The organism is Octadecabacter ascidiaceicola, from assembly GCF_900185015.1.
In the GTDB taxonomy this organism is placed as follows: Bacteria; Pseudomonadota; Alphaproteobacteria; order Rhodobacterales; family Rhodobacteraceae; genus Octadecabacter; species Octadecabacter ascidiaceicola.
The window spans coordinates 738,912-794,918 of the sequence record NZ_FXYD01000001.1 but is presented as its reverse complement, the minus strand read 5'-3'; the positions used below and the strand labels follow the sequence as shown (position 1 = coordinate 794,918).

Sequence of the window (56,007 nt, the reverse complement as noted above, 5' to 3'; positions counted from 1 at the left end):
ACACCATTCCGGTTGTCGCGGTTTCGATATTGATCGTGCGCTCGATCTCGATGCGACTAGGTTCGTCACGATTTGTCATCATGAATTGAACGGTTTGCGTTCCAGACAGCACCCAATCCGTTAGGTGGTTCACCCAGACTGTGTAAATTTCACCAGGTTCTTTTTCTTTCGGGTCAGACGAAATGGCGGCTGCCAATTGATCGACTTCCAAAGGAATATCTGCATCCATCGCATAGGTGGTTAATGGGTTATTACTGCTCGGGTTGAGTGGCGCGGAAATCGCACCAACTGAGACCTCAACACGAGATTGTGCCTGCACTTCAGTCACCGCTGCATAGACGGATCCATTTACAATAATTGCAGAACTGTCATCCGCTTTCGCGAGGGGTAAATTAACGCGTGGGATCATTTTGGTTACTTTCTAAGAGCCAAGTGCGCGCAATCGCGACGCAAAAAGGTTAACGGCACCTCATTTGCGCGAAGGGAGGTTAATAAACGGTAAAAGGGGTGTTAATTTTTGGCTGGGTCAGCGCTGTAGGATGTCGCGGTGGTAGCGGTTGAGTAGAAACAAACCAATTACCAGCAAGCCGAGGCCTAAGGCGATCGGGTAAGCAACCGAGACGTATGTTGGTTGGTAATAGGGGTAATATCCGTCTCGCATCATTCCCACGATGTGCACCAGCGGGTTGTACCACAGGATATCGCGGTAAGGCTGGGGGACGACCTCGAACAAGAAGAAAAGGCATGACGCCAAAAACAATGGACGGTTCAGGACCGCCCATGCTGTCGCCCAAATCGGGAAGGATAGGGTCAAGAAACTGTTCAACGTGCCTACACCAGCGCTCAACACGATGATCATCCCGTAGGCGGTTAATAATTTTGGAAAATCAATCGCTGTGTCAGGCGAACTAAACCAAAGAATGAACCCCATCACGATACAATGTACGATCAATTGGGTGAGGGCGTTCAACGCCAGCCGCGCAACCAACGCGTCAATAAATGTCACGCGCGGGTATTCTAACAAGGCGCGGCTGAATTGGATTGTTTGGCCCAGTTTCGCGGAGATGTCCGAATACATAAGAAACGCCAACAATCCCGTGGCATAAAAGAACGCGAAATCTACGCCAAGGGGGGGCGCGCGAAACCCGATTGAGAAGATTACCGTTAGCAGTGCAATCCCCGCTGCAGGTTCAAGGATCGCCCACAGGTAGCCCCCCGGTGATCTTCCATAAGTTGTTGATATTTCTCGCAAGATGAGGGCGACTATAGCGCGCGGTGTTGCAAAAGGCGCATGTAGTCGCCGCAGCTTTGTGGGTCGGTTTAGCGCTGTCGCGGGGCGTATGGCAAAACCCATTTGGGCTTGTCTCCTCAAGTTTAATCTTTGTTAACAACTTTTGGTTAACGCTTTGGTCACAAGTATGAACAATCATTGATTGAAGAAGTGTTAATGCCAGACACCAGCCAAGACGCCCCCTCGAAAGAAGCCGTCAATCCAGCCGTTGCGCTACCACGTGTTCCGCCCACCGTCGGTCCTGCACGGCGTAAGCGCAGGCATGTGTTCTTGCTGCTTTCGTTGATCTGGCTCGTCTTCGTTCCTGTGGCAATTAGTGCCTACTACCTTTGGGGAATGGCGGCGGATCAGTATGCGTCACGCATTGCCTTCTCTGTCCGCTCAGAAGAACAGAGTTCTCCGATTGAGTTGCTGGGCGGTATCACTGACCTATCTGGATCGAGCTCGTCTGACACCGATGTTTTATACGTCTACCTGAACAGTCAGGAACTGGTGGCGAAAGTGAACGACCGTGTGAATTTGACAAGGATTTGGAGTAAGGTTTCAGTCGATCAGGACCCCGTTTTCGCCTATGATCCAAGCGGTACCATCGAAGACTTACATCGCCATTGGGAGCGCAAAGTCGACATCATTTATGACAGCGGCACGCAACTGATAGAGATGCGGTTTCTGGCCTTTGAGCCCGAGGATGCACGCACAATTGCCGTGGCAGTTTTGGCCGAAAGCACTGCAATGATTAACAATCTGTCGACCCTCGCGCGTGAAGATGCGGTTGGATATGCGCGCGAAGATCTGGAGACCTCTTTGGCGCGACTACGCACGGCGCGTCAGGCGTTGACGTTGTTTCGCAACCGCACCCAAATTGTCGATCCGACGATCGATACTCAGAACCAGATGGGCGTGCTTGTGACGTTGCAACAGCAACTTGCCGACGCTTTGGTTGAGGGGGATTTGCTGCGTGACACTACGAGTGACGGCGACCCGCGCATCACGCAAGCGAACCGCCGCGTTGAGGTGATCCAAAACCGGATCGACGCGGAACGCCAGAAGCTTGGCCTTGGAAATGAAGGCGAGGGGGGCGTTGTGTTTGCGGATTTGGTTGGCGAATACGAAGGCCTGATCGTCGACCGTGAGTTTGCAGAAGTCGCCTATACAACGGCGCTCGCGTCTTTCGACGGGGCCCAAGCCGAAGCGCGGCGCCAGAGCCGGTATTTGGCGGCCCATGTGCAACCAACCTTGGCGCAAAAGGCACAGTACCCAGAACGGTTGAAGATGTTGTTATTGATTGCTCTGTTCTGCAGTTTGACGTGGTGTGTTTTCTGCCTTGTTTACTACAGTTTACGCGACCGAAGCTGAGACGCCATGATCCAGCTTGATCGACTATCCAAAAGTTTCGCGACCCGAACCGGGCGCAAAGTGATTGTTGAAAACCTAACAGCGGTTTTTCCAACGGGCGTAAGCGTTGCGTTGCTAGGGCGTAATGGCGTGGGGAAAAGTACGCTTCTTAAGCTGATAGCGGGAACGATCAGGCCGGATTTCGGCCAGGTGCTTTCCACGGGATCGGTGTCTTATCCAGTGGGGTTCTCGGGTTCGTTTCACGGAGATCTAACGGGGCGCCAGAACGCCCGATTTGTCGCGCGTCTGTATGGTGCGGACACGGATGAACTCGTGCAATTCGTGCAGGATTTCGCTGAACTTGGTGAGCATTTCGATATGCCGTTTCGGACATATTCTGCGGGCATGCGTTCGCGGCTTTCGTTTGGTGTGTCGATGGCGATCCCGTTCGACACATACCTTGTGGATGAGGTGACGTCTGTGGGTGATGGCGCGTTTCGGCAAAAAAGCATTCGGATGTTTGATAAGCGGCGCGAAACGTCGGGTGCGATTGTCGTCAGTCATTCCCCACCGATGGTGCGTCGCATTTGCGATATGGGGGCGGTGTTGGAGGGCGGGGTTTTGCACTGTTACGACGATATTGATGCCGCCTTGGCGCACCATGAAGAGACCCTGAAACGCCCCGCTACTGGCTGACAGTAAATCAAATGTTAATACTTTTGCGGCATTTGCGAATGTAGACATATGACCCGCTTTCTCACTCAGATACTCCGGCCAACGCTGATGCAACGCTTTTATTTGGCCGTCCGCCAAGAGGGGCTCGCAATTGCATTGCGTAAGGCGCGCGTTTTTATCGCGATGCTCTGGCGTGGCGAGGGGCAAAGCGCGCTGAATGCAGACGGCGCTACCGTTGCGCCGGAACACTATTTGCAAAGCATCTGGCAGCAGTTGGCGAAGGGCGAAGCATTCCATCCAACGCCACCCGACAAAGATAGTCGTCGGTTCATCGCAATCATCGGGGATTTAAACCTACCTCAGTGCCGCAAGTACCGGGTTGAGCAATTGGCTGAGTTTTGGGCAGGCCAAGGTGTCGCGTGTGAGTTTGCGCATTTCCAAGACCTGCCGCGCGTTACGCGTCTTTTGACGCGCGCGACACATATGATCGAATATCGGCTCCAATCCTCTCCTGTGACAGAAATGATCCGCTATGAGGCACGCCGTCTTCGGTTGCCGATTATGTACGATATCGATGACCCGCTGTTTTCAATCTCCGCCTACGAAACATACGGCAATATGGGTGTACTTGATCCTGCGATGAAAACCCATTTCGTGGCCGAAGCACCTAGATACCTCGCTATGATGAATGGCGCGGACATGGTGTCTGTTTCGACGCCACAACTGGCACAACACTGCCGCTTGTTTACGGAGCGCCCGGTCCATGTGCGACGAAACTTTGCTGATGATGCGACCCTCATGATGGGCGCCGCAGCTATGAAAGCACGCAATAAAGACGACGGTGTTTTTCGGGTAGGTTTTGCCAGTGGGTCACAGGGCCATGAGGCGGACCTTGCGAGCATATTTGAACCTTTAGAGCGGTTTTTCGAAGGAAACGCGCATCGCTTGGTGTTGCTAGGGCACTTTGACCTCAACCGTTTGCCAGATGTGTTGCGTTCAAGGGCGGACATCGTCCCGTTCACCACCTATGAAAACTATTTACATGAACTGGCCGGTGTGAATTGCACGGTGATGCCGCTTTGCGACGATACGTTTAACCGCTGCAAGAGTGCGGTCCGAGTGATTGATGCAGCGTCCGTAGGCGTGCCTTCGATTGTTGCTCCCGTAGGGGATTTACCGAACCTGATTGTGCAGGGAAAAACCGGGTTTGTCGCAAACAACCAATCTGAGTGGCACACAGCGTTAGGGCGGTTTGAAGGCGCTCGCGATACGACCCGTTGCATCGGGCGAGAGGCACGCCGTCAGTTGGAAACCCATTGGTCTGGCATAGCTGACCCTCATATTATTGATCCGGAAATACTGGACTGGGTGTTGCGTTGACCAGTTGTCATATCCTATTGGCCAATGTGTTTTTTGCGCCTTTCACCTATGGTGGCGCGACTGTCGTTGCTGAGGAAGTTGCCAAGGCTTTGTTGGCGCGTAAAGCGGCCGCATACGAGTATAAGATCACGGCCGTTTCACTGTGTTGCCATAGCGGGCTTGCCGATTACACGGTGCTAAAATCTGAAAAGGATGGAATCCAGAATTTCGTCATCAACGTCCCATCAAAGCGCAGCTATTCGGAGCTTTACGACAACCCGCGAGTGACCGCTTTGATTGGCGAGCTGATGGATGATTTGCAGCCGGATGTTGTTCATGTTCACTGCGTTCAGGATATGGGTGGTGGCGTACTTGAGGCTGCGAAAGACCGCGGCATTCCAAGTATCTTAAGCGTGCATGATTTCTGGTGGCTTTGTGAGCGCCAGTTTATGATCAAGCCGAGCCAAACGTATTGTGGACAAAACCCGATCCGAATTGACGGCTGTCGTGGATGTGTTTCCAATTACGACGCAGCACAAAAACGGTTTACCTATTTGCAAGACATATCGCGCATACCTGATCGCGTGACTTACCCAAGCAAATTCGCACACGATCTGTATGTTTCATCCGGTTTCGCATCTGATCGAGGTGTTGTCTGGGGAAATGGGGTGCGCCTGCCTGCTCCTGATTTTGCTGCCAAACAAACCTCCCGACGTAAGCGGGATACGCGGCTGACGTTCGGGTTTGTTGGTGGACCTTCGCAGATCAAGGGGTGGCCACTTATTCGCGCGGCGTTCAAATCCATTGGGCGCAGTGACTTTCGCGTTCTGTTGGTGGATGGTTCCGCTGAAGCGGATTGGTGGACCGGTGAAACGTTTGCCGACTTACCGGGCGACTGGGAAGTTTATCCACGGTTTGAGCAATCAGAAATGGATGGGTTTTATGCCGAACTCGACGTGCTCTTGTTTATGTCTCAATGGAAGGAAACGTTCGGCCTTGCCGTACGCGAGGCCATGGCGCGTGGTGTTTCCCTGATCCAAACGGATAGCGGAGGGAGTGCGGAACACGGCTCGGCCCACGTGGCTGATCTTATTCCGATTGGCGCTTCGCCTGACGTGCTTAAAGAAGCGATGATCGCCGCGCTAGATCGGCATCCGAACTTTCGTCCGCAACATTCCGTGGTGGATTTTGACGCTCAAGCCGCTGCTTTTGAAGTCATCCTTCAAGATGTACTGGAGGATGCGATATGATGTTGCGTCCCGACGACCTCAACACCGACACGGGAACCCTTGTTGGAACTGCCGGAAGCGATGCAGCCTGCGTTCATATACTGATGGCGGTTCATCAGGGCGAAAACTACCTCGCCCAACAGATGGCGAGTTTTTCTACCCAGACCTATTCCAACTGGCGGCTTTGGGCCGGGATCGACGCGCCTGATGCTAGCGAAGATCAAAGCCGCGAAATGCTGATGACCTGCTCAAAACCACCCACTGTAATGGATGGGCCAATGCGAGGCGTCGCAGCAAATTTCATGACGCTGATGGCTGCTGCTCCGGCTGGGGAAATCTGGGCGCTTGCCGATCAGGATGATGTTTGGCTGCCGCATAAACTGGCGCGGGCGGTTGAGAAACTGAATGAAGTTCCTGCTGATGTGCCGGCCCTTTATTGCGCCCGCACATTGATTGCAGACCATCGGCTCGGCCGCTTGCGCCTTTCCCCTTTGCGTCGTCGAGGCCCGAGTTTTGCAAATGCGTTGGTGCAAAACATAGCCAGCGGAAACACGATTGTTTTGAATGGTGCTGCCACAAAGCTGATCGCTTCTGTCATCGCAGATATTCCAACGCCAGTCATTCATGACTGGTGGCTTTACCAGCTTATCACGAGCGTTGGCGGGCAAGTGATCTGCGATGATCAACCCGTTCTTTTGTATCGTCAGCATAGCAATAACGTGCTTGGTGCAAACGATTGTTGGCGCGCAAGGCTGCATCGGCTTAGGCTTATTCTAGCGGGTGTTTGGGCTGGGTGGACTGATCGAAATCTCGTTTGTTTGCGGCCAATTTCTGACCGGATGACTCCGCAAAACCGTCAGTGTTTGGAAACATTCAGCAAAGCACGGCGATTGTCGGTGTTGCGCCGGATATTTCATTTACGACGTTCCGGAATTTACCGCCAACGACCTGCGGCAGGCGGGGTGATGTGGCTAGCAGCACTATTGGGGCGGCTCTGAGGTGGGGCGGAGTAAACTGTTTTGCAGCACATCAAATGGGGCCTATATACTTAACTAGCCAAGTGTGAGGCTTGAAAGCCAAATATTTTGTTCCCATGTTGTTCTGTGTTATGCTAACGCAAGTCAGGAGGGTATTCATGACAAACGCAACCGCACCAACGACTGCCGCTGCTGTGGCAAATGCATTCCTTGATATACAGGCAGAAGATCATGGGGACTTTCCTCGGATTGACCAAATGAAGCTGTATAAGCTGGTCTACTATGCTCATGCGTGGTGGCTTGCTCAGAGGGACCAAAATCTGTTTGAGGAGGACGTTCATGCGTGGCCTTGGGGTCCTGTTGTCCCCTCACTGTATGGAACGTTTATGGCCGCAGGTCGCGGGCCGATTTCGGGTCTTAGAGCGACCGAATTGGTCAGCTCCGGCATGAAGGTATCTGTTAGGGAGCCTGACGCGCCTGACCAAGATATTATGACTTACCTGCGTTCGGTCTGGGACATCCACAAGAGCTTTTCGGGCGTTCAGCTATCTAACGCAACACATGCGGCAGGCGAGCCGTGGGCTATAGTTCGCGAACAATACGGAGACTTGTCGTCAAAACCTCTTATTCCTAACCCAATTATCCAACGCGTGTTTAAGCAGAAAATTGAGACCCAACATGCTATCGCCGCAGGATAAGCCCGTGCAGCTTGAGGTGTTTCCCCCACTGGAAACACCTGACACCCCTGACCCTGACAGTCAGACAGGACCAACTTACATTCCTGATGGTGCGCCTAATCAGGTTTTCAGAATAAACCTAAAATGGTTCTCCTACGGAACTGATGACAAGCCGCACGCGGCATCATTGCTTTTGTCGTTCATGTTGGGATTCTTGCTATTATGCGTCTTTACCGTTGGTTTGATCGTTGAGCGTTCGTGGATACCCGACGCGATCAAGATACTTGGCACTGCCTTCACGTTTACCGCTGGTGTTGCGATAGGTAAGGGCAGCGCTAAGAAGTAACTCAAATCGCGTTAGTGGGTAAAGAAGTCAGGCCACATTGAGTATTGGTCATCCAGCGGGCCAAATCGCTTCTCGTACAGCCGCTTGAAGTCGTTAATGTCGTCGGACAACTTATGCATAGTAAGAACCTCTTGGCGCTGCTCTCTGAGCTTCTCAAGGCCATATCCTTTTGTCAGAAACTGGTGGAACTTCTGCTTCCGTGTGCCAGACACCTCTGCTTTTGGGTTATTATGGCTCCGAGCGCGATGGCGGATTTGCTGAATTTACGACGTTACCAGCCCAGAATGCTGTATCAGTTGTGTCTGATTTGTCCGATGCCGAGTTGTCCACGTGATGGGAATACTAAGATGCGTTTTACGCCGCCCTATAAGGGCGTGAATCGGCCATCGTAAAATTCAGCTTTTGATCGCACCCAAACAGTGCCCTCCGCATCATCGTATATCACTACGGATGAGCGGTCCGCCTCAAGGATGGCAGGGCCAATCACGCGATAAAGCCCGCCTTTGCGATGGCGATGGGTGGCGGCCCAAGGCGCACTGCTAGATTCGCCGATTAAAATACGCCAAAGGGCAGCGAGTTTGCTCATACAGACAACACAGATCCTGTTACATTATTGGGTCTGTAAGTCGTACACCCTTTGCATCCCGCGTCATAGGCCTCGTGGTAGATGGTCTTGAACTCGTCAAACGCAATGTTTTCGGGGCAGTTCACGGTTTTTGATATCCCACTGTCGACCCATTTTTGCGCGGCGGCCTGCATTGCAACATGGTCTTGCGGAGACAAGTCGGCGGCGGTGACAAAATTATCCGGCAGAGGCGTATCCGCGCCGTGCATTTGACTGAATTGCCATGCCGCATAGTCCATGACCCTCTCGCTGGATTTGCTGCCACCTGGATTCGTTACAACACGGCTGAACGACGTCGAGAAGATCGGCTCGATGCCTGAGGAAACGTTACCAGCAAACATCGAAGTCGTACCTGTCGGAGCAATGGTGGTGAGGGTTCCGTTCCTCAACCCGTGTTTGCGGACCAATTCACGTACATCGGGGTCGAGGTTTTGAATGCTGGGGCCTGCCAAATGTGCATCGGCATTATAACTTGGGAAAACACCGCGTTCTTTGGCGAGAAGGGCTGACGCTTGATAGGCGGCGTTCTGGATGGTTTGCATCCAACTTCCCAACAAGAACACTGACTTAGATGAGCCATAGCGTGCGCCAAGCATTGCGATCGCATCGGCAACGCCTGTCACGCCGACGCCGATCCGTCGTTGGTTTTGGGCTTGTTCCCATTGCGCATCAAGCGCGTAACGCGAGACATCGAGCGTGTTGTCGAGCATGCGAACAGCCACCCGAACCAGATTGCGAAGCTGTGCCACGTCAAGCCGTGCATCAGGTGTGAATGGGGACAGAACCAGTTGGGCTAGGTTCACAGACGCAAGCGGGCAGGTGCCATAGGGGGGGAGTGGTTGTTCGGCACATGAATTGGTCGCTGATATCGTCTCGAGATAGCGCAACGGATTCTGGGCGTTGATCCGGTCGATAAACAGCACACCGGGTTCTGCCGCGGCATATGTCTGTTTCATGATGTTGTTCCAAAGGTCGCGCGCACGAAGGCGGCGCATCACGGTCCCATCCCAAACCAAATTCCATGTGGTGTCCTCTGCGACGGCATCCATAAACGCATCCGTCACCATGACTGAAAGGTTAAAATTGCGAAGGCGTGAACGGTCGGACTTTGCGACAATAAAGGCTTCAATGTCGGGGTGGTCACAGCGCATCGTCGCCATCATCGCGCCGCGCCCCATTCCTTTCACGATCATCTTGCAGGTGACGTCGAAAATATCCATGGCAGCCAGGGGCCCAGCCGCAAGACAGTCAAGCCCGCGAACATGGGTTCCTGTTGGGCGGATTGTCGAGAAATCAAACCCAATTCCGCCACCCATCTGCATAGTAAGGGCTGCGTCTTTCAGCGTATCCATAATGCCGTCAACACTGTCTGGAATGGTCCGCATCACAAATGTATTTGAGAGCGTTACATTGCGATTGGTGCCACAGCCGGACAAAATCCGCCCACCCGGAAGAACCTTGAAGTTTTGCATAGCATTAACGAAGGCCGCGCGTGTTGCGGGTTGATCAGAAGGTGCTTCAATAGATGCGAGGCCACGAGCCACACGTTCCCAAGTGTCCTGCACAGAGTTATCTAAAACCTCACCCGCAGTATTGTAACGGTATTTGGCGTTCCAGATTCGCTCGGCTATAGGTTGTGAGAAAAAAGGCGTGGATGTCTGTTCTTGATTTGCATCATACATTGATATTTCCATTTTGGCAGCTTATTTTAAACGATTCATTTACTACTATGGTTAACGAAGTGTTAGTATACGATTAAACTTATAGTTGCGCATATGTTGGCGCTAGTCCAGTTTTAAGGGGAAGGTTTGGCTTAGGAGTGAGGGAAAACTATGTAGCCGCGGTTAGGCGGCTGTTAAGCAGCAAGGCTTATGAAGACATCAGGGGCGCTCAAAGAAAGGCGAAATCTGATGACTGAATTATATGCGTGTGCTGGATCTGGGAATTGCATGAAGCCTTGGTTGGCTATCAACCAATTGGGTAAGGACATAAGTTTGAAGTTGGTGGACGTCTTGAATGGAGAACAAAAGAGTGCGTCGTATCTCGCGGTGAATCCCAAAGGCGTAGTTCCGTTCTTAGTCACAGCTGATGGTGAAGGCATCGGAGAGAGCAACGCAATTTTGTGGTACCTTGCCGAAGGTACGCACCTGATGCCGCAAACGGCGCAAGCACGTGCCGAAGCGTTGCAATGGATGTTTTTCGAGCAGACCAAACTTGAACCCTTTATCGCGCCCGCACGGTTTTTCTCCTTCATTGTTCCGCAAGAACGTGACGCTCATCATGACGAAATCATTGCCTGGCAGGAGGGCGCACGACCGGGCTTGGCGCAGTTAGACGACCATCTGGCAAAGCGACGGTTTATTCTAGAACAGGGCTATAGCGTCGCAGACATTGCGGTGTTCGGCTATGTCCACGTCTTGCAAGAAGCTGGCTTGGATATCGTAGAAACCCCAAACATTGCGCGTTGGATCGAAGACGTATCCAAGACGGAAAACTTTTGTTCACTTGATGAACTCAGCAGTCATACTTTGCGGGCTGCGTAATGGGCTAACTCACGAGATATGACAAAAGGACCTGACGCGAACCGATGAAAATCATGTCGATCATGCAACAAGAGCCAACGCTTGCAGCGCGCTCTGTTTCCGATGTAAACGCAGATGCGGTACTGGACCGTCTGGACGTCGCTGTTTGGGTTTTCGACATCGATTATTCGCGGATTGTATATGCGAACCCAGCAGCGCTTAGTTTGTGGAAAGCCAATTCCCCAGATCAACTTTACACCCGGGATTTGGCGTCAGACATGACCCCGACAGTCGCAAAGCGACTGAAGCAGTACCAAAATGATTTTTCACAGTCAGACGCGTCGTTCACTGAACTTTGGACAATCTATCCAAATGGAAAACCCCAAAGTGTTATGGTTGTGTACCGTGGCTATCGTCTCTCAGATGGCCGTATGGCGATGCAGTGCGAGGCTATTGGTGATGTAGAGAATCAGCCTGAGAACTTACGCAGCGCTGAGGCGCTTTTGCATACCGATGTGATGATCACGATGTTCAGCATGGAGGGCCCTCCACTCTATTTGAATCCGGCGGCTCGAAATAGCTTTCTTGCACCGATCGAAAGTTTTAGCAGCCTTTTTGACGACCCGACTGACTTTGAAAGGGTCATTTCGCTTGTTGAAGAAGTTGGCGAGCACCGATTGGTAACGCGGCTTCAAACGGTGCATGGTAACCGCTGGTTTGATCTGTCCGTCAAAAGCTGTTCGGACGCTGTGACTGGGCAGCCGGCGATTTTGTTTACGGCGATCGATGTAAGCGAGTTGAAAGAGGCGCGTGACACGGCCCGCCACTTAGCCAATCGTGATCAACTGACGAACTTACACAATCGGTCTTACCTTCAAGCCTATTTGGCGCGTCTCGAAGAAAGTGGTGCCGCGAAGGGAAGTTCGGTCATCTTCTTTGATGTTGATCGTTTCAAGCTCGTCAATGACAGATACGGGCACGAAGCAGGCGACACAGTTCTTAAACAAATAGCAATGCGTACGCGGGCTTCGCTAAGAACGCAGGACTTGGTTGCGCGGTTGGGTGGCGATGAATTTGTGGCAGTGATTGAAGGGCAAACCTCCAAGGCTGCGTTGGAGCGACGTATCGAACGATTGCGCAACGCTATTGCCGCCCCAATTATGCACGACAAAACCCGTATCGATACGACCATCAGTGTCGGTGTCGCTGGATATACCGATGACGCGACGCGGTTTTCCGATGTGCTCCGAGAAGCTGACATCGCGCTGTATGCTTCTAAACAGGCTGGACGAAATTGTATCACGTTCTTCAATACGGAAATGGGTGCAGCCGCACTAGAACGTGACCAAACCGAAGTTGCGCTAAAGAAAGCCGTGATGGAGAAGGAGTTCGTCCTTCACTACCAACCGCGGCTTGATATCAAGACGGGCAAGATTGTGGGCGCGGAGGGACTTGCGCGTTGGCTCCATCCTGAGCGTGGGTTGGTGATGCCGGCTGCTTTCATTTCTATCTGCGAAGAAACTGGCCTGATTGATGAATTGGGGCGGATTGTTCTCGAAATCGGATGTGCTCAGGCGATTGAATGGCGTCGCGCTGGGCTTGATTTGGATCTGTCGCTGAATGTTTCGCCGCGACAGTTCTCAGATCCTGGTTTTTTGAACCTATTGAAGGAACTGGCGTCGCAACCAGACTTCCCTCACGGCCATATTGAATTGGAAATTACGGAGACTGTTCTGATTGGCGATCACGAGCTGATTGCAGAAAAGTTGCGAGTCATTACTGAGATTGGGTACCGCATCGCGATTGACGATTTCGGCACCGGTTATTCTAACCTTTCCTATATCTCACGTTTTCCTTTGACCTGTCTGAAAATCGATCGATCCTTTGTCGATCAGCTCCCCGAGTCCGGCCCGATTGTTCAGCTGATCCTAACCCTTGGCCAGCAGATTGGCGCACGTGTCGTTTCTGAAGGGGTCGAAACGCAAGAGCAACTCGATTGGCTGATTGAGCATGAGTGTGAAGAAGTGCAGGGATACCTAATTACACGCCCTCTTGATGTGGAAGGGTTCGAAGCTTTCCTAGATGGCACGGCGCCAACTGCCGCTCCCTAATACTGCGCGATCTGGACGCCGTGCCAAAACTGCTGTCTGTTGCTCAAAAGGCGGGAGGGCGCGATGGCCGAACTTTCTCACAAGATATCTCAGGGGCGCGGTGATGCACCTGCGGATGTTGTCCTGCGTGGGGCACAGGTCTTTGACGTCATAACTGGGGCATTGTTGGACGGTGATATTGCGATTTGTGGCGATACGATTGTCGGAACGTCAGCATCTTACGAAGGCAAAGAGATTGTTGATGTCAGCGGACTTACGTTGGTGCCAGGGTTTATCGATACCCATCTCCATATCGAAAGCAGCCTTGTAACACCGTTTGAATTTGACCGCCTCGTCACGCCGCTCGGCGTCACTACAGCAATTTGCGACCCGCATGAAATCGCTAATGTTTTGGGTGTCGCAGGTATTCAGTATTTTCTTGATGCAGCACTTGAGACGGTTCTGGATATTCGCGTGAACTTGAGTTCCTGCGTGCCGTCGACAAACATGGAAACCTCTGGTGCCCGCATCGAGGTCGAAGATCTCGAGCTGTTGCGACCCCATCCGCAGGTTATCGGGTTGGCTGAAGTCATGAACTATCCCGGTGTTATTCACCAAGACCCGGGGATCATGGCAAAAATTGAAGCGTTCAATGGCGGCCATATTGATGGCCACGCACCAATGCTTTCGGGTAGGGACCTTAATGCCTACATCGCTGCAGGTATCCGAACAGAGCACGAGGCAACGAGCGTCGTAGAAGCCCGTGAAAAACTGCAAAAGGGATTGCGGGTTTTGATCCGCGAGGGATCAGTTTCTAAAGACCTAGACGCGCTTTTACCGCTGCTGGATGAACGCACTGCGAGCTACATGTGCCTTTGCACGGATGATCGAAACCCGCTTGATATCGGCGAACATGGTCATCTTGATTACCTAATCCGAACAGCGATTGCGCGCGGCGTTTCGCCGGTGGCGGTATACCGTGCCGCGTCCCTGTCGGCAGCGGAGGCATTTGGCTTGAAGGATCGCGGTCTGATTGCGCCGGGCCAACGCGCTGACATTGCCGCCCTAGGGAGCTTGGAAAACTGCGATGCGAAGCTGACTTTCTGTGGCGGAGTTCATGCCGCTGAAGCGGCGTTTAAGGCCCGTAAGATCACTCCGACGATCGGGCGTAAGTCCGTGAAAGCGCCGATTGTTCAAGCGCAGGATTTTCGAACCACTTCAAATCGCAGCGAAACGGATGTTATTGGCGTTATTCCCGGAAAGATTATCACCGAACATTTGCACGAGGTGATCGAGCCCAAAAATGGCGACAAGGCGCCTGATATTGCGCGCGACCTCATCAAGATCGCGGTGATTGAGCGCCATGGTATTAACGGAAATATTGCTACGGGCTTTGTTAAAGGGTTTGGGTTGCGCCGCGGGGCCATTGCCTCAACGGTCTGTCATGACCACCATAATATCGCCTGTGTCGGTGCCGACTACGACGACATGGCGCTGGCCAGCAATCGAATGACCGAGCTAGAGGGGGGCTTTGTCGTCGCGCAAAACGGCGAGATTCTTGCCGAGTTGTCGCTACCTGTCGCGGGCTTGATGAGTTTGGAACCGTTTGAGCAAGTGCGCGAAACGTTGGAAGACCTGCGGGAGGCCGCGAAAAGCCTCGGGGTGACGCTTGAAGAACCCTTCCTACAGCTTGCGTTCCTAGCGCTTCCAGTAATCCCGATGCTAAAGATCACAGACCGTGGTATGGTCGATGTCGCGAAGTTCGAGATTATCAGCTAGGTGATTTGCCCATCCGCTGTGAGCGTCAGCATTGCCGGCAATGCCTTGTCCAACACGTCTTGCGCATTGGGGAGGTCGTTCATTGTGGCACGTCGCGTAGCGGCCGTCTGACTAAGACCGTGATCAAGCCAACGCTGAATAAGGCGCGCGCGCAGGTCGTCCATCGGCACGTCGAGGCGTACAGACAGCGTCCAAAGGGGGGCGATGTTGAACCAAGGCGCGTCATCAAACAGCAAGTAGTTACCTTCAACGATAACAACCTCGGCACTGGCTGGCACGATGCGCGCGCCTGCAATTGCGGTGTCACGGGTACGGTCAAATACGGGTACCGCGACGTCCACCCGTTCCTTCAAGCGACGCACCAAATGTACAAAGCCGGCACCGTCAAATGTGTGCGGTGCACCCTTCCGGTTTAGGTCTCCGCGCGATTCAAGTATCTGATTGTCCAAATGAAAACCGTCTTGCGGGACGATAACGGTTTCGCATTTTTGGGCGTTTAGCCGTCGGGCGAGTTCTTCGGCAAGTGTGGTTTTCCCACTGGCAGGTGGTCCCGCGATTGCGACGAGAATACGTGACGGCCCGTCACGTAGGGCGTGAATGCGCTCGGCCAGAATGTTGATTTGAGGCGTTAGGTCTAACAAGGAAGTCTCCAGTTCAATTCATTTGAATCGAAGCCGGATGAGATCGCAAGTGGCTTGCTATCGCGGTGGCAAATTTCGGCTGGCATCTTTGCGCAGGGAGGGTTTCATCTTGTCCCCGTGTAGATCGAGAAACGCCCAAACGCGTGGCGCGTCATGACGGCCCAGTTCACGCAACCACCACGAAACGGATTTTTGGATGAACCAAGCGGGATCATTCGTGTACTCAGCCGCCCAACCTAGAACACGTTCACGAATTTCTAGGTCTTGCGGCTTGGGGTTGTTCATTTTCGTCCACGGCAACGTCATGACCATCGCGGCGCGTTTCGTCCAAAGGTGATCGGAGGTTGCCCATGTTTCAACTATGTCGACGCGCGAGGGGTCGGCGAGCAGGCGGCGTGAACCCGCGCCACAGACGTGATCGGCAATCGCCCAAGCGTCAAACTGGGGAACCCATGACTGGATTAAATCCCAAACGGCATCATCGGGATTGATGCGGGCTTGCACCAATAGTTTTGCCGCCGCGACGCGGGCTTCATGGATATTGCTGTCCCAAAGGTCAGACGCGAGTGTTGTGCGATCTTCAAGCGAAAGCGCAGCGCGCCATTCTTTGACCGCCTCGTAGATCACAGGGTTCGCGACGCCAAAATAGGGACGGTCAGCCTTGTGGTAGGCTTTCATCTCAGCCGCTTTTTGCGGGTTTGCGTGGATTTGCAGCGCCGCAATCGCGTCCTCAAGCGGGATCATTCGACGGTCACAGATTTGGCGAGGTTGCGTGGTTGGTCAACGTCTGTGCCTTTGGCAACAGCGGTGTGATAGGCAAGCAGCTGGGCCGGGATCGCATAGACGATCGGGGCAACGAAGGGGTCGACTTCTGGCATTAGGATCGTGTCCCAAACGCCGGGGCCGGCTTCTTTGGCGCCTTGCTCGTCTGTGATCAAAAGTACCTTCCCGCCACGGGCCATAACTTCTTGCATGTTGGAAATCGTCTTGTCGAATAGTGCATCGCGCGGCGCCATGACGATGACGGGCACATGTTCATCTACCAGTGCGATGGGCCCGTGTTTTAATTCACCTGATGCATAAGCTTCGGCGTGTATATAGCTGATTTCTTTCAGTTTAAGTGCGCCTTCGTGGGCAAGGGCATACATAGGGCCGCGTCCCAAGAACAGGATGTCACGTGCCTCGGCTAGGTTGCGGGAAACCGCTCTTGTGCGTTCTCCAAGGGCCAATGCGTGGTTCATGATACCCGGAACCGACTTCACCTGTTCGAGCGCTTCGGCCACTTGTTTCGCGTCCATATGTCCGCGGTCCTGCGCGGCTTTGATTGCAAGGATCGCGAGGACCGTTAGTTGGCATGTGAATGCTTTTGTCGATGCCACGCCGATTTCTGTGCCCGCCAAAATTGGCAGCGGCAGGTCGCTTTCGCGGGCGATGGAACTTTCAGGGACGTTCACCACAGAGATGATTTTGTCGACTTTGCCTTCGCAATAGCGAAGTGCGGCTAGGGTGTCTGCGGTCTCACCGGACTGGCTGACGAACAGTGCTGCCGTGCCTTTGGTGATGGGTGGTTCGCGGTAGCGGAATTCGGATGCGACGTCGATTTCGACGGGCAGGCGAGCCACTTGTTCAAACCAGTATTTCGCTACGAGGCAGGCATAATACGCGGTGCCACAAGCGACCATCGTCAAGCGATCGATCGCAGCAAAATCAAGGCCGGGATCTGGAAGTTCGATCTTCCCGTTCTTGAGGTAATAGCCGAGCGCGTTGGTCAACACCGAGGGTTGCTCCGCGATCTCTTTGGACATGAAGTGTTTGTGGCCGCCTTTGTCGACGGAGGCGGTATCTATGTTGATAACGCGCATTTCGCGGTTGGCGATGCGGCCTTCGCCGTCTCGGATTTCAACGGATGTACGGGTGACAACGGCCCAGTCGCCTTCGTCCAGATAGGTGACTTTGTCGGTCATTGGGGCGAGGGCAATCGCGTCGGAACCGACGAACATTTCACCGTCGCCGTGGCCAATCGCAAGGGGGGAGCCCTTGCGCGCCGCGATCATCAGGTCTTCTTCGCCGTCAAACAGGAAGCACAGCGCATAGGCACCTTCAAGGCGCGCGATGGTTTTTTCCGCCGCTTCGCGTGGGCTAAGCCCTTGATCCATAAAGCTTTGCGCCAGGAGGGCGACCGTTTCGGTGTCGGTGTCAGTCTCGTACCCGATGCCCCTTTCGGCCAATTCTTCACGCAACTCGCGGAAGTTTTCGATGATGCCGTTGTGAACGACGGCCACGTGGCCTGTCTTGTGCGGGTGGGCGTTGTTTACATTTGGCTGGCCGTGGGTCGCCCAACGTGTGTGGCCGATACCGGATTTGCCGGCGAGCGGTTCATGCACCAGCAAATCCTGAAGGTTAACCAGTTTGCCAACGGCGCGGCGGCGATCAAGTGCGCCACCATTTACCGTTGCAATACCTGCGCTGTCATAGCCGCGATATTCGAGTCGTTTGAGCGCCTCAACAAGGATCGGGGCCGCTTCATGCTGTCCAAGGACACCTACAATTCCACACATTTTCAGGACTCCTTAGAGGCTTTTGCCTTCTTAAACTTTAACTTTTCGAACAATTTACGGGCAAAACCTGTTTTGTTTTCTTGGCGGGCGCGGCCGACGGCCAAATCGCCGTCTGGAACGTCCTTGGTGATGATGGTTCCCGTTGCCGTCATGCTGTCGTCGCCCAGCGTTACCGGCGCGACAAGCATGGTGTTGGACCCAACAAACACGTTCTTGCCGATGGTCGTGCGATGTTTGAACACGCCGTCGTAGTTGCAGGTGATTGTGCCTGCGCCGATGTTGGATTTTTCGCCAATCTGCGCGTCACCAATATAGCTGAGGTGGTTTATCTTCGCGCCCGCATCAATCGTCGCGTTTTTAACTTCCACGAAGTTGCCAATCTTCACGCCTTCTGACAGCTCTGCACCTGGGCGCAAACGCGCGTAGGGGCCAACGACGCTTTCACGCGACACGTGGCAGCCTTCAAGGTGGCTAAAGGCGCGGATGGTGGCGTTGTTTTCAACGGTCACGCCAGCGGCGAACACTACGTTCGGTTCAATCACCGTGTCCGCTCCAATATAGGTATCATGGCTGAAGTAGACGGTATCGGGCGCGTGCATGGTCACGCCGTTTTCCAGCGCATCTGCACGGGCGCGGGTTTGAAATGCGACCTCGGCGACGGCCAGTTCTGGGCGTGAGTTAATGCCCATGGTTTCGGCTTCGTCACAACGTACCACGGTGGCGGACAGACCTTTGGTTCGGGCGATGCTGATAATGTCTGTCAGGTAGTATTCGCCGGATGCGTTTTCGTTTGAAACGCCGTCGATCAGATCAAACAAGACGTCAGATTTGGCGCAAATAACGCCAGAATTACATAGCGTTATGGCGCGTTCAGCATCCGTTGCGTCTTTGAATTCAACAATCGCATCCAACGCCTCACCGTCCATAACCAAGCGCCCGTAGCGGCCCGGATCAGCGGCATCAAAGCCCAGAACGACAACATCGTGTTCCGCGCGCGCCGCCAACATTGCATCCAGCGTTTCGGGCTGAATGAATGGCGTGTCGCCGTACAAAACGATCGCGTTGCCGTCAAAACCAGAAAGCGCATCACCGGCTTGCAATACGGCATGCGCCGTCCCGAGTTGTTCTGTCTGCAAAACCACATCAACATCGTTGGACCAATCGCGTGCAGAGGCTTCCACTAACTCGGCCCCGTGGCCAGCAACGATGACAGTTTTTTCAGGCTCTAACGATGCACCAGCCTTCATCGCGTGCACCAATAGCGGTGCACCGGCGATCTTATGCAGAACTTTGGGCAGATCGGATTGCATCCGTGTGCCTTTTCCTGCGGCCAGAATAATAAGAGCGACTGTCATAGGTGCCTCAAGGTTGTAGTTTTTCCACCTTCATACGCAGGAATGCTAATTGCGCAAGTCTGGGGGCTTCACATCCCATGTCGCTGCGTTACAGAAGGGTAAACAGGGGAAAACAACATGCGATCAGTCATATTTGATTTGGACGGAACACTTGCGGATACATCTGGTGACCTCATCGCCGCTGCGAATGTCTGTTTTGAAGGGCTTGGCCTTGGCGCTTTGCTTGATCCGATGACCGACGCAGGAACTGCGTTGCGCGGTGGTCGGGCGATGCTCGCACTGGGGTTTAGCCGCGTGGACGGGTTTGGTGAGGATGAAATTATGCGTCAATACCCCGTTTTGCTTGAGGCATATGCGCGTGATATCGACACCCACACAGTTATGTATAACGGCGCGATGGACGCTGTTGAGGCTTTGAAATCAGCGGGTTACGGTGTTGGCATTGCGACGAACAAACCAGAAGGACTGGCCGAAGAGCTGATGAAACGGTTGGGCGTGCGCGATGCGTTCGCGTCCCTTGTGGGGGCGGACACGCTGCCTGTGCGCAAGCCTGATCCAGAGCATTTGTTCGAAGCTGCGCGGCGTTTGGGCGGGGATCCAATGAAGACCTGTTTGGTTGGTGACAGCGATACGGACCGCAATACGGCATTGGCCGCAGGGGTTCCGTCGATCCTTGTGACGTTTGGACCATCGGGTGAGGACATGGCCGCGCTGAAGCCAGAGGCACTGATCGATGACTTCGCTGAGCTTCCGTCAGTTGTTGAGCGGCTTTTGGCCGGCGCGTAAACACCATTGACGCGTCACGCACGCACGCCCACACATGCCCCATGATAGAGAATACTCCAGAACAGTTCACCGGTAGTTTTACCCAACAGGAACCCATCCCGCAGGCGGGTATTGATGCAGCCTTGGCTGTGATGGGGCATGGACGGTTGCACCGATATAACACGGTTGACGGAGAAATTGCCGAAGCGGCTCTGCTAGAAGAAGAGTTTGCGGCTTACACAGGGGCGAAGTACTGCCTTGCCGTGGCGTCGGGTGGCTATGCGATGACAACGGCGTTGCGGGCTTGCGGTATCGGGCATGGTGACAAGGTTCTGACCAATGCGTTCACTTTGGCCCCCGTCCCGGGTGCAATTGCCGCCGTGGGTGCTGCGCCTGTTTTTGTCGGCGTCACCGAGGATCTGGTGATCGACCTTGAGGAACTTGCCGCGAAAATTGACCAAGCCAGCGTGCTGCTGCTGTCCCATATGCGGGGTCATATCTGCGATATGGATGCGTTGATGGCGTTGTGTGACGGGGCAGGGGTGACAGTGATCGAGGACTGCGCCCATACGATGGGGGCCGAATGGAACGGCGTGCCGTCGGGCCGTTGGGGCAAGTTTGGCTGTTATTCTACCCAGACCTATAAGCACATGAATTCCGGCGAGGGTGGCCTTCTGATCAGTGACGACGCCGAGGGAATGGCCCGGGCTATCATGATGTCGGGCAGCTATATGCTGTTTGAACGCCACCGTGCCGCGCCGCCGCCTGAAACCTTCGCGCAGATCAAGTATGAGACGCCCAATATCTCGGGGCGGATGGACAACCTGCGCGCAGCGATCCTGCGCCCGCAGCTTGCTGATCTGGCAACCCAATGTGACCGCTGGAATGCGCTGTATCACGCGGTTGAAACCGGTCTGAAGGGCACACCGGGTTTGCGGTTAATTGATCGCCCCGAGGTCGAGCGTTTCGTCGCGTCCTCGTTCCAGTTCCTTCTGCTCGACTGGAAACCGGATGCCGTTCAGGACGTCATCACGCGCTGTCTAAAGCGCGGGGTTGAGCTGAAATGGTTCGGCGGCGCGGAACCGGCGGGGTTCACCTCGCGCTATGACAGCTGGCGCTATGCGGCGTCCGAGCCGATGCCGAAAAGCGACCGTATTCTGGCGGGCATCATTGATATGCGCTTGCCGCTGACGTTCTCGATCGAGGATTGCGCCCAGATTGCCCGCATTATTCGCGCCGAGGTCGGCGCCGTTTGGCAAAGTGGGGCAGGGGCTGCTTTGTAAGATTTCCCTCTATTTCAATCTTGCATGATATCTTGCACAAAGACCTTCATGAACTGAAGGCACTGCAGGAACGCCTGCTTTCGGCGCGATTTAGGGAATTGGGAACGAATATGCGGATTTTAGCTTTCGTGGTTATGGCTATGTTTGGATCGCCCACGCTGGCTGAAGACGCAACCATCCCGCAAGAGGACGTCACTGGGTTCGAGGCCTGCTTCATTCAGCTGATGATCGACAATCCGGACAACGCGATGCTGGAAGTGATGGGGCCGATCGTCTGCGGTGAACGTCATGTTCCTATGGGGCAGTCCTGCGATGCGCTGGGTTACATGTTGTTTGATCGCCGTGAGGCGTGCAAGCAAGATGATTTGGTATTCTGGCAAGCCCAAGTTGAAACACGCGCCGCCGCTGCCGTTGAAGAGGGGCGTTCAGGTGTAGGAATGCTACATCTGTCTGGGTTACAACGTTGCCAAGAAGAACTCGACGAGGGCCCAGAAAGGCTTGATTGCAAGATTGAGATCAACTGGCGTACGTCCATGGAATTCATCGCAGCCGATCTGATCGCAGAACTTGTTGGAGATGCAGAATGAAACACCTGTTAATCGTTTTGTTTAGTGCACTTGCGGTGCCCGCCGCCGCGCAAGATTTCAGCATTGATCCGCATCTGATTGACCGTTGCTTAGCGATAAACGACGAAACACCGATGCGGTGTGTTGGGCGGCAAGCGGACGAATGCGCGCAGCGCAATGGCGGCGGGGCTGACATGGTGATTTCCGCCTGTCTGGCTGCGGAAGCTGAGGTTTGGGATGGTATGTTGAACCGAGTTTACGGAAGGGTACTTGAGCACGCCAAAACCCATGAACGCTGGGACGTCGGATATCAACCGAACCAGCTCACAGATGCGGTGCGCGAGATGCAGCGCGCATGGATTGCGTATCGTGATGCGACCTGTGGGCATGCACTTGCACGCGCCACACCGTTTGGATCTGGCGCTGGGCCGGCGATTAATGAATGTGAGTTGCATGAAACGGCACGGCAGTACTTTCAGCTGACACGCATCGAACGGTCGTACCGCCAATGATTCGCGTTTCGCACTATGCATGGCTTGCACACTCCACGATATCATGCGTTAGGATTTCCTAGAAACTAACCGCCAATTCTAAAAGGCATCTGACATGTCCGATAAACCTAATCGCCGCGACTTTTATTCCGGTATCCCGTGGGTGAACGTGACCGCGCAAGAAGCGCATGCGCATCCGCTTGGGAAATTGGGGCCGATTGAATGGGCGATCGCCCTGTATTTTATCGCGATTGCCATCCTGAAATTCTGGTTGGCGCTTTATTATGACTTGGGGTTAGGGGCCGCATTTTTGAACGGCGTCTGGCCCTTGCTCGTTGGTTTGGGGCTGGCGCTGCGTGTGCCTTGGGCCGTGATAATGGCGATGATTTCCGCGGCATTGACCGCCTATGCGCTGGTGCGCGGCTTGGGCGGCGGCGGAAGTCTGATAACCTTGTTTGAGATGATCGCGAGTGTCGGGATTCTGTTCTATCTTATTGATGCAGATCGCCCGAACCTGATCTATCGCCACCGCTATCGTAAATACTCTGTTGAGGACGATAACGCGGAGTAAAACTTCGGCGCAGGCGCGAGGGGTTCAAAAAACACCAGAATAGGTACGATTGCGGGCAGTTGATGGCTCTCGGCCCGTTGACCCTCCTAGGCCCGCAAGATAAACGAGCAAGCAACATCAGGGTGCGCCGCTGCGTGCCCGCCAACCTTGGAGTTGTCGCTCGTGGACGAGATGCTCAGAGAATACCTGCCAATCATCATCTTTTTAGGGCTCGCCATCGTGTTGGGCGCTATTTTGATCCTTGCTGCCGTCGTGCTGGCGGTACGAAATCCCGATCCGGAAAAAGTTTCCGCGTATGAGTGCGGATTTAACGCCTTTGATGATGCGCGGATGAAGTTTGATGTTCGCTTTTACCTCGTTTCGATCCTGTTCATTATTTTCGATCTCGAAATCGCCTTCCTGTTCCCATGGGCTGTCGCCTTTGGTGACATCAGCATGGCGGCGTTCTGGTCGATGATGGTGTTCTTGGCGGTCCTGACCGTTGGCTTTGCGTACGAATGGAAGAAGGGAGCGCTCGAATGGGAGTGATGGCAGGGCAAAACACCGCTGGCGCAGACCGTGAGGTTGCAACCCAAGGCTTGAACAAAGAGCTGAACGACAAAGGTTTCCTTGTTACGTCTTCCGCTGATCTTATCAACTGGGCCCGTACGGGGTCTTTGCACTGGATGACCTTCGGGTTGGCCTGCTGTGCGGTTGAAATGATGCACACCTCCATGCCGCGCTATGATGCTGAACGTTTCGGCATCGCGCCGCGTGCGTCCCCACGTCAGTCCGATGTGATGATCGTTGCGGGTACGCTGACCAACAAGATGGCCCCCGCGCTGCGCAAGGTTTATGATCAAATGCCAGAACCGCGCTATGTGATCTCAATGGGGTCTTGTGCGAATGGTGGTGGTTACTACCACTACAGCTACTCCGTTGTACGCGGCTGTGATCGCATTGTGCCCGTGGACATCTATGTTCCCGGTTGCCCGCCAACAGCAGAAGCCCTGCTTTATGGCATCCTGCAATTGCAACGCAAAATGCGCCGCACTGGCACAATCGTAAGGTAATTCCTATGTCTGACGCTTTGAACGAGCTTGGCGAACACATTGAACTCAAGCGCCCTGATTGTGTGCTGTCTTGGGATGTTACAGGTGGTGAGCTGACAGTTGATGTCGCACCTGCGAACATCGCGGGGTTTGTGGAATTCCTAAAGGTCGACAACACCTGCAAGTTTTCATCTTTGGTTGATATCACCGCAGTCGATTACCCGGGCCGCGCCCAGCGTTTCGACGTGATCTACCACTTCCTGAGCATGTATCAGAACCATCGTATCCGTTTGCGCGTGAAGGCCCGTGAAGACGAAATGGTGCATTCCATTATGGACGTGCACCCCTCCGCCAACTGGTTTGAGCGCGAAGTGTTCGACATGTTCGGCATCATCTTCAAAGGCCACCCAGACCTGCGCCGCATCCTGACGGACTACGGTTTCCGCGGCTATCCGTTGCGCAAAGATTTTCCGACAACGGGGTATACCGAAGTGCGCTACGACGACGTGCAAAAGCGCGTCGTCTACGAACCTGTGTCACTGGTCCAAGAATACCGCCAGTTCGATTTCATGTCTCCATGGGAAGGTGCCGAATACATCCTTCCGGGTGATGAGAAGACCAAGGAGGAGGCGAAATGATGGACGGCACCAACAACTTCGACGACGCTCTCACCGGCGAGCAGCAAATTCGCAACTTCAACATCAACTTCGGACCGCAGCACCCTGCGGCGCACGGGGTTTTGCGTCTCGTTCTGGAACTCGATGGTGAAATCGTAGAACGCTGCGATCCGCACATTGGCCTGCTGCACCGTGGCACCGAAAAGCTGATGGAAAGCCGCACTTACCTGCAAAACCTGCCGTATTTCGACCGCCTCGATTACGTCGCACCGATGAACCAAGAACATGCTTGGTGTCTGGCGATTGAACAGCTGACAGGCACAGAAGTGCCGCGCCGTGCGTCCTTGATCCGCGTTCTCTATTCTGAAATTGGCCGCGTGCTGAACCACCTGATGAACGTCTGCACGCAGGCGATGGACGTTGGCGCGTTGACCCCGATTTCATGGGGCTTTGAAGAGCGCGAAAAGCTGATGGTGTTTTATGAGCGTGCCTGTGGCGCACGCCTTCACGCCGCCTATTTCCGCCCAGGTGGTGTTCACCAAGACCTGCCGGATCAGCTGCTTGAAGACATCGACACATGGGCCGTCGAATTTCCACAGATCATTGATGACCTTGATGGGCTGCTGACCGAAAACCGCATCTTCAAACAGCGTAATGTCGACATCGGTATCATCACCGAAAAAGACGCGCTGGATTGGGGTTTCTCTGGTGTGATGGTGCGCGGTTCTGGCATGGCGTGGGATTTGCGTCGCAGCCAGCCCTATGAATGCTACGACGAGTTTGATTTCCAAATTCCTGTTGGCAAGAACGGTGACTGTTTTGACCGCTACCTATGCCGCATGGAAGAAATGCGTCAGTCCACCTCCATCATCCGCCAAGCAATCGAAAAGCTGCGCGTTGAAAAGGGTGATGTGATGGCACGGGGCAAGATGACGCCACCGGCACGCGCTGAGATGAAGACGTCTATGGAAGCGCTGATCCACCACTTCAAACTTTATACCGAAGGCTTCCACGTTCCTGCGGGCGAAACATATGCCTGCGTCGAAGCGCCGAAGGGTGAGTTTGGCGTGTTCTTGGTGGCTGATGGGTCCAACAAACCATACCGCGCCAAAATTCGCGCACCGGGATATCTGCACTTGCAGGCGATGGATTTCGTGGCAAGCAAGCACCAGCTTGCAGACGTCGCAGCGATCATCGGCTCGCTTGATGTTGTGTTCGGGGAAATTGACCGTTGATCGCACTCTCCCCAATTAACACGTTGTTCATCGTATCCGGCTTGGGAAGCCAAGCGCTGCCAATGGCGGTGTTTGCGACTTTCACCGGCCTCGCATTTGGAGCAGGGATGTGATGAAGCCGATTGCTTTTGCCGCGTTGTTGCTCGCTTCTCCTGCTTTTGCTCAGGACGCTGATGAAGCCTCAGTTGCGGCGATGACCGCTGCGATTTTGGATGTGGACTGTCTTGTGACGGCGGAAAACGGTGATGCTGTTTTGGAGGCCTCTGGCCTATCTGAGGAAGAAACCATGTCCGTGATCGCGACGATGTACGCGGCGGGATCGGTTGCTTTGGAAGCAGACGGATCAATGAAACTTATTGATGAGGCGTGTGAATGAAATACGCAGCACTCCTCCTTGCGGGTTTCGTACTCGTCGGTTGTGATGGCATTGGCGGGGAGACCTTGCCAGTGGGTGTCACGGCTGCGGAGGTTGCGTTTTTCAGAACAGCTGTCGCGGACGTTGGATGTAGCATCACTTCGGATGAATTAGCGGCTTCCGTTAAAACCCAAACAGGGTTTGGCGAAGACAAACTTCGATCTATCACACAATACCTTCGGCTGAATGGCGAAACAGACGTGAGCGCCAGCGGCTTTAGACTGACTTCAGGAACTTGTGCCAATGCTTAGACGCCTCCACCTAGACCAACCTGCAAGCTTTGCTTTCACGCCAGACAACCTCGCGTGGGCTGAGGCCCAGATCACGAAGTATCCCGAAGGCCGTCAGGCATCTGCGATCATTCCATTGTTGTGGCGTGCGCAGGAGCAAGAAGGTTGGTTGACCCGCAAGGCGATTGAAACGGTCGCTGAAATGCTGGGCCTTGCCTATATGCGTGCCCTCGAAGTCGCGTCTTTCTATTTCATGTTCCAGTTGCAGCCTGTTGGCACAGTTGCCCACATTCAGGTGTGCGGTACGACGTCCTGCATGATTTGCGGCGCGGAAGATCTGGTTGCTGTGTGTAAAGAAAAGATCGCTGCCGAACCGCATGAAGTTTCAGCGGATGGCAAGTTTTCATGGGAAGAGGTTGAATGCCTTGGGTCCTGTTCCAATGCACCAATGGCCCAGATCGGCAAAGATTATTACGAGGACCTAACTGCTGCCAAAATGGGTGAGCTGATTGACGCGCTTGGCCGTGGCGAAGTTCCACTGCCGGGTCCACAAAACGGCCGCTACGCTGCTGAGCCTTTGAAGGGTCTTACCACGCTGACCGAAATGGACAGCGGTAACCACCAGTACAACGCCTCCGTTCAACTGGCGCATGATATCGGCGACACAGTTAAGCGCATCGATGGCACTGAAGTTCCACTTCTTGCGCCATGGCAAAATTCCGGTAAGTCCGCCAAAAAGCCGGCCGCGAAAAAGCCAGCGGCCAAAGCTGCGGCTAAGCCAGCAGCGAAGAAAGCGGCAACTACGAAACCTGCTGCGAAATCTGCTAAACCAGCGGCCAAAGCCGCCAAGCCTGCAACAGCAGTGAAGACCGGACCCGGAACAGCAGCAGAATCCAAACCACGCACAATGTCAGCGCCGCGAAAGTCTGGCGCGGATGATTTGAAATTGATCAGTGGTGTTGGTCCTAAACTCGAAGGCGTGCTGAACGAACTTGGTTTCTGGCACTTCGACCAAATCTCCAAGTGGGGCGCGGGCGAAGTGGCTTGGGTCGACAGCCGGTTGAAGTTCAAGGGCAGGATTGAACGTGACGGTTGGATCGAACAAGCCACAAAATTGGCGGCCGAGAAGTAAGAAACACTGCGAAAATACACGAATTAGTCGAAATGAGCCGCCCAAATACCACATTTGGGCGGTTTTTCGTGTTTCTCCCCCTTATCAAGTGAGACTCTCGCGTCTAAGGTCTGCGCAATTATGACGCAGGGTTGGGAAAAGCCGCGTTGGGAACAAAAAGGGTTAACAAATGAAAACGTCCTCTAACAAGATGGGTATCCTCGCAATTGCCGCGTTGTTCGGCATCGTTGCTTTGATCGTGGCCTATAAGGTTTTGCACTATGCGGGCTTCACGTCCTTCATCATTGGCTTGATCGTCGCCATCATCACGTGGATCATCCTTTGGCTCGGCTGGGGCAAAACGGATGAAGGAACTTCTGTGAGCGGCGACGCATCCGGTAGCAAAACTGCAGCCGCAGGAGCGGCAACTGCAGCAGGTCTTGTAGGCGCAGCGGCGGGTGCAACATCCAAAGCGGCAAGTGCCGCAAGCGATGCGGCATCATCAGCAGCGAGTGCGACGACAGGTGCCGCCAAGAACGCGGCATCCTCTGCGAAAGCGGGTGCGACAACTGCAACGAAAGGCGCAACAGACGCCGCTGCGACTGCAACGAAGGCGACGAAGTCTGCGGCGAAATCCACAGCAGGTGCTGCAAAGACGGCTGCTAAGTCTGCGACTGATACGGCAAAATCCGCAGCAAAAACAGCTCAAGGCGCTGCGAAGACAACTGCCAAGAAAGCAACGGGCGTTGCTAAGTCTGCGACAGGTACTGCAAAAACTGCGACCAAAGCTGCGGCCAAGTCTGCACCAGCGAAAGCTAAGCCAGCAGCGAAAAAGGCAGCAAGCACAGCAAAAGCCGCGACAAAGCCAGCGGCGAAAGCGGCAGCCAAACCAGCTGCTAAGGCGAAGCCAGCTGCAAAAGCTCAGGTAAGCACTGCAAAAGCATCCACTGCGAAATCCACTACTGCAAAAGCTGCAAAGCCGAAAGCCGCTCCGGTTGCTAAGGACGGAAAGCCCACAACTTTGACCAAGGCACGTGCGGGTGGCGCAGATGATCTCAAGCAACTCAAAGGTGTTGGACCGGGTCTGGAAAAGACGCTGAACGAACTTGGCTTTTACCACTTCGATCAGGTCGCCGGATGGCGCAAGAAAGAAGTTGAATGGGTTGATGCCCGTCTGAAATTCAAAGGCCGCATTGAGCGTGACGAATGGATTAAGCAGGCGAAAGTTCTGGCCAAAGGCGGAACCACCGAGTTCTCCAAAAAGGTAAAAAAGGGCGGCGTATACTAGGACGCCCGAAATAATCGCAAAGGGCCCGCCACTGAGATGTGCGCGGGCCTTTTCTTTTGTGCGGGTTCGCGGCACATATAGGCCATGAGCAACCGCCACGACCAAGACACCGCCCGAATGGGACGCCAAGCCGCAATTGTGATCGCTTGTGCAGGTTTGCTTAGTATTTTTGCGCCACAACTGACGCGATTGCTGGGGGCGACCCCACGGGTTGAGATGTTGTTTTACCTTATCTCGCTTGCTGGGTTCATTTGGTCACTGGTGGTGACGTGGAAGCTATGGCAAAAGACACGCGATAAATGATACCTTCGCACCAGTGTGAAGAAGACTGAGGAAACCATCCGATGCTCGCAGATAAAGACCGCATTTTCACGAACCTTTATGGAATGCACGACCGCACGCTGAAAGGCGCGCAGGCACGTGGCCATTGGGATGGCACCGCAGGCATTATCAAAAAGGGCCGTGACTGGATCATTGACAACATGAAGGCCTCTGGTCTGCGTGGTCGTGGTGGTGCTGGTTTCCCGACAGGTCTGAAGTGGTCCTTCATGCCGAAAGAATCTGACGGCCGCCCTGCGTACCTTGTTGTGAACGCCGACGAATCTGAGCCGGGCACATGTAAAGACCGCGAAATCATGCGCCATGACCCACATACGTTGATCGAAGGTTGTTTGATCGCGTCTTTCGCGATGAACGCGAACGCGTGTTACATCTACATCCGTGGCGAATACATCCGCGAAAAAGAGGCGCTGCAGGCGGCGATTGACGAAGCTTACGAAGCGGGCCTTCTGGGCAAGAACGCTGCTAAATCCGGTTGGGATTTTGATCTGTATCTGCACCACGGGGCAGGGGCGTATATCTGCGGTGAAGAAACTGCATTGCTCGAATCCCTTGAAGGCAAAAAGGGCATGCCGCGCATGAAGCCGCCATTCCCTGCGGGTGCTGGTCTTTATGGCTGCCCGACAACTGTGAACAACGTCGAATCAATCGCGGTTGTGCCAACAATTCTTCGCCGCGGTCCTGACTGGTTCGCTGGCATGGGCCGCCCGAACAACGCGGGCACCAAGCTGTTTGCGATTTCCGGCCATGTGAACAACCCCTGCGTCGTCGAAGAAGAAATGTCGATTTCTTTTGAAGAGCTGATCGAAAAGCACTGCGGGGGTATTCGCGGTGGTTGGGATAACCTCAAGGCGGTCATTCCGGGCGGTTCATCCGTTCCGATGGTGCGCGGCGAAAACATGCGCGACGCGATTATGGATTTTGATGCGCTAAAGGAAAAAGGGTCTTCCCTTGGCACGGCCGCGGTCATCGTGATGGACCAGTCCACTGACGTGATCAAAGCGATTTGGCGTTTGTCTAAATTCTACAAGCATGAATCTTGTGGCCAGTGTACGCCATGTCGCGAAGGCACAGGCTGGATGATGCGTGTGATGGACCGTCTGGTGAAAGGCGAAGCGGATCCTGCGGAAATCGACATGCTGCTCGACGTGACCAAACAGGTCGAAGGCCACACAATCTGTGCACTCGGTGATGCGGCCGCTTGGCCGATCCAAGGCTTGATCAAAAATTTCCGTGACGAGATCGAAGATCGTATTGCGCACAAGCGGAACCCTGTTGCGGCTGAATAGATGAAAGCGTTCCTTGACGGTACTGCGAGTTTCCTAGCAGCCCTTGCGACGGTTGCGATATGCGGATTGCCGTCTTGGTTCACCTACAAAGCGATCGAAGCGAATGCCGCTCCGTGGTGGGCTTGGTTTTCGGTTGCCGCGCTCTGCGCTGTTGGGCTTCTGATGACGTTCGCTTTCCTTGGCAAAGCGATCAAAGGCGTTGCTCCGTCGCGTGACCGAAAGCGCCGCTAGTGCATCTCGCGGAACTCAACATTGGCCGTCTTCTTGCCCCCGTTGACGACCCGCGGGTTAAGGAATTCATGGACAACCTTGATCGGGTGAACGGCCTAGGCAAACGTATGCCCGGTTTCGTTTGGATGTCCGAAGGGTCGGGTGAGCCGGGGACTGGGAACACGGAAAACAGCATTGGCGATGATCCGCAGTTGGTTTTCAACCTGACCGTTTGGGAAGACTTGCCGAGCCTTGAAGCCTTCGTTTACAAAACCATTCACACCAAATTCATGGACCGCAAAGCCGAATGGTTTGAGGTCTTGGACCAACAGCACTTTGTGATGTGGTGGGTTGAAGAGGGGTACCACCCCACTCGTGACGAAGCCTTGGCCAAGCTGAATGAACTTCGCGCAAACGGCCCAAGCGACGCGGCCTTCGGTTGGGATTGGATCCGTAGCAAAAACGGGTGAAATACGCCGAAATAAGAGATAACCGAGGATTGCTATTGAATAGCAGTGCCACCTGATTGACATCTGGGGCAACCGTCGCACCCAATGCGGCGAAGAACTTGGAGTATTGTAATGAAAACCAAAACAACATGGGCAGCCGCCACATCGATTGCGCTTATTCTGGGCAACTCAGTCACGGCCGACCCCAGCAATGTGGAACATGTGACCGAAGGCTTGATCGCGGCAGGGATGGCGGTTGAGCTCGACGATCACTGCGGGGACGTCAAGGTGCGCCTCGTGCGCGGGATCAATTTCCTTCAGGGTCTGCAACGAGACCTCGAAGATTTAGGGTATTCTGATGCAGAGATTGATCAGTACATTGATAATGATGTGGAAAAGGCGCGTCTTGAGGGTATTGCGCGCGAGCGGCTGAACGCATTGGGAGTGCGCACGGGTGATCCTGCGACCTATTGTGCCGTAGCCCGCGCTCAGATCGCGCAGGGCACGCAAGTGGGTCGATTGCTGCGTTAAGAATTCTTACAATTTCACTAAGAATTGGGCGGGGTTTTCGGACTCCGCCTTTGTTGTTTCCGGTAAATATTTCTGCGGGATTTTCGTAGGTTTCGGGCTGGCAAATCATGCGCGTGCGCGATAGAACGCAAGGGAATTTGGCAGCCCTGTTTTTGGGCCTGCTTGGTGCATAAGCCATACGGGAACAGGGAACACGCCCATGTCCGATCTGCGCAAGATCATCATCGACGACAATGAAGTAGAAGTGTCGGGCGCTATGACGCTCATTCAGGCTTGCGAAGAAGCCGGCATTGAGATCCCCCGGTTCTGTTATCACGAACGCCTTTCCATCGCTGGCAACTGCCGCATGTGTCTGGTCGAAGTGGTTGGCGGTCCGCCGAAACCAGCCGCATCCTGTGCGATGCAGGTGCGCGATCTGCGCCCTGGCCCCGAAGGGCAACCCCCTGTAGTTAAAACAAATTCTCCGATGGTGAAGAAAGCACGCGAAGGCGTGATGGAATTCCTCCTCATCAACCACCCGCTGGATTGCCCGATTTGTGACCAAGGCGGCGAGTGTGATTTGCAGGATCAGGCGATGGCGTATGGCGTCGACTTTTCCCGTTACCGTGAGGCAAAGCGCGCGTCTGATGACCTCGATCTCGGTCCACTCGTAGAAACCCACATGACGCGCTGCATTTCTTGCACACGCTGCGTTCGCTTCACGACCGAGGTCGCGGGCATCACCCAGATGGGCCAAACGGGGCGCGGTGAAGATTCGGAAATCACAAGCTATTTGGGCGAGACACTTGATAGCAACATGCAGGGTAACATCATTGATTTGTGTCCTGTCGGAGCGCTGGTTTCTAAACCCTACGCATTTACGGCCCGTCCTTGGGAATTGACCAAGACAGAATCCATCGATGTGATGGACGCGCTCGGCTCCAACATCCGCGTTGATACCAAGGGCCGTGAAGTGATGCGCTTCTTGCCGCGCAACCACGACGGCGTGAACGAGGAATGGATTTCCGACAAGACACGTTTCGTCTGGGACGGTTTGCGTCGCCAGCGTTTGGACACGCCCTACATCCGCGAAAACGGCAAGCTGCGCAAAGCAGGTTGGGATGAGGCGCTGAAAGCAGCAGCTGCTGCGATGTCCGGTAAAAAGGTAGCAGGCTTGATCGGTGACTTGGCCAATACCGAAAGCGCGTTTGCGCTTAAGGCTTTGGTCGAAGGGCAGGGCGGCGTTGTTGAATGCCGCGTTGATAATGCCAAGCTGCCAGCGGGTAACCGTTCCGGTTACGTGGGTAACGCCACGATCGAAGATCTTGATGATGCGCAATACGTGATGTTCATTGGTACGAACCCTGTTGTTGAAGCGCCTGTGTTGAACGCCCGTGTGCGCCGCGCATGGAGCAATGGTTGCAATGTCGATCTTATCGGTGAAGCCGTCGATCTGACGTATGACTATAACCACAAAGGCACGGATCGCGCAGCGCTTCAGGCCATTTTGGACACAAAGCCTGCCAAGAAGATTGTCGACAATCCATCTGTCGTCGTGCTTGGCCAAGGTGCCTTGCAAGAGGCAGACGGCGCAGCTGTCCTCGCCGCGGCAATGCAGATGTGTGACGCGTCCAAGTCCAAGCTGTTGATCCTGCACACGGCTGCTGGTCGCGTTGGAGCGATGGATGTGGATGCAACGAACAAGGACGGCATGAAAGCTGTTGAAGCGGCGGATGTTGTTTACAACCTCGGCGCTGACGAAGTTGAAATCGCGGCGGGTCCGTTTGTGATCTACCAAGGTTCTCACGGGGATCGTGGTGCGCACCGCGCGGATATCATCCTGCCAGCCGCAGCCTACACCGAAGAAAATGCGCTGTTTGTAAACACCGAAGGTCGCCCACAGCTGGCGATGCGCGCAGGGTTTGCACCTGGTGAAGCCAAAGAAAACTGGGCGATCTTGCGTGCGCTGTCAGCCGAGATTGGCGCACAGCAGCCTTGGGACAGCCTTGCAGGTTTACGCCAAGCGCTTGTCGCTGCGCACCCGCATTTGGGTGACGTTGACGGTGTTGCTGAAAACGAATGGCAGCCGGTTAAGGTTGGTAAGCTTGGTAAGGCCACTTTCCGCGGCGCTGTTAAAGATTTCTACCTGACAAACCCGATTGCACGCGCATCACAGCTGATGGCTGAGCTGAGCAGTAATGCCAAAAAACGGGCTGAAGCCCCGATTGCTGCGGAGTAATGATGCGTCCAGCGATCATAGCAATGACGGCGCTCGCAGCCTGCGAGACGACCCCAATCGCGCCGGAAGGCGCGGTGCGCTATGATGGCATCGAAACGCGGTTGCTGGTCGGGGACTTGGTGAACTTTCGCGTGAAAGTGGCCAACACAATTGAACGCCAAGATGTGGCGGATTACGCGGAGTGTGCAGCAGCACAATACGCATTGATACGTGGCTACGGGTTTGCGCGAAATGTGCGCACGCTGGTGGACGAAGAGGGTGGCATTTGGACGGGGGATGCTGTTTACACCATCTCGCCTGCTTTGCCGCGTGGGTCGAGGACGATAGACGCAGAAGTGACCGTTGCCGAATGCGCGCGCCGGTCCATTCCGACGGTCTGAGGGAATACGATGATTGAATTTTTCACCACTACAAATCTTGGGATCATTCTGATGATCCTTGGTCAATGTTTGTTGGTTCTGGTCCCGCTATTGGTCGCCTTGGCGTTCCTGATGTATGCTGACCGTAAGGTTTGGGCCGCTGTTCAGATGCGCAAAGGCCCGAACGTGGTTGGCGCCTTCGGCTTGCTTCAATCTTTTGCGGATTTCATCAAGTATATCGTCAAAGAAGTCGTCGTTCCGGCGGGGGCTGACAAAGCGGTGTTTTTCCTTGCGCCGATGATATCGTTCACGCTGGCGGTGGTCGCGTGGTCGGTTATTCCGTTCAACGATGGTTGGGTTATTTCCAACATTAACGTCGCGATTTTGTTCGTCTTCGCTGTTTCTTCATTGGAAGTTTACGGCGTGATCATGGGCGGTTGGGCGTCCAACTCGAAGTACCCATTCCTCGGCTCGCTACGGTCCGCCGCGCAGATGATTTCTTACGAAGTCTCGCTCGGGTTGATCATCATCGGTGTGATTATTTCCACAGGTTCGATGAACTTCGGCGCGATTGTTAACGCACAGCAGGGCGATTTGGGTCTGTTGAACTGGTATTTCATCCCGCACTTCCCGATGGTATTCCTGTTCTTTATCAGCGCCTTGGCTGAAACAAACCGCCCACCGTTTGACCTTCCGGAAGCGGAGTCAGAATTGGTTGCTGGTTATCAGGTTGAATACTCATCCACGCCGTTCCTGTTGTTCATGATCGGTGAATTGATGGCCGTCGTGCTGATGTGTGCCCTTGTGACGCTGTTGTTCTTCGGTGGCTGGCTGTCCCCGGTAGGCTTCTTGCCAGACGGCATCTTGTGGTTCGTCGGTAAAATGGCCTTCGCGTTCTTTATCTTCGCGATGGTGAAGGCGATCACGCCACGCTACCGCTATGACCAGTTGATGCGCGTTGGTTGGAAAATCTTCCTGCCGCTGTCCTTGTTCTGGGTCGTGCTGGTCGCATTCCTTGCAAAATTCGAAGTAGCTGGTGGCTTCTGGGCCCGCTACGCGATGGGAGGCTGATATGAGCCAGATTGATTACACACGGCACGCTAAGTATTTCCTGCTGACGGATATCGTCAAAGGGTTTGCGCTTGGTTTCAAGTACTTCTTCGCGCCCAAAGCGACGCTGAACTACCCCCACGAAAAGGGGCCACTTAGCCCGCGTTTCCGTGGTGAGCACGCCTTGCGCCGTTACCCGAATGGCGAAGAGCGTTGCATTGCATGTAAATTGTGCGAAGCGGTTTGCCCTGCGCAGGCAATCACGATTGATGCTGAACCGCGGGATGACGGAAGCCGCCGCACCACCCGTTATGACATCGACATGACAAAATGCATCTACTGCGGTTTCTGCCAAGAAGCCTGTCCTGTGGATGCGATTGTTGAAGGCCCGAATTTCGAATTCTCCACGGAAACCCGTGAAGAACTCTATTACGACAAAGAAAAGCTCTTGGATAACGGCGACCGTTGGGAAGCTGAAATCGCGCGCAACCTTGAACTGGATGCACCGTACCGATGAGCGATCAAAACCCCTTTGATGCATGGATGAAGGCCGGTCAGGACTGGGCGAAGGGCGTGAGCCCCGAGTTCGCTGAAGTCATGGCTGATTCCATGAAAGGGGTCGAAGACCTGTTTCCAACCATGACCAAAGACTTGATGGAACAGTTCATGGGCAAAGGGGCGAACCCTGATGCGCTGGACGCGAAGACGAAACTGTTGTTGACGCTGCAAGGCCTGACCATTCAGGGCGCCCTAAATTCAGCATTGATGGCGGAACCACAGATCAAGCTGACCGTACGCCACGCCATTGAGGCGGGCGCGACGCAGCAAGAAGTGACTGAAACGATTGCACTGTCGGGCATGTTCGGCGGCGCACCTGCAATGACCAAGGCCATGGAATTGGCCCAAGAGGTGTTCGCCAAGAACGCCGCTAAAAAGGACGACGCGACATGACACCTTTAGTGATTGCCTTTTACGCCTTCGCGGTGACAACGATTTCGGGCGGTTTGATGACCGTGCTGGCGCGTAACCCTGTACACTCGGTGCTTTGGTTGATCCTCGCGTTCTTGTCCTCGGCGGGTTTATTCGTGCTTCTGGGCGCTGAATTTGTCGCGATGCTGCTGATCATCGTTTACGTGGGCGCGGTCGCCGTGTTGTTCCTGTTTGTCGTCATGATGCTGGATGTGGACTTTGCCGAGCTTAAGGCGGAAATGGCGCGCTATATGCCGCTGGCCCTGTTGATCGGTGTTGTTTTGTTGATGCAACTGGCGATTGCCTTTGGTGTCTGGGGCTTCTCGGACGGTGTTGATAGCCGCCTCGCGCAGCCGATTGGCGACGCTGAAAACACCAAGCAGTTGGGCATGATCATGTATGATCAGTTCTTCCTGATCTTCCAGCTGGCGGGCCTGATCCTGCTGGTCGCGATGATCGGTGCGATTGTCCTTACACTGCGCCACCGCACAGACGTGAAACGCCAAGACGTGATGACACAGATGTCACGCGATCCGGCGAAAGCGATGGAATTGAAAGACGTAAAACCGGGGCAGGGGCTGTAATCATGATCGGACTTGAACACTATCTTACAGTCGCGGCGGCTTTGTTCGTCATTGGCATCTTCGGGCTTTTCCTGAACCGCAAGAACATCATCATCTTGTTGATGAGCATCGAATTGATGCTTCTCGCGGTGAACATCAACTTCATCGCATTTTCCAGCTTCCTTGGCGATCTCGTCGGGCAGGTCTTTACCCTGTTCGTCTTGACGGTTGCCGCTGCTGAGGCCGCGATTGGCCTTGCGATCCTCGTATGTTTCTTCCGCAACCGCGGCACCATCGACGTTGAAGATGTCAACGTCATGAAAGGCTAAGACTAATGGAACAGATAATCCTATTCGCCCCATTGGTCGGCGCCATCATTGGCGGCTTTGGCTGGAAAATTATCGGCGAGGCCGCGGCGCAGTGGTTGACCACGGGCTTGTTGTTCCTCGCGGCGTTCCTGTCTTGGGTCATCTTGTTGACGTTTGATCCAAGCGCACATGACAACGGCTATTACACGATTGATATCATGCGCTGGATCCAGTCCGGCACATTGGACACCTCATGGGGGATCCGGATTGACCGTCTGACAGCGATTATGTTGGTCGTGATCAACACAGTGTCCGCGCTGGTTCACCTGTATTCCTTTGGCTACATGGCGCACGACGAACAGTTCCCGGATACGCCTTATAAAGCGCGTTTCTTTGCCTACCTGAGCTTCTTTACCTTTGCGATGTTGATGCTGGTGACAGCGGGCAACCTTGTGCAGATGTTCTTTGGCTGGGAAGGCGTGGGCGTCGCGTCTTATCTGTTGATCGGCTTCTACTATAAGAAACCATCCGCAAATGCCGCTGCGATTAAAGCATTTGTTGTCAACCGCGTAGGCGACTTTGGCTTTGCGCTTGGTATTTTTGCGATCTTCTATGCGACGGGGTCCATCAACTTTGATGTGATCTTTGCAGAGGCACCGAAGATTGCTGAAACCACGCTGCACTTCTTGTGGCGCGATTGGAACGCGGCTGAGGTTATTGCCCTGCTGCTGTTCATCGGCGCGATGGGTAAATCGGCGCAGTTGATCCTGCACACATGGCTGCCAGACGCGATGGAAGGCCCGACACCTGTGTCCGCGTTGATCCACGCCGCGACCATGGTTACCGCTGGTGTTTTCCTCGTTTGCCGCATGTCCCCGATTATGGAATTCGCGCCATCTGCGACATCTTTCATCGTGTTCCTTGGCGCAACAACGGCATTCTTCGCCGCGACCGTTGGTCTGGTTCAGAACGACATCAAGCGCGTCATTGCATATTCCACCTGTTCGCAGCTGGGTTACATGTTCGTGGCCGCTGGTCTTGGTGTTTACTCGGTCGCGATGTTCCACCTGTTCACGCACGCGTTCTTTAAGGCGATGTTGTTCCTTGGGGCCGGTTCAGTGATCCACGGGATGCACCACGAGCAAGACATGCGGAATTACGGTGGTTTGCGTCACAAACTGCCATGGACATTCCGCGCCATGATGATCGGCACATTGGCGATTACGGGCTTTGGTATTCCACTGCTTTACGTTGGCTTCCCAGTTGGTTTCGCGGGCTTCGTGTCCAAGGATGCGATCATCGAAAGCGCCTATGCGGGCACGGCTGGTGGTTATGCGTTCTGGATGCTGGTTATCGCGGCGCTGTTCACATCCTTCTACAGCTGGCGCCTGATTTTCCTGACGTTCTACGGCAAGCCACGTGGCGACAAGCACACGCATGAACATGCCCATGAATCACCCAACGTGATGTTGGCCCCGCTGGCAGTTCTGGCCGTTGGCGCGATCTTTGCGGGTATGGTTTTCTACAAGCCGTTCTTCGGAAATGCGAAATACGTGGGCCAGTACTTTGGCGTCGCCTATGCGGAACAAGGCCACGGCGACGATCACGCGATGGATGGCCATACGGACGAAACGCACGCTGACGAAGATCATGCTGCAACGGTCGACGAACATCACGGCGATGAAGACGCCCATGCAGAAGACGATCACGCTGCCGAAGCTGACAGTCACGGCGAAACCCACTACGCATTCGACGGTGAACCAGGGCAGGGCGCGATCTATGTGGCGCACGACAATACCACCTTGGACGATGCGCACCTCGTTCCGGTTTGGGTGAAACTGTCACCGTTCTTTGCGATGATCCTTGGGTTTGCGACGGCTTGGTTGTTCTACATCCGCAGCCCGCATCTGCCGCGCAAATTGGCAGAGCAGCAGGCGCCGCTGTACAACTTCCTTCTCAACAAATGGTACTTTGATGAGCTTTACGATGCGATCTTCGTCAAGCCTGCCATGTGGCTCGGCAAGTTTCTGTGGAAGCGCGGCGATGGCAATGTCATCGACGGCAGCCTGAATGGCATCGCACTGGGTATCATTCCAAAGCTGACCCGCCTCGCTGGGCGCGCGCAGTCCGGTTACGTCTTCACCTACGCCTTTGCGATGGTGATCGGGATCGTGGTGATCCTGACCTACTTTACCATCACGGGGAGCTATGAATAATGGATAACCTTCTTTCCATCACCACATTCATCCCCGCAATCGCGGCGGCAATTCTGGCACTGTTCCTGCGTGGCGATGATGAAGCTGCACAGCGTAATGCCAAGTGGGTGGCTATGGCCGCCACAGCGATGACGTTCCTTGTGTCACTGTTCATCCTGTTCGGGTTTGACGCGCAGAATACTGACTTCCAGTTCGTTGAAGAACGCACTTGGATCATGGGCTTCACCTACAAGATGGGTATCGACGGGATTTCGATCCTGTTTGTTATGCTCACCACGTTCTTGATGCCAATCGTGATCGCGTCGTGTTGGAGCGTGAACACCCGCGTCAAAGAATACATGATCGCATTCTTGTTGCTGGAAACGCTGATGCTCGGTGTGTTCATGGCACTTGATCTGGTGCTGTTCTACTTGTTCTTCGAGGCTGGCCTGATCCCAATGTTCCTGATCATCGGCATCTGGGGCGGCGCGAACCGCATTTATGCGAGCTTCAAGTTCTTCCTTTATACGTTCCTCGGCTCTGTGCTGATGCTGGTTGCGATGGTCGGCATGTATTCGGCGGCGGGCACGACGGACATTCCATCCCTGATGGGCTTCCCGTTCGGCACTGACACGTTCTCAATCCTTGGCATTCAGATCATTGGCGGCATGCAAACATTGCTGTGGCTGGCGTTCTTCGCCTCCTTCGCGGTGAAAATGCCGATGTGGCCTGTCCACACATGGCTCCCAGATGCGCACGTTCAGGCGCCAACAGCGGGTTCCGTTGTACTGGCCGCAATCCTGTTGAAGATGGGTGGCTACGGCTTCTTGCGGTTCTCATTGCCGATGTTCCCTGTTGGCTCCGAAGTCATGGGGACGATGGTCCTGTGGATGTCCGCAATCGCGATTGTTTACACATCACTGGTCGCGTTGGTTCAAGAAGACATGAAAAAGCTGATCGCCTATTCATCGGTTGCCCACATGGGGTTCGTGACGATGGGTATCTTTACGTTCAACCAACAGGGCCTTGATGGCGCGATCTTCCAGATGCTGTCACACGGCTTTATTTCTGGTGCGTTGTTCTTGTGTGTTGGTGTGATCTACGACCGCATGCACACACGTGAAATCGATGCCTATGGTGGTCTTGTGAACCGCATGCCGGCCTATGCGCTGATTTTCATGTTCTTCACGATGGCAAACGTTGGTCTTCCGGGTACGTCTGGTTTCGTTGGTGAATTCCTAACGTTGATGGCGGTCTTCCAAGTGAACACTTGGGTTGCGGCTGTTGCGACAACCGGCGTGATCTTCTCGGCCGCTTATGCGCTGTGGCTCTACCGCCGCGTTGTTATGGGTGACCTGATCAAAGAAAGCCTGAAATCCATTACGGACATGACTGCGCGTGAGCGTTGGATATTCGCGCCGCTCGTCATCATGACCCTTCTGCTGGGGGTCTACCCCAGCCTCGTCACCGATATTATCGGGCCATCGGTCGCCGCACTGGTTGACCAAGTTGAAACTGCTCAGGCGGCCTTCACGCCGTCCGCTGCATCTGTGGCCTCGCATTAAGGAACTGAATTGATGTTGTCCCAAGACCTGAACACCATCCTGCCCGAAATCATCCTGTCGCTGTTTGCGATGGGGGCCATGTTGGGCGCGGTCTACACGGTGAAAGACAAGGCAGCGACGCTGCTGGTCTGGATCACGTCCGGCCTGTTTGTCGCATTGGCATTCTGGATTGGCACGACGGGCGAGGGGACAACGACAGCCTTCAGTGGCATGTTCGTTGATGACGCATTCAGCCGTTTTGCCAAGGTCACGATCCTTCTGGCCGCTGCTGCTGTGTTGATCATGAGCCAGGAATACATGGCGAAACGCGACTTGCTGCGTTTTGAGTACCCTATCCTCGTGGCGTTGTCCGTTGTCGGTATGATGATGATGGTCTCGGCTGGCGATTTGATGTCCCTTTATATGGGCCTCGAACTGCAATCGCTGGCGCTATACGTTGTCGCATCCCTGCGCCGTGACTCTGTGAAATCCACAGAAGCTGGCTTGAAGTACTTCGTGCTTGGCGCGTTGTCCTCCGGTTTGCTGCTTTACGGTGCGTCCCTGACATACGGTTTCGCTGGAACGACTTCGTTCTCCGGCATCATCGAGGCCACGTCTGACGGCGTATCCCTCGGCTTGCTGTTTGGCCTTGTGTTCATGTCCGCAGGTTTCGCGTTCAAAGTCTCCGCTGCGCCGTTCCACATGTGGACGCCGGATGTTTACGAAGGCTCGCCAACACCGGTCACCGCGTTCTTTGCAACGGCTCCTAAGGTCGCTGCGATGGGATTGTTCGCCCGCGTTATGCATGACGCATTCGGTAATTCTGTTAGCGACTGGCAGCAGATCGTTGCCTTCCTTTCCGTGGTTTCCATGTTCCTCGGCGCAATCGCCGCGATTGGCCAAACAGACATCAAACGCCTGATGGCCTATTCATCCATCGCCCACATGGGCTTTGCGCTGATGGGCCTTGCGTCTGGCACGGCGTTTGGTGTGCAGGCGATGCTGGTTTACCTCGCGATCTATGTGGCGATGAACATTGGTACCTTTGCGTTTATTCTGTCGATGCAAAAGGACGGTGTTCCTGTCACCAGCATCGCGTCTCTGAACATGTACTCAAAGCGTGAGCCGCTGAAGGCGCTCGCGATGTTGATCCTGCTGTTCTCGCTGGCTGGCGTGCCGCCAATGCTGGGCTTCTTTGGTAAATTCTACGTGCTGCAAGCGGCCTACGAAGCCGGTCTTGCGTGGTTGGCTGTCGCTGGTGTTGTCGCATCCGTTATCGGCGCGTTCTACTACCTGCGCATCGTGTTCTTCATGTACTTCGGGTCCGAGCAGGACGAGCAACTGGATACCGGTAGTTCACCCGTTCTTTGGGGCTTCTTGGTGGCTTCAGCCGCTGTAATGGTTATCGGTGTGATCAACCTCTTCGGGGTTGAGCCATTGGCCGAAGCTGCGTCGCTCGCACTTGTCAATTAAGTGTCCTGAATGGCCAACGGGCGTTGGCCATCAAGCGCTTAACGAGGTTTCCTCGACGCTTGATATTGCGCGCCAGAACGCTGGGCAGTTCCCAAACGCAACGTGGATTACAGCCACGCGCCAATCCGCGTCCCGTGGGCGCCGAGGCCGTGCATGGGTTGCCCCAGAGGGCAACTTCTATGGTACCCTTTCGGTTCCCTGCACGGATCCGGAAACGGCGTCATTGCGCAGCTTTGTTGCAGCTCTCGCACTATATGATGCGCTTCACGGGGTGATGGGCGAAGGGCCAACGTTGGCTTTGAAATGGCCCAATGATGTATTGCTGAATAGTGGAAAAGTTGCAGGTATCCTCCTTGAAAGCCTGACCGTGCAGGGCCAGATATGGGGGGTAGCGGTTGGCATTGGGGTCAACCTGATCGCGGCACCAAGCACTGCACAAGTCGAAGACGGTGCCGTTTATCCGGTTTCCGTGAAGGGTGAGGCTGGCGAGGACGTCACCCCTGATGTCTTCCTAAAGCACCTCGCGCCCGCTTTCTCGCATTGGGATACCCAGCTCACATCGTTCGGTTTTAACGCGATCCGTACCGCGTGGCTGAATCGTGCCGCACGCTTGGGCGAGACAATTACAGCACGCCTCCCCAATGAAGACGTAACGGGACGCTTTGAAACTGTGGACGAAAACGGTTATCTGGTGCTCAACACGCCCAAGGGAACGCGCCAAATCGCGGCGGGGGATGTCTTTTTCTAAAAGGCTAGACTAAGGAACGACCATGCTTTTGTGCATTGATACAGGAAACACGAATACGGTCTTCGCCCTTTGGGACGGAGAGGAATTCCTGTGCACGTTCCGTACCTCAACCGAGTGGCAGCGAACTGCGGACCAGTATTTTGTTTGGTGGTCCACACTGTTGGCGCATCACAAGATTGAGGCCCAGATTGACGAAGTGATAATCTCATCCACGGTGCCGCGTGTTGTGTTCAATCTGCGGGTTATGGCGGATCGATATTTCGACACGCGCCCCTATGTGGTTGGCAAGCCCGATTGCTTGCTGCCCGTGCCCGCGCGCGTGGACGAGGGCACAGCAATTGGCCCTGACCGCTTGGTTAACACGGCCGGTGCGTTCGATCGTCACGGCGGCGATTTGATCGTTGTGGATTTTGGCACTGCGACCACATTTGATGTGGTGGCTGAAGACGGTGCCTATGTGGGGGGCGTGATTGCGCCCGGTGTGAACCTCAGCCTTGAGGCGCTGCACCAAGCGGCCGCAGCGCTGCCCCATGTCGATATTACCAAACCGCAGTCTGTCATCGGAACCAACACCGTGGACTGCATGCAATCAGGCGTTTTCTGGGGCTATGTCGGCCTCGTGAATGGCATTTGCGAAAGAATTAAGGGTGAGTACGACCGCCCCATGACTGTCGTAGGAACTGGAGGGCTAGCACCACTGTTTTCAAGTGGTTACGCCCTCTTTGATACAATCGAAGATGACCTGACGATGCACGGATTGACCGTGATCCACAGGTTCAACAAGGACAACAATACCTAAAATGACTAAATCCAGATTGATGTATCTCCCCCTCGGTGGCGCGGGCGAGATCGGTATGAATTGCTATGTCTACGGCTATGGCCCTGCGGACGCAGAACGCCTGATCGTCGTGGACCTCGGTGTGACGTTCCCCGACATGGACGGCACACCGGGCGTGGATCTGATCCTGCCTGATGTTAGCTGGCTGGAAGAACGTAAGAACCAGATTGAGGCTATTTTCATCACCCACGGTCACGAGGACCACGTGGGCGCCGTTGGCCATCTATATGAACGTCTTGGCGCGCCGATTTACGCACGTGCGTTCACCGCAAACCTCGCGCGGCGCAAAATGACCGAGCATGGCTATTCCGAGAAGTCGGTGAAGACCGTGGGCAAGTGGCCTGAAACCGTTAAGGCCGGCCCGTTTGAGGTTGGCTTCGTGCCGATTTCACATTCCATTCCCGAAAGCTCGGGCCTTGTGATCGACAGCAAGGGTGGACGTATCGTCCACACCGGCGATTTCAAAATCGATGTGAACCCCGGCATCGGTGAACCCTTCGATCACGACCTTTGGGAATCCCTTGGCAAAGACGGTGTTAAGGCGCTGGTGATCGATTCCACCAACGTGTTTTCCCGCGAAGAGGGGCGTTCGGAATCCACTGTTGGCCCAGAGATCGAAAAATTCCTGAAAGACGCCACAGGCATGGTCGCGGCGACAACGTTTGCATCAAACGTCAGCCGCGTGCGCTCAATCGCGCAGGCCGCGGATCGTGCTGGACGCTCTGTGTGTTTGCTGGGCCGTTCCATGCGCCGCATGGTGGAGGCAGCAACGGAAGTCGGCATTCTGGACGATTTCCCAACCGTGATTTCCCCCGAGGACGTCGGCAGCCTGCCGCGTGAAAACGTGTTGTTGCTGGTCACCGGATCGCAGGGTGAACGCCGTGCGGCCTCCGCGCAGCTGGCAAACGGTAAATACATGGGCTTGACGATGAAAGAGGGCGACACCTTCCTGTTCTCATCCAAAACCATTCCCGGAAACGAGAAGGGCGTCATCCATATTATGAACCAATTCAGTGAGTTGGGCGTGGATGTAATGGATGACAGTGGTGGGTTGTATCACGTATCCGGCCACGCGAACCGTCCTGATCTGGACGTTATGCGCGACTTGATCAAGCCACAAACCTTGATCCCGATGCACGGCGAACACCGCCATCTGCGTGAACACGTCAAAATCGCTGACGCCGCTGGCGTTCAAGGGGTTTTGGCTGTGAACGGCATGATGATTGATCTGTCTGGCAACAAACCAAAGGTGGTCGAACACATCGAAACTGGCCGCATGTATCTGGATGGATCCGTGAAGGTTGGCCAGTTTGACGGCGTGATCCGCGACCGTATTCGCATGGCATTGAACGGCCATGTGCTGGTGACGCTAATTATCGATGAAAACGGCGACCCGCTGGGTGATCCGTGGTGCGAAGTGTCCGGCCTGTCCGAAATGGGGCGCAACAACGCGCCTCTGGTCGATGTGTTGGAAGAAGATTTGAGCCAGTTCTTGGGCCGTGCCGAAGATAAAACCATCGCCGACGATGTGCGGTTGGAAAAAGAGCTGCGCACCGTGACCCGCAAAAGCGCGCAAGCCGAGATCGGCAAAAAGCCCGAAGTTACAATCGTGATTTCGCGGCTGGCCTAAACGCAATGGCGCGCCCTAGTCTGGGCGCGTCAGTTTTGCCACGATCCGGCGGGTGAGTGGGCCAACAACCAAAACAACGGGAAACGCCACAGCCCAACCTGTCATCCACGATCCGAACCACTGTGAAACGAATGGGGCGCCGGATTCCAATGCGCGAAACGTTGCGATTGCGGAAATGATGCCCGACATCAGGAAAGACAAAATAAATCCAAAAAGGATCGGCGCAAAGCGTGCTGGTATCATGTGCGTACTCCTAAACTGTTCGGTTCAGTGATGCCGCAGAAAACCTGAGATGTGAATGGGGGGCGCACCCACTAGAGTGCGACAAAACCCCTCGTTTTTGGTTAGCTTCCTTGGCGCTCGACGAAGCTTTTGGCGATGAAGTCAGGGGCATCATCCCCCATCCCAACAATCTGCGGACCGCGATCATTGTTATCGCGCTTGCCACGGTTGCGACCGCCGCGTGAACGTTTGGGCTTGTCCGATGGTTCCTGACGCGTGTTTTCAGCCTTAGGTGCGTCGGCTTTCTCAGCCTCAGCATTTGGCGCGTCTTGCTTCGGCGCATCCTCGATCTTCGGCGTTTCAACAGCCGTTTCCTCAGTTTTTGCAGCGTCGCTTTTGCGGCCACGACCACCACGGGTACGCGTCCGCTTGGGCTTTTCTTCACTTGGTGCTTCGTCCGATTTTGGTTCTGCTTTCGGGGCAGGGGCACCAGGCATTTCGACCCTAGGAATCGTCATTTCGACAAGGCGTTCGATGTCATCGAAGTTCTTCTCGTCGCGCGGCACGCAGATCATGATTGCGGTGCCTTTTTTGCCCGCACGACCCGTGCGACCAATCCGGTGAACGTAGTCTTCTGCGTGGCTTGGAACGTCGTAGTTGAACACGTGCGACACGTTCGGAATGTCGAGGCCACGAGCGGCAACATCAGACGCCACAAGGAAGCGCAACGTACCGTCGCGGAACCCCGCGAGGGTTTTCATGCGGTGCGATTGGTCGAGATCGCCATGAATAGGGGAGGCATCGAGCCCCGCTTTGGTCATGGATTTTGCAACGGCATCTACGTCGATCTTGCGGTTACAAAAGATGATCCCGTTGCGGCATTCATCGCCTTCGCTTTTGATCAAGTCACGCAACAGACGGTGTTTGTCGGCGGCGTTTTTGGCACCACCTTTGAACATGACAACACCCTGTTTGATGTTTTCTGATGTTGTCGCGGCGCGGGCCACTTCGATTTTCGCAGGGTTGGAGAGGAACGTATTGGTAATACGTTCAATTTCTGGTGCCATCGTCGCAGAAAAGAACAAAGTCTGGCGGGTAAACGGCGTGAGGCCGAAAATGCGTTCAATATCGGGGATAAAGCCCATGTCGAGCATCCGGTCCGCTTCGTCGATGACCATGATTTTCACGTCAGACAGGATCAGCTTGCCGCGTTCAAAATGGTCAAGCAGACGACCAGGGGTCGCGATCAGAACATCAACACCACGGTCGATTAGCGCGTCTTGCTCTTTGAACGACACACCACCAATCAAAAGGGCCTTGGTCAGTTTTGTATGCTTGGCATAGGCATCGAAGTTTTCAGCAACCTGTGCGGCTAATTCGCGCGTTGGCGCCAGTACGAGCGAGCGCGGCATACGCGCCCGTGCGCGGCCACGCTTGAGCATGGAAATCATCGGCAGCGTGAAGCTGGCGGTTTTGCCGGTGCCTGTTTGGGCGATGCCAAGGACATCGCGTCCCTCAAGGGCAGGGGGAATCGCACCAGCTTGAATGGGGGTCGGCGTTTCGTAGCCGGTTTCTTCGACGGCCTTGAGGACCTTCTTGTCGAGGTTTAAGTCACTGAATTTGGTCAATTTAATCCTTTCGCGGAGTTTGCAGCTGTAAGCCGCAATCGTCACGCGGCTGGGTTGGCCGTATTGCCTACCCTTTGGGTGGCAAACACCTACGTCCGAGGGGCGATAACGTCAAGTAAACAAAGGGGTTAGCCCGCAGAGGGGTGCAAATGGGGGGCATATCCGCCACGTAAAACCGTAATCATAGGGGGTGAAGTTAACACTGTGACGCGGCCCGTTGGCCGTGGTTGTGGCGCGCCGTAGCCTGTGGGGGTGTAAGGGAAAACTGCATCCTGGCGAAGCAGATAGTTTTCGTCGGTTTTGATGAACGTCCCATCCGGTAGGCCATCTGCGTCGTCTTCGTGGGTTTGAAGGCGACGGGCCCCGTGAACCGCGCGTGCCTTGTGCAGCACAGCGTCCATTTGCGGGGCTTTCAGGTTTTCACCCCAAGCTTCTGTAAAGGCGTTGTAATTGGCGCGTCTGCAATAGGCGCAAGGACGGTGCCCTGCCGCCATTGCGACCGCCTCATCAAGGAAAAATAGTTCCGTCCAGTTGCGCCCGCTCATCACGTTGCGATGTCTGTCTTGCCAATCCAGGGTGCAGCAAATCCATGCGCGGTGCTTCCACAGTGCAGGCCCCATCACCTTATCAGAGGTATGTAATATCCCGCGATTGCCCGTGAACAGCCCGCGCGACGGGACATCCAAGATTTGGCCATCCGGCTGGACGCGATTGCGGAGGGTCAGAGTGCGCGCGCGTTGTTAAGGAGTGTGGTCTGCCACGTTTCTGGATCGGTGACTGCTTCCAATGCGCCACGAAGGGTAACGCGCTTGCCTTCTTCATATGCAATTGGGGCCGCCATAGAGACCTGCAACGACGTGCCATGCTCAGGTGATCCGCAGAACGGGCAGAACCCCATATCTGAAATGAGGATAAATTCCGAAATCTCGACGCCTTCATTCAGCGGGACGAGGTAGCCGCTGATATCGAACTGCTCAACTCCGTTTTCGATGGCAGATGGGAACACTTTGCGCACTTCGTAGGACGTGTCCGTGATGATTTCTTCGACTTCGATCTGAGAAAGAAGGTCCCACTGCGCGGCATTGTCATCCGCCCACACAAACGTCGCCCCCGCTGTCAGGGGGGCGGTTAATGCAAGTATCGAAACCGTAGATTTTGTCATTTAAGAACCCCGTCTCTGTTGGTCAGGATTCTAAGGCGCTTCTTCCGCACGTTCCAGAAAAAGCTTTTGCTATCGGCGGGTTGTTGCGGATCTGACTCAGGCTAGGCCATCATTTCCTTCGTCGCGGTCAGGGCAACATTGGGGTAGTCGCGGGCGACGCGGTCGATGTCCCATTGCAAGCGGGTGAGGTAAACCGTGTCGCCATCGCTGTCCGTGCCAATGTGCTGTTTGTTGGCGGCGGCGAATTTATCGACTGCTTCCTTTTCACCGGAAACCCAGCGTGCGGATGTGAACTGGGATTGTTCAAACCGCACGGGCAGTCCGTATTCCATTTCAATCCGGCTCGCCAAAACTTCGAACTGCAGCTGACCCACGACGCCAACGATGTAGCCGGACCCGAACGAAGGTTTGAACACTTTTGCAGCGCCTTCTTCGGCGAATTGCATCAACGCCTTTTCAAGGTGCTTGGATTTCAACGGATCGCCCGCGCGCACGCCTTGCAGCAATTCAGGTGCGAAGGACGGGATGCCCTTAACCTGCAACGCTTCGCCTTCGGTCAGTGTATCACCGATGCGCAATTGGCCGTGGTTTGGAATGCCGATGATATCGCCAGCCCATGCTTCTTCGGCCAGTTCACGGTCGGATGCGAGGAACAAGACGGGGTTTGAAATCGTCATTTGCTTCTTGCTGCGCACGTGGGTCAGTTTTTGGCCGCGCGTGAAGTGACCGGATGCCATACGCACGAACGCCACGCGGTCGCGGTGCTTTGGATCCATGTTGGCTTGAACTTTGAACACGAAGCCTGCGACCTTCTTTTCTTCAGGCATGATGGTGCGGGGTTCTGCGGTTTGTGGCTGTGGCTCGGGGCCAAAGTTGGCGATGCCTTCCATCAACTCGCGCACGCCAAAGCTGTTCACGGCAGAGCCAAACCAAATCGGGGTCATGGTTCCTTCAAGAACCGCTTTGGGGTCCAGTGCAGGCAACAGTTCCTTTGCCATCTCAATCTCTTCGCGGAACTGCGCGAGGAGGGGGGCGGAAACATGTTCTTCCCATTTCGGGTCATCCAACCCATTGATTTCAATACTTTCGGCAACTGTGTTCCGATCCGCGCGATCCATAATATCAAGGCGGTCGCGCAGGATGTCGTAACAGCCGATGAAATCACGACCCACACCGATTGGCCAGCTGGCCGGCGTCACATCAATCGCAAGGTTTTCTTGAATTTCATCTATGATTTCAAACGTATCGCGGCTTTCGCGGTCCATCTTGTTACAAAACGTCAGGATCGGCAGATCGCGCAGGCGGCAGACTTCAAACAGTTTTTGCGTTTGGGATTCCACGCCCTTCGCGCCGTCAATCACCATGACGGCAGCATCCACAGCCGTCAGCGTGCGGTATGTATCCTCTGAAAAGTCGGAGTGACCTGGCGTATCCACAAGGTTGTAGCGGAAGTGTTTATAGTCAAACGACATCGCAGAGGCCGAAACGGAAATACCGCGGTCTTTTTCCATCTGCATAAAGTCGGATCGCGTTCGGCGCGCTTCGCCTTTGGCACGCACTTGCCCCGCCATCTGGATCGCCCCGCCAAACAACAGGAATTTTTCCGTAAGGGTCGTCTTACCGGCATCGGGGTGCGAAATGATCGCGAAGGTCCGGCGGCGGGAAATTTCAGCGGGAAGGCTTGGTCGGTTTTCTGGGCGATTTGTCATGTGTCGCGCTATATCGGGACACCTCGGCAAGAGCAATCATGACTAATCGCTTCAAGCAACTAGCTTGAAGATGCCTTTTTCAAAAGCGACACAATGTCAGGCCGGTTCGCGAGGCTTTCGGTGACTTCAAAGTCCCGATGCGGGGCATCCATGTGATCAGCCGCGCCCGCCTCTGCGGGGAGGGCGGCACGTGTGCGCGCATCTACAAGCAGCGTTTCAGCGGCGATGCCTTCAGCGTAGATGATCTGGTGGTCGTCAAACAGGATTTGGTAAAACTCGTAAAAGCCGCCGTCCTTTTGATAAACCGTGTCGTCGTTGATGAGGTGGCGAACTTTGACCAATACTTCTGAACGGCCAGCGCCAAGGTGGTCTTCGCGTTGATAGATGAACAGCCGATGATCCGGGCTGAGCACCAAGTCGCGGGTGTTGAACAACGCGCCTTCTGAAATAACAACAGGCGCATAATCCCCGACGGCGCGGAGTGTGGTTTCGCCGATCCAACGGATTTCTTGTGGGCCCGCGTCGCGGGTCAGAGCACGGTCGCCAATCTTTAGGTCTTCTATCGGAACCTGCTCACCGGAGGCGAGGGTAATGTGAGTGCCTTTGGCAAATCGCACACAGGCAACATCACCAAACTTGGCCGCCGCAGTTTCACGATCCGCTCCAACGAGGCGGTAATCGTATTCGGCTTTGAGCGTAGCTAACGGCATCAAGTAGATTTCAGCCGCCTCGTCGCTTTCGACTTCGACCAAAATCAACGCTTCGTATGTGGTGCTGTCTGGCGCCATGAGAGTGATAACACTGTCGAGATATAGCAAATTCCCCGGTGTGCCGATTTCGGTATCGCGGGCGATGACAAATGCGGAACCGTCACCTTTTTCGTAGGTGAGGGCCTTGCGCGGGGTATCAGTGGTAAGCTGGTAAACGTCATCAAGGACAAGCTCATCCATGAACGCAATGCCTTCGCCCTCTGCGACGCCATCTGTCACAACGAATAAGTCAGACGAGAAGACGGCGATGGTGTTGCGGGCAGTATCAGACATTCAGGGTACTCTAACTCAAAACAGGGATGGTCATTGTGAAGAAACCTACTTTAGAAATAGGGCGAAAAATCGTCAACGATCGGCCCGAGGATGGGCGATTTCTGACGTTAGGGTAATGAACGCAAACGGGAGACATCGCAATGGACTTGGGCATCAAAGGCAAGCGGGCATTGGTTTGTGCGTCATCGAAGGGATTGGGGCGCGGTTGCGCAGAGGCGTTGGCGGCGGAAGGCGTTGATCTGATTATGAACGCACGCGGGGCTGAGGCGCTTGACGCGACAGCGGCAAAGATTCGCGAAACCTACGGTGTTGATGTGGTGACAGTGGCCGCTGACGTGACGACGCTTGAGGGCCAGAAGGCTGTGATTGATGCGGCGCAAGGTATTGATATTCTGGTGACAAATGCGGGTGGCCCGCCTCCGGGGATGTGGTCAGATTGGGACCGTGATGATTTCATCGCAGCGCTTAATGCCAACATGCTGACCCCGATTGCGCTGATCAAGGCGCTGATTCCAGCCATGATAGAAAAGGGCTGGGGACGGGTTGTGAATATAACGTCGCAGTCAGTGAAATCCCCCATTCCGGTACTGGGCCTATCCAACGCGGCGCGGGCTGGTCTTACCGGATATGTTGGCGGCACATCGCGCCAAGTGGCGGGCGCAGGTGTTACGATCAATAATCTGCTTCCCGGTATTCACGCCACGGATCGCGCGGTATCCCTTGATAAGGGTGTCAGCGACGCGCAGGGTATTTCGGCAGAGCAAGCCAAAACCGACCGCGAAGCGACCATTCCAGCGGGGCGTTATGGCACACGTGAAGAATTTGGAGCTGCTTGTGCATTCCTGTGTTCCCAGCATGCTGGATTTATTGTTGGCCAGAACTTGTTGTTGGACGGCGGGGCTGTAAACGCGACGCTCTGACACTTGCCCTGAGCTAGGTGCGTTGCTATCTGCCTTCTATTCCCGATTTATTCGGTAAGGATTAAGGGCCTCAATTGGTGACGGAAACTCCCCGCCTCGAAATTCGCAACCTGATGCGCAGCTTTGGTGGGCGGCGTGTTGTTGATGACGTGTCACTGTCGGTGATGCCGGGGCAAGTGACGTGCCTGCTTGGGCCGTCTGGCTGTGGGAAATCCACGACGCTTCGCATGATCGCAGGGATCGAGACGCAGGAGTCTGGGTCCATCTGGGTTGATGGCGAAATGATCTGTGACAGCAACCAACGCGTTCCACCAGAGGGGCGCGGCATTGGGCTGATGTTTCAGGACTTTGCTTTGTTTCCGCACCTGTCCGTCGCGGGAAATGTTGCCTATGGGCTAAAGGGTCGCGCGTCCAGCAACCGCGAACGTGTCGAAGAACTCCTTTCAAAGGTCGGCATGTTGGCCCACATCGACAACTACCCGCATGAACTTTCAGGTGGTGAACAGCAGCGTGTTGCGCTTGCCCGCGCTCTTGCGCCGCGCCCGCGCATTATGCTGATGGATGAACCCTTTAGCGGGCTTGATGACCGCCTGCGTGACGACATCCGCGATGAAACACTGGATGTCTTGAAGGCCGAAGGTACCGCCGTTTTGCTGGTCACCCACGAACCCGGAGAAGCCATGCGTATGGCTGATGAAATTGCCTTGATGCGCAAAGGCAAGATCGTCCAAAGGGGCGCGCCATATAACATTTACAACACGCCGGTTGATAAGGATGCCGCTGGTTTCTTTAGTGATATCAATAGCGTGTCTGCTGAAGTTAATGGCGCTTTGGCGCAAACGGACTTTGGCCAATTCCTTGTGCCAGGTGTGGCTGACGGCACGGTTGTCGATATTGTCGTTCGCCCCCAACACATAAAGATCGACTTTGATCGTCACGGTAAGGGCCCCAATCCAACCATCGCGGAAGGCACACCTGCACGCGGCAGGGTTAAGCGCGCACGCTTTATGGGGTTTGAAAGCCTCGTGGAATTCACGTTGGACGATGGCAATGAAATGAAGGCGATCATTCCGTCCGTGTTTTTGCCCAAGAAGGGCACGGTTTTATGGTTGATGATCCGGCGCGACCGTTGTTTCATCTTTCCGCGCTCTGCCTGATTGGTAATCTTCCAGCCGCTTTCCATCCTCTTCAACAAACAAACTCGGCAAGATGCGTAGCGACGCGATCTGGTCGATGCGCAGTTCGTCAAATTTGCGCGTTGTGTCGCACCAAACGATGCAGGTCCAAAGGCGGCCCCAATAGTCCAACTGCAACGGACGCACCGTGCGGTCCCGCCCTCCCATGTTGATCAACAATTTTTGCCGTGCTCGAATGGCGCTGCGGATTTTTGGCAAGTGCTGAAAGCCCCGTGCTGCATCTGCGAACGGGTAAACAGCCAAAGACTTTGGCGCATTCAGTTCGGGCAACACCCCATCCAGTTTTGACGCAAGGCTTGACGCGGCGGCGGCGAGGTCTGGATCTTGCGCCTCACGCATCGCGGCAAGTCCAACGTGCAACGCTTCGAGTTCAGCCATGGAAAGGTTCAACGGAGGCAGTGTGATCGCCGCCGTGACGCGGTAACCGGTGCCGCGCTCACCCACGATAGGGACACCGGATTTCGCCAGCGTTTCCATATCACGGTAGATCGTGCGCAGGGATACTTTCATCGCCTCGGCCAAGTCACTCGCACGGTGCAGGTGACCATCGCGGAGGTGTCGAATCAAGTTCATCAATCTGTCAGCACGCCGCATGTGGTAGGCTCCTTTAGTGGCAGCTTATGACAAAAAACTGTCAACTGCCAGAAAACTGTCACTATACTAACCAAGCCCTTGTGAATTAGGGGGCAAAATTGCACTTTTCCCCTTCCAAATCTTTCTGTGGGTCACTACTTCTGTTTTCTGCAAAGCCAATGCGGGCAAAATCGCCTGCCACTCTTGGAGAGAAAACATGCTTAATAATATCGGCCTTCCTGGTCTTCTTTTGATCGCAGTTGTTGTGCTGGTCCTGTTTGGACGCGGCAAAATTTCGTCCCTGATGGGCGAAGTTGGCAAAGGCATTACAGCATTCAAAAAGGGCGTTGATGATGGCGGCAAAGAGCTGGAAGAAACACTCGCTGAAGAAGCAAAAGACGTGACACCGTCCGACGAAGACAAAGTTTAAGTCACCTGTGACAACGCACAGAGCGGGGGGCGTTAAATGCCTAATCTAAGCTGGATGGAGATGTTGGTTGTCGGGATTGTGGCGTTGATCGTCATTGGCCCCAAGGACCTTCCAAACCTGTTTCGACAGGTCGGTCAGTTCGTTGGTAAGGCGAAAGGCATGGCGCGGGAATTTTCCAGCGCGATGAATGCCGCCGCTGACGAATCCGGCATGAAGGACATCAACAAAACCATCAAAGCCGCTGCGAACCCGCAAAAATTCGGCGTCGACAAGATCCGCGAGGCCTCTCAGGGGGCCGTTAAGTCTACCGTGAAGGGTGGCGGTGAAACGGAAGCGTTGAAATCTAAGCTTTCTGAGGAACGCGCCGCTAACGCCGAGAAGATCAACAAAGCGATGGCAAAGGCCGCAGAAGACCGCATGGCGTCTGAAAAGGCGCAAGCAGCGGCTGAGGCGGCATCTGTCGCGAAAACTGAGGCTGCTAAGGCGGCCCCAAAAAAGCCAGCCGATAAAAAACCAGCAGCAAAGAAAAAGCCTGTTGCGAAAAAGGCAGCTGCAAAAAAGCCAGCCGCCAAGAAAACCACGCCGAAGGCTAAGACGCCGAGCAAGGACGCGAAATGAGCGATACCGACACAAACAAAGACGGCATTGAAGACAGCGCAGCGCCGCTGATCGAACATTTGGCCGAGCTGCGCACGCGGCTGATCCGTGCAGTTCTGGCGTTTATCGTCGGCATCGTGGTTGCCTTTGTGGTCGCGGAACCGATCCTGCAGTTCCTGCTTGAACCGATTGAAGAGACCCTGCGCGAGTTGGGCGATCCAAACCCGACAATGCAGTACACCTCGCCGCAAGAATATCTGTTCACATTGTTCCGGATTTCGATGGTGTTTGGCTTTGCCTTGGCGTTCCCCGTAATCGGGTACCAACTGTGGCGCTTTGTAGCGCCGGGGCTTTACTCCAAAGAAAAGGGAGCGTTTTTACCGTTCCTGATCGCCTCGCCGGTTATGTTCCTGCTCGGTGCATCCTTTGCGCACTTCGTTGTCACACCGCTGGCTATGGCATTCTTCCTTGGCTTTGCGGATGTGCCGTCCTTGATCGCCGATTTAATGCGCTCGGTTACTGGGGATTTGCCTGAAAACGTTCCAGAAACTGCTCCTGTAGCTGAAGGCATTCGCATCACCTTCTTTGGTAAGGTAAACGAGAGCCTCGATATCACGCTGAAATTCATCATGGCCTTTGGCATGTGTTTCCAATTGCCCGTGTTGCTGACGCTTATGGGCAAGGCTGGCTTGGTCAGCTCAGAGGGCCTGCGGAATGTGCGCAAATACGCCGTTGTTGGGATACTTTTGCTG

61 protein-coding genes (2 of these 61 running past the window's edge) are annotated in these 56,007 nt (G+C 54.6%); 46 read left to right on the top strand and 15 right to left on the bottom strand.

The window, feature by feature from the left end; genetic code table 11:
- Nucleotides 1-409, bottom strand: partial view of a glycosyltransferase gene (locus OCA8868_RS03960; protein WP_093995208.1) — the 5' portion only. Its footprint begins 2,804 nt before the window's first position; only the first 409 of its 3,213 coding nucleotides appear in the window; the start codon lies at nt 407-409; the stop codon falls past the left edge of the window.
- 117 nt (nt 410-526) lie between these two features.
- Entirely contained in the window at nt 527-1,354 is an 828-nt protein-coding gene (locus OCA8868_RS03955; RefSeq protein WP_093995207.1) for an ABC transporter permease, read from the bottom strand.
- A gap of 93 nt (nt 1,355-1,447) precedes the next feature.
- Here OCA8868_RS03955 and OCA8868_RS03950 point away from each other — a divergent pair, with 93 nt between their 5' ends.
- The 7 genes from OCA8868_RS03950 to OCA8868_RS03920 all read left to right on the top strand — a co-directional run bounded on the left by OCA8868_RS03950 (nt 1,448) and on the right by OCA8868_RS03920 (nt 7,889).
- Entirely contained in the window at nt 1,448-2,647 is a 1,200-nt protein-coding gene (locus tag OCA8868_RS03950; protein ID WP_245848019.1) for a KpsE/RkpR family capsule polysaccharide export protein, read from the top strand.
- A gap of 6 nt (nt 2,648-2,653) precedes the next feature.
- Nucleotides 2,654-3,322 (top strand): ABC transporter ATP-binding protein, encoded by a 669-nt coding sequence (locus tag OCA8868_RS03945; RefSeq protein WP_093995206.1) that lies wholly within the window; start codon nt 2,654-2,656, stop codon nt 3,320-3,322.
- A gap of 87 nt (nt 3,323-3,409) precedes the next feature.
- Nucleotides 3,410-4,681: a glycosyltransferase family protein gene (locus OCA8868_RS03940; protein ID WP_093995205.1), complete on the top strand. Its 1,272-nt coding sequence runs from the start codon at nt 3,410-3,412 to the stop codon at nt 4,679-4,681.
- Entirely contained in the window at nt 4,678-5,910 is a 1,233-nt protein-coding gene (locus tag OCA8868_RS03935; protein ID WP_093995204.1) for a glycosyltransferase, read from the top strand. The genes OCA8868_RS03940 and OCA8868_RS03935 overlap by 4 nt, the downstream gene beginning before the upstream one ends.
- Nucleotides 5,907-6,887, top strand: coding sequence for a glycosyltransferase (locus OCA8868_RS03930; RefSeq protein WP_093995203.1), 981 nt, complete (start codon nt 5,907-5,909; stop codon nt 6,885-6,887). Before OCA8868_RS03935 ends, OCA8868_RS03930 begins: the two co-directional genes overlap by 4 nt.
- A 137-nt stretch (nt 6,888-7,024) precedes the next feature.
- Nucleotides 7,025-7,564, top strand: a complete 540-nt coding sequence (locus OCA8868_RS03925; RefSeq protein WP_179214762.1) for a Panacea domain-containing protein — start codon at nt 7,025-7,027, stop codon at nt 7,562-7,564.
- Nucleotides 7,545-7,889: a hypothetical protein gene (locus OCA8868_RS03920; protein WP_093995201.1), complete on the top strand. Its 345-nt coding sequence runs from the start codon at nt 7,545-7,547 to the stop codon at nt 7,887-7,889. The genes OCA8868_RS03925 and OCA8868_RS03920 overlap by 20 nt, the downstream gene beginning before the upstream one ends.
- A 364-nt stretch (nt 7,890-8,253) precedes the next feature.
- Here the strand turns inward: OCA8868_RS03920 and OCA8868_RS03910 are convergent, their stop codons facing one another.
- Entirely contained in the window at nt 8,254-8,475 is a 222-nt protein-coding gene (locus OCA8868_RS03910; protein ID WP_093995199.1) for a DUF1653 domain-containing protein, read from the bottom strand.
- Nucleotides 8,472-10,196: an adenosylcobalamin-dependent ribonucleoside-diphosphate reductase gene (locus OCA8868_RS03905; protein ID WP_093995198.1), complete on the bottom strand. Its 1,725-nt coding sequence runs from the start codon at nt 10,194-10,196 to the stop codon at nt 8,472-8,474. Before OCA8868_RS03905 ends, OCA8868_RS03910 begins: the two co-directional genes overlap by 4 nt.
- Nucleotides 10,197-10,424: 228 nt before the next feature.
- Between OCA8868_RS03905 and OCA8868_RS03900 the strand changes: the two genes are divergently transcribed.
- The 3 genes from OCA8868_RS03900 (at nt 10,425) to ade (ending at nt 14,905) form a co-directional block, all read left to right on the top strand.
- On the top strand, nt 10,425-11,057 hold the full coding sequence (locus OCA8868_RS03900; RefSeq protein ID WP_179214761.1) for a glutathione S-transferase family protein: 633 nt from the start codon (nt 10,425-10,427) through the stop codon (nt 11,055-11,057).
- 44 nt (nt 11,058-11,101) lie between these two features.
- Entirely contained in the window at nt 11,102-13,147 is a 2,046-nt protein-coding gene (locus OCA8868_RS03895; RefSeq protein WP_245848017.1) for a putative bifunctional diguanylate cyclase/phosphodiesterase, read from the top strand.
- A 63-nt stretch (nt 13,148-13,210) separates the two neighbouring features.
- The gene (gene ade / locus OCA8868_RS03890; RefSeq protein ID WP_093995196.1) at nt 13,211-14,905 is read left to right on the top strand and encodes an adenine deaminase; all 1,695 of its coding nucleotides are present in this window, start codon (nt 13,211-13,213) and stop codon (nt 14,903-14,905) included.
- Here ade and OCA8868_RS03885 read toward each other — a convergent pair.
- From OCA8868_RS03885 to glmU, 4 genes are read right to left on the bottom strand one after another with little or no spacing between them, the layout of a single operon-like run.
- The gene (locus OCA8868_RS03885; RefSeq protein ID WP_093995195.1) at nt 14,902-15,546 is read right to left on the bottom strand and encodes a nucleoside/nucleotide kinase family protein; all 645 of its coding nucleotides are present in this window, start codon (nt 15,544-15,546) and stop codon (nt 14,902-14,904) included. The two genes, ade and OCA8868_RS03885, sit on opposite strands and share 4 nt — an antisense overlap.
- 57 nt (nt 15,547-15,603) lie before the next feature.
- Nucleotides 15,604-16,290 (bottom strand): DNA alkylation repair protein, encoded by a 687-nt coding sequence (locus OCA8868_RS03880; RefSeq protein ID WP_093995194.1) that lies wholly within the window; start codon nt 16,288-16,290, stop codon nt 15,604-15,606.
- Entirely contained in the window at nt 16,287-18,104 is a 1,818-nt protein-coding gene (glmS, locus tag OCA8868_RS03875; protein ID WP_093995193.1) for a glutamine--fructose-6-phosphate transaminase (isomerizing), read from the bottom strand. The genes OCA8868_RS03880 and glmS overlap by 4 nt, the downstream gene beginning before the upstream one ends.
- A gap of 2 nt (nt 18,105-18,106) precedes the next feature.
- The gene (glmU, locus tag OCA8868_RS03870; RefSeq protein WP_093995192.1) at nt 18,107-19,459 is read right to left on the bottom strand and encodes a bifunctional UDP-N-acetylglucosamine diphosphorylase/glucosamine-1-phosphate N-acetyltransferase GlmU; all 1,353 of its coding nucleotides are present in this window, start codon (nt 19,457-19,459) and stop codon (nt 18,107-18,109) included.
- Nucleotides 19,460-19,576: 117 nt separating this feature from the next.
- Here glmU and OCA8868_RS03865 point away from each other — a divergent pair, with 117 nt between their 5' ends.
- The 31 genes from OCA8868_RS03865 to OCA8868_RS03715 all read left to right on the top strand — a co-directional run bounded on the left by OCA8868_RS03865 (nt 19,577) and on the right by OCA8868_RS03715 (nt 45,775).
- The gene (locus tag OCA8868_RS03865) at nt 19,577-20,245 is read left to right on the top strand and encodes an HAD-IA family hydrolase (RefSeq protein ID WP_093995191.1); all 669 of its coding nucleotides are present in this window, start codon (nt 19,577-19,579) and stop codon (nt 20,243-20,245) included.
- 41 nt (nt 20,246-20,286) lie between these two features.
- Nucleotides 20,287-21,507 carry a DegT/DnrJ/EryC1/StrS family aminotransferase gene (locus OCA8868_RS03860; RefSeq protein ID WP_093995190.1) on the top strand — a complete coding sequence of 407 codons (1,221 nt, stop codon included), beginning with the start codon at nt 20,287-20,289 and terminating at the stop codon, nt 21,505-21,507.
- Between the two features lie 110 nt (nt 21,508-21,617).
- On the top strand, nt 21,618-22,094 hold the full coding sequence (locus OCA8868_RS03855; RefSeq protein ID WP_143849486.1) for a hypothetical protein: 477 nt from the start codon (nt 21,618-21,620) through the stop codon (nt 22,092-22,094).
- On the top strand, nt 22,091-22,585 hold the full coding sequence (locus OCA8868_RS03850; RefSeq protein ID WP_093995188.1) for a lysozyme inhibitor LprI family protein: 495 nt from the start codon (nt 22,091-22,093) through the stop codon (nt 22,583-22,585). The genes OCA8868_RS03855 and OCA8868_RS03850 overlap by 4 nt, the downstream gene beginning before the upstream one ends.
- Nucleotides 22,586-22,679: 94 nt before the next feature.
- On the top strand, nt 22,680-23,135 hold the full coding sequence (locus tag OCA8868_RS03845) for a hypothetical protein (protein ID WP_093995187.1): 456 nt from the start codon (nt 22,680-22,682) through the stop codon (nt 23,133-23,135).
- Between the two features lie 162 nt (nt 23,136-23,297).
- A complete protein-coding gene (locus OCA8868_RS03840; protein ID WP_093995186.1) occupies nt 23,298-23,663 on the top strand; it encodes an NADH-quinone oxidoreductase subunit A in 366 nt (121 codons plus the stop codon).
- A complete protein-coding gene (locus OCA8868_RS03835) occupies nt 23,663-24,187 on the top strand; it encodes a NuoB/complex I 20 kDa subunit family protein (protein ID WP_093995185.1) in 525 nt (174 codons plus the stop codon). The genes OCA8868_RS03840 and OCA8868_RS03835 overlap by 1 nt, the downstream gene beginning before the upstream one ends.
- A 5-nt stretch (nt 24,188-24,192) precedes the next feature.
- On the top strand, nt 24,193-24,804 hold the full coding sequence (locus tag OCA8868_RS03830; RefSeq protein WP_093995184.1) for an NADH-quinone oxidoreductase subunit C: 612 nt from the start codon (nt 24,193-24,195) through the stop codon (nt 24,802-24,804).
- Nucleotides 24,804-26,018, top strand: a complete 1,215-nt coding sequence (locus OCA8868_RS03825; RefSeq protein ID WP_093995522.1) for an NADH-quinone oxidoreductase subunit D — start codon at nt 24,804-24,806, stop codon at nt 26,016-26,018. The genes OCA8868_RS03830 and OCA8868_RS03825 overlap by 1 nt, the downstream gene beginning before the upstream one ends.
- 112 nt (nt 26,019-26,130) lie before the next feature.
- On the top strand, nt 26,131-26,394 hold the full coding sequence (locus tag OCA8868_RS03820) for a hypothetical protein (protein WP_093995183.1): 264 nt from the start codon (nt 26,131-26,133) through the stop codon (nt 26,392-26,394).
- Complete coding sequence (locus tag OCA8868_RS03815) at nt 26,391-26,684, top strand: hypothetical protein (protein WP_093995182.1); 294 nt, start codon at nt 26,391-26,393, stop codon at nt 26,682-26,684. The genes OCA8868_RS03820 and OCA8868_RS03815 overlap by 4 nt, the downstream gene beginning before the upstream one ends.
- Nucleotides 26,677-27,795 carry an NADH-quinone oxidoreductase subunit E gene (locus OCA8868_RS03810; RefSeq protein WP_093995181.1) on the top strand — a complete coding sequence of 373 codons (1,119 nt, stop codon included), beginning with the start codon at nt 26,677-26,679 and terminating at the stop codon, nt 27,793-27,795. Before OCA8868_RS03815 ends, OCA8868_RS03810 begins: the two co-directional genes overlap by 8 nt.
- Nucleotides 27,796-27,964: 169 nt before the next feature.
- Nucleotides 27,965-29,062 (top strand): helix-hairpin-helix domain-containing protein, encoded by a 1,098-nt coding sequence (locus tag OCA8868_RS16720; RefSeq protein WP_218822666.1) that lies wholly within the window; start codon nt 27,965-27,967, stop codon nt 29,060-29,062.
- Between the two features lie 84 nt (nt 29,063-29,146).
- The gene (locus tag OCA8868_RS03800; protein WP_093995180.1) at nt 29,147-29,365 is read left to right on the top strand and encodes a DUF5337 family protein; all 219 of its coding nucleotides are present in this window, start codon (nt 29,147-29,149) and stop codon (nt 29,363-29,365) included.
- Nucleotides 29,366-29,406: 41 nt separating this feature from the next.
- Entirely contained in the window at nt 29,407-30,690 is a 1,284-nt protein-coding gene (nuoF, locus tag OCA8868_RS03795; RefSeq protein WP_093995179.1) for an NADH-quinone oxidoreductase subunit NuoF, read from the top strand.
- Nucleotides 30,691-30,921: a hypothetical protein gene (locus tag OCA8868_RS03790; protein ID WP_093995178.1), complete on the top strand. Its 231-nt coding sequence runs from the start codon at nt 30,691-30,693 to the stop codon at nt 30,919-30,921.
- The gene (locus OCA8868_RS03785) at nt 30,921-31,370 is read left to right on the top strand and encodes a DUF3291 domain-containing protein (RefSeq protein ID WP_093995177.1); all 450 of its coding nucleotides are present in this window, start codon (nt 30,921-30,923) and stop codon (nt 31,368-31,370) included. The genes OCA8868_RS03790 and OCA8868_RS03785 overlap by 1 nt, the downstream gene beginning before the upstream one ends.
- A 111-nt stretch (nt 31,371-31,481) precedes the next feature.
- The gene (locus tag OCA8868_RS03780) at nt 31,482-31,880 is read left to right on the top strand and encodes a DUF5333 domain-containing protein (protein WP_093995176.1); all 399 of its coding nucleotides are present in this window, start codon (nt 31,482-31,484) and stop codon (nt 31,878-31,880) included.
- A gap of 199 nt (nt 31,881-32,079) precedes the next feature.
- Nucleotides 32,080-34,098 carry an NADH-quinone oxidoreductase subunit NuoG gene (gene nuoG, locus OCA8868_RS03775; protein ID WP_093995175.1) on the top strand — a complete coding sequence of 673 codons (2,019 nt, stop codon included), beginning with the start codon at nt 32,080-32,082 and terminating at the stop codon, nt 34,096-34,098.
- Nucleotides 34,099-34,100: 2 nt separating this feature from the next.
- On the top strand, nt 34,101-34,478 hold the full coding sequence (locus OCA8868_RS03770; RefSeq protein WP_503121332.1) for a YNQ4 family lipoprotein: 378 nt from the start codon (nt 34,101-34,103) through the stop codon (nt 34,476-34,478).
- Between the two features lie 9 nt (nt 34,479-34,487).
- Nucleotides 34,488-35,528: an NADH-quinone oxidoreductase subunit NuoH gene (gene nuoH, locus OCA8868_RS03765; RefSeq protein WP_093995173.1), complete on the top strand. Its 1,041-nt coding sequence runs from the start codon at nt 34,488-34,490 to the stop codon at nt 35,526-35,528.
- A 1-nt stretch (nt 35,529) separates the two neighbouring features.
- The gene (gene nuoI / locus OCA8868_RS03760) at nt 35,530-36,024 is read left to right on the top strand and encodes an NADH-quinone oxidoreductase subunit NuoI (protein WP_093995172.1); all 495 of its coding nucleotides are present in this window, start codon (nt 35,530-35,532) and stop codon (nt 36,022-36,024) included.
- Nucleotides 36,021-36,458, top strand: coding sequence for a carboxymuconolactone decarboxylase family protein (locus tag OCA8868_RS03755; protein ID WP_093995171.1), 438 nt, complete (start codon nt 36,021-36,023; stop codon nt 36,456-36,458). The genes nuoI and OCA8868_RS03755 overlap by 4 nt, the downstream gene beginning before the upstream one ends.
- The gene (locus OCA8868_RS03750; protein WP_093995170.1) at nt 36,455-37,060 is read left to right on the top strand and encodes an NADH-quinone oxidoreductase subunit J; all 606 of its coding nucleotides are present in this window, start codon (nt 36,455-36,457) and stop codon (nt 37,058-37,060) included. Before OCA8868_RS03755 ends, OCA8868_RS03750 begins: the two co-directional genes overlap by 4 nt.
- 2 nt (nt 37,061-37,062) lie before the next feature.
- Complete coding sequence (gene nuoK, locus OCA8868_RS03745) at nt 37,063-37,368, top strand: NADH-quinone oxidoreductase subunit NuoK (RefSeq protein ID WP_093995169.1); 306 nt, start codon at nt 37,063-37,065, stop codon at nt 37,366-37,368.
- Nucleotides 37,369-37,373: 5 nt separating this feature from the next.
- A complete protein-coding gene (gene nuoL, locus OCA8868_RS03740) occupies nt 37,374-39,563 on the top strand; it encodes an NADH-quinone oxidoreductase subunit L (protein WP_093995168.1) in 2,190 nt (729 codons plus the stop codon).
- Entirely contained in the window at nt 39,563-41,107 is a 1,545-nt protein-coding gene (locus OCA8868_RS03735) for an NADH-quinone oxidoreductase subunit M (RefSeq protein WP_093995167.1), read from the top strand. The genes nuoL and OCA8868_RS03735 overlap by 1 nt, the downstream gene beginning before the upstream one ends.
- 12 nt (nt 41,108-41,119) lie before the next feature.
- Nucleotides 41,120-42,559: an NADH-quinone oxidoreductase subunit NuoN gene (gene nuoN, locus OCA8868_RS03730; protein WP_093995166.1), complete on the top strand. Its 1,440-nt coding sequence runs from the start codon at nt 41,120-41,122 to the stop codon at nt 42,557-42,559.
- Nucleotides 42,549-43,307: a biotin--[acetyl-CoA-carboxylase] ligase gene (locus OCA8868_RS03725; RefSeq protein ID WP_093995165.1), complete on the top strand. Its 759-nt coding sequence runs from the start codon at nt 42,549-42,551 to the stop codon at nt 43,305-43,307. Before nuoN ends, OCA8868_RS03725 begins: the two co-directional genes overlap by 11 nt.
- 22 nt (nt 43,308-43,329) lie before the next feature.
- Nucleotides 43,330-44,106 (top strand): type III pantothenate kinase, encoded by a 777-nt coding sequence (locus tag OCA8868_RS03720; protein WP_093995164.1) that lies wholly within the window; start codon nt 43,330-43,332, stop codon nt 44,104-44,106.
- Nucleotide 44,107: 1 nt separating this feature from the next.
- Nucleotides 44,108-45,775, top strand: a complete 1,668-nt coding sequence (locus OCA8868_RS03715) for a ribonuclease J (RefSeq protein ID WP_093995163.1) — start codon at nt 44,108-44,110, stop codon at nt 45,773-45,775.
- A gap of 15 nt (nt 45,776-45,790) precedes the next feature.
- Here OCA8868_RS03715 and OCA8868_RS03710 read toward each other — a convergent pair whose 3' ends face one another.
- The 6 genes from OCA8868_RS03710 to OCA8868_RS03685 all read right to left on the bottom strand — a co-directional run bounded on the left by OCA8868_RS03710 (nt 45,791) and on the right by OCA8868_RS03685 (nt 51,539).
- On the bottom strand, nt 45,791-46,018 hold the full coding sequence (locus tag OCA8868_RS03710; RefSeq protein WP_093995162.1) for a DUF2798 domain-containing protein: 228 nt from the start codon (nt 46,016-46,018) through the stop codon (nt 45,791-45,793).
- Nucleotides 46,019-46,119: 101 nt separating this feature from the next.
- Nucleotides 46,120-47,625 carry a DEAD/DEAH box helicase gene (locus OCA8868_RS03705; protein WP_093995161.1) on the bottom strand — a complete coding sequence of 502 codons (1,506 nt, stop codon included), beginning with the start codon at nt 47,623-47,625 and terminating at the stop codon, nt 46,120-46,122.
- A gap of 128 nt (nt 47,626-47,753) precedes the next feature.
- Nucleotides 47,754-48,311 carry a hypothetical protein gene (locus OCA8868_RS03700; protein ID WP_245848016.1) on the bottom strand — a complete coding sequence of 186 codons (558 nt, stop codon included), beginning with the start codon at nt 48,309-48,311 and terminating at the stop codon, nt 47,754-47,756.
- Between the two features lie 35 nt (nt 48,312-48,346).
- The gene (locus OCA8868_RS03695; RefSeq protein WP_093995159.1) at nt 48,347-48,787 is read right to left on the bottom strand and encodes a hypothetical protein; all 441 of its coding nucleotides are present in this window, start codon (nt 48,785-48,787) and stop codon (nt 48,347-48,349) included.
- Between the two features lie 101 nt (nt 48,788-48,888).
- Nucleotides 48,889-50,496 (bottom strand): peptide chain release factor 3, encoded by a 1,608-nt coding sequence (locus tag OCA8868_RS03690; RefSeq protein ID WP_093995158.1) that lies wholly within the window; start codon nt 50,494-50,496, stop codon nt 48,889-48,891.
- Between the two features lie 59 nt (nt 50,497-50,555).
- Nucleotides 50,556-51,539 carry a Hint domain-containing protein gene (locus tag OCA8868_RS03685; protein ID WP_093995157.1) on the bottom strand — a complete coding sequence of 328 codons (984 nt, stop codon included), beginning with the start codon at nt 51,537-51,539 and terminating at the stop codon, nt 50,556-50,558.
- 140 nt (nt 51,540-51,679) lie between these two features.
- On the opposite strand from OCA8868_RS03685, the gene OCA8868_RS03680 reads away from it, so the two are divergent.
- A complete protein-coding gene (locus OCA8868_RS03680) occupies nt 51,680-52,459 on the top strand; it encodes an SDR family oxidoreductase (protein ID WP_093995156.1) in 780 nt (259 codons plus the stop codon).
- A 113-nt stretch (nt 52,460-52,572) separates the two neighbouring features.
- Nucleotides 52,573-53,616 carry an ABC transporter ATP-binding protein gene (locus OCA8868_RS03675; protein ID WP_093995521.1) on the top strand — a complete coding sequence of 348 codons (1,044 nt, stop codon included), beginning with the start codon at nt 52,573-52,575 and terminating at the stop codon, nt 53,614-53,616.
- On the opposite strand, the gene OCA8868_RS03670 is transcribed toward OCA8868_RS03675, so the two are convergent.
- Complete coding sequence (locus OCA8868_RS03670) at nt 53,563-54,249, bottom strand: helix-turn-helix transcriptional regulator (RefSeq protein WP_093995155.1); 687 nt, start codon at nt 54,247-54,249, stop codon at nt 53,563-53,565. The genes OCA8868_RS03675 and OCA8868_RS03670 overlap by 54 nt on opposite strands.
- 196 nt (nt 54,250-54,445) lie before the next feature.
- On the opposite strand from OCA8868_RS03670, the gene OCA8868_RS03665 reads away from it, so the two are divergent.
- The 3 genes in view from OCA8868_RS03665 to tatC are tightly spaced (at most 36 nt apart) and all read left to right on the top strand, a layout consistent with a single transcriptional unit that may run on beyond the window.
- Entirely contained in the window at nt 54,446-54,658 is a 213-nt protein-coding gene (locus tag OCA8868_RS03665; RefSeq protein ID WP_093995154.1) for a twin-arginine translocase TatA/TatE family subunit, read from the top strand.
- 36 nt (nt 54,659-54,694) lie between these two features.
- A complete protein-coding gene (gene tatB, locus OCA8868_RS03660) occupies nt 54,695-55,276 on the top strand; it encodes a Sec-independent protein translocase protein TatB (RefSeq protein ID WP_093995153.1) in 582 nt (193 codons plus the stop codon).
- A protein-coding gene (gene tatC / locus OCA8868_RS03655; protein ID WP_093995152.1) for a twin-arginine translocase subunit TatC crosses the window boundary here: on the top strand, nt 55,273-56,007 show its 5' portion. Its footprint extends 198 nt past the window's final position; only the first 735 of its 933 coding nucleotides appear in the window; it begins with the start codon at nt 55,273-55,275; its stop codon lies beyond the right edge, outside the window. Before tatB ends, tatC begins: the two co-directional genes overlap by 4 nt.

Bases quoted from the DNA above. Each gene is read 5' to 3' on its own strand.
- OCA8868_RS03955 (WP_093995207.1), bottom strand. From the start codon at position 1,354: ATGGGTTTTGCCATACGCCCCGCGACAGCGCTAAACCGACCCACAAAG.
- OCA8868_RS03950 (WP_245848019.1), top strand. From the start codon at position 1,448: ATGCCAGACACCAGCCAAGACGCCCCCTCGAAAGAAGCCGTCAATCCA.
- OCA8868_RS03945 (WP_093995206.1), top strand. From the start codon at position 2,654: ATGATCCAGCTTGATCGACTATCCAAAAGTTTCGCGACCCGAACCGGG.
- OCA8868_RS03940 (WP_093995205.1), top strand. From the start codon at position 3,410: ATGCAACGCTTTTATTTGGCCGTCCGCCAAGAGGGGCTCGCAATTGCA.
- OCA8868_RS03930 (WP_093995203.1), top strand. From the start codon at position 5,907: ATGATGTTGCGTCCCGACGACCTCAACACCGACACGGGAACCCTTGTT.
- OCA8868_RS03925 (WP_179214762.1), top strand. From the start codon at position 7,025: ATGACAAACGCAACCGCACCAACGACTGCCGCTGCTGTGGCAAATGCA.
- OCA8868_RS03920 (WP_093995201.1), top strand. From the start codon at position 7,545: ATGCTATCGCCGCAGGATAAGCCCGTGCAGCTTGAGGTGTTTCCCCCA.
- OCA8868_RS03910 (WP_093995199.1), bottom strand. From the start codon at position 8,475: ATGAGCAAACTCGCTGCCCTTTGGCGTATTTTAATCGGCGAATCTAGC.
- OCA8868_RS03905 (WP_093995198.1), bottom strand. From the start codon at position 10,196: ATGTATGATGCAAATCAAGAACAGACATCCACGCCTTTTTTCTCACAA.
- OCA8868_RS03900 (WP_179214761.1), top strand. From the start codon at position 10,425: ATGACTGAATTATATGCGTGTGCTGGATCTGGGAATTGCATGAAGCCT.
- OCA8868_RS03895 (WP_245848017.1), top strand. From the start codon at position 11,102: ATGAAAATCATGTCGATCATGCAACAAGAGCCAACGCTTGCAGCGCGC.
- ade (WP_093995196.1), top strand. From the start codon at position 13,211: ATGGCCGAACTTTCTCACAAGATATCTCAGGGGCGCGGTGATGCACCT.
- OCA8868_RS03880 (WP_093995194.1), bottom strand. From the start codon at position 16,290: ATGATCCCGCTTGAGGACGCGATTGCGGCGCTGCAAATCCACGCAAAC.
- glmS (WP_093995193.1), bottom strand. From the start codon at position 18,104: ATGTGTGGAATTGTAGGTGTCCTTGGACAGCATGAAGCGGCCCCGATC.
- glmU (WP_093995192.1), bottom strand. From the start codon at position 19,459: ATGACAGTCGCTCTTATTATTCTGGCCGCAGGAAAAGGCACACGGATG.
- OCA8868_RS03865 (WP_093995191.1), top strand. From the start codon at position 19,577: ATGCGATCAGTCATATTTGATTTGGACGGAACACTTGCGGATACATCT.
- OCA8868_RS03860 (WP_093995190.1), top strand. From the start codon at position 20,287: ATGATAGAGAATACTCCAGAACAGTTCACCGGTAGTTTTACCCAACAG.
- OCA8868_RS03855 (WP_143849486.1), top strand. From the start codon at position 21,618: ATGCGGATTTTAGCTTTCGTGGTTATGGCTATGTTTGGATCGCCCACG.
- OCA8868_RS03850 (WP_093995188.1), top strand. From the start codon at position 22,091: ATGAAACACCTGTTAATCGTTTTGTTTAGTGCACTTGCGGTGCCCGCC.
- OCA8868_RS03845 (WP_093995187.1), top strand. From the start codon at position 22,680: ATGTCCGATAAACCTAATCGCCGCGACTTTTATTCCGGTATCCCGTGG.
- OCA8868_RS03835 (WP_093995185.1), top strand. From the start codon at position 23,663: ATGGCAGGGCAAAACACCGCTGGCGCAGACCGTGAGGTTGCAACCCAA.
- OCA8868_RS03830 (WP_093995184.1), top strand. From the start codon at position 24,193: ATGTCTGACGCTTTGAACGAGCTTGGCGAACACATTGAACTCAAGCGC.
- OCA8868_RS03825 (WP_093995522.1), top strand. From the start codon at position 24,804: ATGGACGGCACCAACAACTTCGACGACGCTCTCACCGGCGAGCAGCAA.
- OCA8868_RS03820 (WP_093995183.1), top strand. From the start codon at position 26,131: ATGAAGCCGATTGCTTTTGCCGCGTTGTTGCTCGCTTCTCCTGCTTTT.
- OCA8868_RS03815 (WP_093995182.1), top strand. From the start codon at position 26,391: ATGAAATACGCAGCACTCCTCCTTGCGGGTTTCGTACTCGTCGGTTGT.
- OCA8868_RS03810 (WP_093995181.1), top strand. From the start codon at position 26,677: ATGCTTAGACGCCTCCACCTAGACCAACCTGCAAGCTTTGCTTTCACG.
- OCA8868_RS16720 (WP_218822666.1), top strand. From the start codon at position 27,965: ATGAAAACGTCCTCTAACAAGATGGGTATCCTCGCAATTGCCGCGTTG.
- OCA8868_RS03800 (WP_093995180.1), top strand. From the start codon at position 29,147: ATGAGCAACCGCCACGACCAAGACACCGCCCGAATGGGACGCCAAGCC.
- nuoF (WP_093995179.1), top strand. From the start codon at position 29,407: ATGCTCGCAGATAAAGACCGCATTTTCACGAACCTTTATGGAATGCAC.
- OCA8868_RS03790 (WP_093995178.1), top strand. From the start codon at position 30,691: ATGAAAGCGTTCCTTGACGGTACTGCGAGTTTCCTAGCAGCCCTTGCG.
- OCA8868_RS03780 (WP_093995176.1), top strand. From the start codon at position 31,482: ATGAAAACCAAAACAACATGGGCAGCCGCCACATCGATTGCGCTTATT.
- nuoG (WP_093995175.1), top strand. From the start codon at position 32,080: ATGTCCGATCTGCGCAAGATCATCATCGACGACAATGAAGTAGAAGTG.
- OCA8868_RS03770 (WP_503121332.1), top strand. From the start codon at position 34,101: ATGCGTCCAGCGATCATAGCAATGACGGCGCTCGCAGCCTGCGAGACG.
- nuoH (WP_093995173.1), top strand. From the start codon at position 34,488: ATGATTGAATTTTTCACCACTACAAATCTTGGGATCATTCTGATGATC.
- nuoI (WP_093995172.1), top strand. From the start codon at position 35,530: ATGAGCCAGATTGATTACACACGGCACGCTAAGTATTTCCTGCTGACG.
- OCA8868_RS03755 (WP_093995171.1), top strand. From the start codon at position 36,021: ATGAGCGATCAAAACCCCTTTGATGCATGGATGAAGGCCGGTCAGGAC.
- OCA8868_RS03750 (WP_093995170.1), top strand. From the start codon at position 36,455: ATGACACCTTTAGTGATTGCCTTTTACGCCTTCGCGGTGACAACGATT.
- nuoK (WP_093995169.1), top strand. From the start codon at position 37,063: ATGATCGGACTTGAACACTATCTTACAGTCGCGGCGGCTTTGTTCGTC.
- nuoL (WP_093995168.1), top strand. From the start codon at position 37,374: ATGGAACAGATAATCCTATTCGCCCCATTGGTCGGCGCCATCATTGGC.
- OCA8868_RS03735 (WP_093995167.1), top strand. From the start codon at position 39,563: ATGGATAACCTTCTTTCCATCACCACATTCATCCCCGCAATCGCGGCG.
- nuoN (WP_093995166.1), top strand. From the start codon at position 41,120: ATGTTGTCCCAAGACCTGAACACCATCCTGCCCGAAATCATCCTGTCG.
- OCA8868_RS03720 (WP_093995164.1), top strand. From the start codon at position 43,330: ATGCTTTTGTGCATTGATACAGGAAACACGAATACGGTCTTCGCCCTT.
- OCA8868_RS03715 (WP_093995163.1), top strand. From the start codon at position 44,108: ATGACTAAATCCAGATTGATGTATCTCCCCCTCGGTGGCGCGGGCGAG.
- OCA8868_RS03710 (WP_093995162.1), bottom strand. From the start codon at position 46,018: ATGATACCAGCACGCTTTGCGCCGATCCTTTTTGGATTTATTTTGTCT.
- OCA8868_RS03695 (WP_093995159.1), bottom strand. From the start codon at position 48,787: ATGACAAAATCTACGGTTTCGATACTTGCATTAACCGCCCCCCTGACA.
- OCA8868_RS03690 (WP_093995158.1), bottom strand. From the start codon at position 50,496: ATGACAAATCGCCCAGAAAACCGACCAAGCCTTCCCGCTGAAATTTCC.
- OCA8868_RS03685 (WP_093995157.1), bottom strand. From the start codon at position 51,539: ATGTCTGATACTGCCCGCAACACCATCGCCGTCTTCTCGTCTGACTTA.
- OCA8868_RS03680 (WP_093995156.1), top strand. From the start codon at position 51,680: ATGGACTTGGGCATCAAAGGCAAGCGGGCATTGGTTTGTGCGTCATCG.
- OCA8868_RS03675 (WP_093995521.1), top strand. From the start codon at position 52,573: ATGCGCAGCTTTGGTGGGCGGCGTGTTGTTGATGACGTGTCACTGTCG.
- OCA8868_RS03670 (WP_093995155.1), bottom strand. From the start codon at position 54,249: ATGCGGCGTGCTGACAGATTGATGAACTTGATTCGACACCTCCGCGAT.
- OCA8868_RS03665 (WP_093995154.1), top strand. From the start codon at position 54,446: ATGCTTAATAATATCGGCCTTCCTGGTCTTCTTTTGATCGCAGTTGTT.
- tatB (WP_093995153.1), top strand. From the start codon at position 54,695: ATGCCTAATCTAAGCTGGATGGAGATGTTGGTTGTCGGGATTGTGGCG.